This window comes from Streptomyces sp. NPDC002176, from assembly GCF_044903645.1.
Taxonomy (GTDB): Bacteria; Actinomycetota; Actinomycetes; order Streptomycetales; family Streptomycetaceae; genus Streptomyces.
Window position 1 is genome coordinate 844596 of the sequence record NZ_JBJDQW010000003.1, and the last position, 56046, is coordinate 900641.

The following is a 56046-nucleotide window of genomic DNA, read 5'->3' on the forward strand; positions in this document are numbered from 1 at the left end:
CGGCTTCCGCGAGGTCACCGGCGAGGAGCAGTCCGGTCGGGCCGCAGCCGACTACGACGACGCCGTTGGTGCCTGCCATCCGCGGCTCCTCGGGGGAACGGGGGAACAAACACGCCGGGGGCGCCGTCCGGCCTCACGCGCGTACGCGGGCGGACAGGCGCCCCCGGCCGGGGACCAGAGGTCCGTCAGCTCTTGGAGGAGGACGGCCGCGACTTGTCCAGCACCATCACCAGACCGGCGATGAGGACGAACAGGCCCAGCGGGATCAGCACGTACAGGCCGACGGTCTCCCAGGCGGAGAGACCGACACCGGGGTCGTCACCGTCGTCGCGGGTGATCGCGAGCGCGGGGGACGACATGAGCAGCATCATCAGCGTCGTGCCGGCCGCCAGGGCTCCGGCGCGCAGTGCGTTCTTCTTGTCCACGTTCCCCAAGTTAGCGAACCGCCGTACCGGCCGCGCGTCCGGGGTGCCGTACGCACGGCTGGTACGGCCCCTCATACCCCGCTGTGCCCCAGCCCCGCCTCCACCGCGGCCAGCAGCGCGCGCAGCCTCGGGGACGCCGTCAGCTCCTCCAGCGGTACCGGACGCCCCTGGGGGTCGGACACCGGCAGGCGCCAGTTGGGGTACTGGTCCCAGGTGCCGGGCACGTTCTGCGGGCGCCGGTCCCCGATGCCGTCCGGGAGCCAGACGCCGACCAGCCGGGCCGGGGTGCGCAGCAGGAACCGGTGGAAGCCCTGGATCTCGGCCTCCTCGTCGCTGCCGGGCAGCCCGGCGGCCGGGGCGTCCAGCAGCCCGAGGCTGCCCAGCAGGGCCAGCCACTCGGCGGTGTCCGCGACCGCGTCCGCCCGCTCGTCGGCGCCCGACTTGATGAGCAGGCCGAGCTTCTCGCGCAGGTCGACGTGTTCGCCGGTGAGCCGGGCCGCCGTGGGCGGCAGGTCGTGGGTGGTGGCGGTGGCCAGGCAGTCCTCGCGCCAGCCCTCGGGGGGCAGCGGGCGGCCGTCGCCGGTCCAGTCCCGCTCGAACCACAGCACGGAGGTGCCCAGCACCCCGCGCCGCTGGAGCGTCTCCCGTACGCCGGGCTCGACGGTGCCCAGGTCCTCCCCGATGACCAGCGCGCCCGCGCGGGACGCCTCCAGGGCGAGCAGGGCGAGCATCGCCTCGGCGTCGTAGCGGACGTAGGTGCCGTCGGTGGGCGGGCTGCCCTCGGGGACCCACCACAGCCGGAACAGGCCCATGACGTGGTCGATGCGCAGCGCGCCCGCGTAGCGGAACAGGGCGCGCAGCAGCTGGCGGTAGGGGGCGTGGCCGGACTCGGCGAGCCGGTCGGGGCGCCAGGGCGGCAGGCCCCAGTCCTGGCCGCGCGCGTTGAAGGCGTCGGGCGGGGCGCCGACCGACATCCCGGCGGCGAAGTGGTCCTGCTGGGACCAGGCGTCGGCGCCGACCGGATGCACGCCGACCGCGAGGTCGTGCACGATCCCGATGGGCATCCCGGCCTCCTCGGCGGCCCGCTGGGCGGCGCGCAGCTGCCCGTCGGTGAGCCAGGCGAGCCGGGTGTGGAACTCGACCCGGTCGGCGAGCCGGGCGCGGGCGCGCGCGGTGTCCGCCGAGCGGGGGTCGCGCAGCGGCTCGGGCCAGGCCCGCCAGTCGGGGCCGTGCTCCTCGGCGAGGGCGTACCAGGTGGCGTGGTCCTGGAGCGCCTGGCCCTCCTCGGCGCGGAAGGCGTCGTACGCGGCCTGCCGGCCGGGGCCGAGCGGGAGCCGTACGACCTGTTCCAGCGCCTGGCGCTTCAGCTCCCACACCGCGTCGCGGTCGATGAGGGCGCCCTTGTCGAGCACGTCGGCGCGCAGCCGCTCGGCCCGCTCGCGCAGCCCCGGGTTCAGCTCGGTGTAGGCGTACTCCGGGATGTCCTCGACGCGCAGATGCACCGGGTCGGGGAAGCGCCGGGAGGAGGGGCGGTACGGGGAGGGGTCGGTGGGGGCGCCGGGTACGGCCGCGTGCAACGGGTTGACCTGCACGAATCCGGCGCCGTGGGTGCGTCCGGCCCAGGCGGCCAGTTCGGCGAGGTCCCCGAGGTCGCCCATGCCCCAGGAGCGGTGCGAGAGCACGGAGTAGAGCTGGGCGAGCAGGCCGTAGGAGCGGCCCGTCGGGGCGGGGAGGCGCTCTGGGGCGACGATGAGGTGGGCGTGGCCGGTGCGTCCGTCGGGGGCGGTGGCGATGACGTGGTGGACGCCGGTGGGCAGGTCGTCGATGCCGGTGTGCCGCTCGCCCTGCTCGGTGTCGATCTCGAGCCGGGTGCCGGGCGGCAGGACCTCGAAGGGGTCCGGGAGGGCGGGGGTGCCGGTGCCCGCGACGGGCTGGCCGGTCCAGCGGACCACGGTGGGCGGCAGCAGCCGCTCCCGCAGTTCGCGCTCCCGCTCGACGAGCGCGGCGCGGACGGCGGCCGGGGTGCTCGCGTCGATGTCCAGGGCGGCCAGGGCGGCGGTCACGGCGGCGGCGGGCACCGCGACGACGACCTCCGGGGAGGGGCTGTACGAGGTGGCGACGCCGTGCAGCTCCGCGAGCGCGCGCAGCTCTTCGTCCTCCAGCGCCGGGGCCATCTACTCGGCCGGGCCGAAGCGGACCGGGACGGGGTCGGCGTCACCGGTGAGCGGGACGGCGTCGGCGAGCGGGGGCTCGCTGGTCAGCGGCTCGGCGCCGGGCAGCGGGGGCTCGCTGGTCAGCGGGGCCTCCACGCAGGCGCTCTCCGCGCTGAACGCGCAGTCGGCGGGCGTCTCCGCCTCGGGTTTCCACTGGGCGGGCAGGAACAGGTGAACCGCTGCGGCCACGAGAGCCTCCTTGGTCACGGGGGCGGGTGCGTTTTGCCGGATTACCCAGCCCTACCCAGAGACGCGGAGGCCACGCCCGCGCGCGGGAGTGATCCATCGCTCGGGGGCGGGGCGATAGAGGGGGTGTGAGACTGTTCCGCCCCATGGGGGGCCTCCGGGAGAAGAGCGACGGGGCGTTGCTCCGGGCCGTCGCGGCGGGTGATCAGGCGGCCCTGGCCGACCTGTACGACCGGCACGCGGGGTGGCTGCACGCCCGCCTCGCCCGGCGCTGCGCCGATCCGGAGGTGGTCCGGGAGGTGCTCCAGGACACCTTCGTGACCGTGTGGCGTTCGGCCGCCGCGCACCGGGGCGAGGAGGCGGGCGGCTGGCTGTGGACGATCGCGGCCCGGCGCCTGGTCGACGCCCACCGCGCCCAGGAGCGCACCGCGCGGACCGCGCCGGAACCGGAGGCGGCCGCCACCGCGCCGTCCGCCGAGGACCGGGTGCTGGCCGGTCTGGAGTACGGCGATGTGGGCACCGCCCTGGACCGGATCTCCCCCGAGCTGCGCGAGGTGCTGCGCGCGACGGTGGTGGACGGGCTGTCCACCCGTGAGGCGGCCCGGCTGCTCGGCATACCCGAGGGCACGGTCAAGTCCCGGGCCCGGCGCGCCCGTACCGAACTGCGGGCCGCGCTGGCCCAGTTGAACCCGTCCCCGCTGGGAGGCCCGGCATGAGCAAGCAATGGCACGTGAGCGACGCCCTGGCCGCCCGGTACGCCGACGGCTCCCTGCCGGAGCCGGACGCCTGGTCCCTGGAGAAGCACCTGGAGACGTGCACGGGGTGCGCGTCCCGTGTCTCGGGGGCGGTACGGGGGACGGTGGCGGGCCCGGTGCTCAGGGACGTACGGGCCGCGGTGCTGGCCGCCGCCGCGCGGGAGGGGGCGCCGGTCGCCGTACGGGGGTCGGGGACCGGCGCCTCCCGGTTCAGCCGGTTGCTGTGGGCGGCGGGGCCCGCCGTGCGCGGTGCCTGGTCGGCGGCCCTGCTGCTGGTGGCCGGGGCCGCGCTGCTGCTGGGCCACCTCGGCGGCGCCCCGGAGGCGCGCACCTTGCTGCTGGCCTTCGCCCCGGTGGTGCCGGTGGCCGGGGTCGCCCTGTCCTACGGTCCGCACGCCGACCCGCTGTACGAGCTGACCGCCTCCACACCGGGCGGCGGACTCCGGCTGGCCCTGACCCGGACGGCGGCCGTGCTCGGGGTGAGCCTGCCGGTGCTGACCCTCACCGGGCTGCTGCTGCCCGCCTCCGGCGTCCCGGCCGCCGCCGCGTGGCTGCTGCCGGGGCTGGCGCTGACGCTGGCCACCCTGGCGCTGGGCCCGCTCACCGGATTCCGTACGGCGTCCGCCCTGACGGCGGGCGGCTGGCTGTGCGCGGTGGTCGCGCCCGCGCCCGGGGCCCCGGCGGACCAGGTCCTCACCCGGCTCGCCGACCGGCTGGCCTGGTGCCTGGGCGACGCCTCGGCCCAGTCCGCGTGGGCGGCCGCGGTCGCCCTGGGCGCCCTGCTGCTGGCGGTCCGCCGCAGCGCGTACGACCGCGCTTGAGCCCGTACGACCGCACGTACTAGCACGTACTAGAGACCTCTGGGAGTTCCCTTGTCCATCCGCGTCACCGGCCTGCGGGTCCGGCATCGCAGAACCGTCGCCCTCGACTCCGTGGATCTGGAGCTGGGCACCGGCGTCCATGGCCTGCTCGGGCCGAACGGCGCCGGGAAGACCTCGCTGATCCGGGTGCTCGCCACCGTGGCCCGTCCGTCGGGCGGCGCCGTGGAGCTGCTCGGCCGCGACAGCGCGGACCAGCGCGAGCGCTCCGAGATCCGGCGGCGGCTCGGCTATCTGCCGCAGGAGTTCGGCTACTACCCGGCCTTCACCGTGCGGGAGTTCGTGGCGTACGTGGCGTGGCTGAAGGAGGTCCCGGCCGACCGGGTCCCGGCCGCCGTGGAGCGGGCGTTGGGGCGGGTCGGGCTCGCCGACCGTGCCGACGTCAAGATCAGGACGCTGTCCGGGGGCATGGTCCGCCGGGTCGGCATCGCCCAGGCCGTCGTCAACGACCCGAGCCTCCTGTTGCTGGACGAGCCCACCGCCGGGCTCGACCCCGAGCAGCGGGTGGAGTTCCGCGAGCTGCTGCGCGAACTCGGCGCCTCGACCACGGTGGTGGTCTCCACCCACCTGGTGGAGGACGTGGCCGCCGCCTGCACGGAGGTCACCCTCCTGGACGCGGGCCGGATCGCCTACCAGGGCACCCCCGCCTCCCTGACCCGGCTCGGCGAGACCTCCGACGGCCCCGGCGACCACCCGATCGAGCGCGGCTACACGGCGGCGCTGCGGGCCCACCGCGCGCAGGGCGCCCCGGACGCACGGGAGACGGTGTGACGACCACGACCGGCACCACCGACACCCTCACCGCTGCCACGCCGAAGGCGGCCCCGCATCCGCTGCGCGCCGAGGCCGTCCGGGGTTTCCCGCCGCTCGCCGGGGCCGCCCTCATGGTGGCGTGCGGGGCGATGATGATCGCCACCGCCCGGGAATGGCAGGGCGACTGGGCGGAGACCGCCGGGCAGCTGCACGACGGCCTGCTGATGGCCCTGCCGGTCGCCGCGGCGGCCGGCTGCTGGCACGGCGGCCGGGAGCGGCGGCGGCGCACCGAGGAGCTGTGGGGTACGGCGGTCCGCCCGCCCCTGGCCAGGCTGCTGGCCAGTGCCGTCCCGGTCGCCCTCTGGACGGCCGTCGGCTACCTGCTCGTCCTCGCCGCCGCGAATGTCGCCACCTGGCCGTACGCGCGGGGCGACCATCCGCACCTGATCCTGGTGCCGGGCGACACCGCCGCGCTGATGGCGGCGGTCCTGCTGGGGCATGTGGTGGGCCGGATCGTCCCCAGCCTGCTCGCGGCCCCGCTGCTGGGCGTGGCCGGGTTCGCGGGGCTCGCCGCCGCGGTGCCGGAGGCCGACGTCCAGCCGCTCGACCCGGCGTCGTTCACCGTGCACGGCAGCTGGCCGGTGTGGTGGCAGCCGCTCGCCATGACCGCCTGGACGCTCGGCCTGGCCCTCGCCCTCACCCTCGCCTACGCGGCCCGGCGCCGGGCGACCGCCCTGCTGCCGCTGGCCGCCGCCCTCACGGGGGCCGCGCTGCTCGTGCAGGGCGGGGACGCCACCTGGCAGCCCGACCCGTTCCTGCGCCGCCAGGTGTGCGACACGTCCACGACCCCGGCGATCTGTGTCAACGCCCGGTACGGGGGCGTGCTTCCCCAGGTCACCACCGCCCTCTCCGGGGTCACCGGCAGACTCAAGGGCGTCAAGGGGCTGCCGGTGCGCTGGGCGGACCGGGAGCACGGCCCGCGCGCCGATGAGGCGCAACTGCCGATACTGGCGCCGGTCGGCTGGTCGCTCGTCCGGGGTCGGCTGGTCGATCCGCACCAGTACGCGTACGAGGCGGCCGCCATGCTGTCGGACCGGGGCCAGTGCGAGCGCGCGTCCGAGCGGGTGACCTTCGCGGTCGACGCCGTGCAGTCGTATCTCGCGCCGAGTCCGGGCCGGGGCGCATTCGACGCCATCGAGGCCAAGGGCGACGCGGCCGCGCGCGCTCACCTCCGCGCGAGCCTGGCCGCCCGGGCGAAGCTGGCGGGCATGGACGAGGAGCGGCGCAAGGTCTGGCTGTCCGCCTACTTCGCGGCCCGCGCGACCTGCGACGACGAGGGGGTGCCGTCCCTGTGAACCCCGGCCTCCCGCTCTACGTCCGCTCCCGCTCCCTGCCCCTGACGCTGGCGGCCCTGGCCGCGACCACCGGTGCCGCCGTGTGGGCGGCCGATGCCCTGGACACCTTCCTGGACCCCGTCCGCCGGGCGCCCGTGGTCACCCTGGCCCCGCTGGCGGCCGCCGCCGTGATCGGGGCGAGCCTGCGCTCCGACTCCGACGAGCTGGACCGTACGGCCGTACGCCCCTGGTGGCCCCGGCGGTTGGCCTGGCTGGCGGCGCTGACCGCCGTGGCGGCCCTGCTGCTCCCCCTGGCGGTACTGGGCCACGCCCAGACCTTCGGGCCGCCCGCCATGATCCGCAACATCCTGGGCTGTACGGGCCTCACCGCCCTGTCGGCCGTCTTCCTGGGCGCCCGCCTGAGCTGGCTTCCCGCCTGCGCCTTCGTCTCCGCGGCCGCCCTCGTCTCCTCGGGAGCCCGGGGCCCGGCGGTCGCCCTGTGGGCGTGGCCGCTCCAGCCGGGCGCTCAGCCCGCCGCCTGGGCAGCCGCCCTGACGGTCTTCGCGGCGGGCGCGGCCCTGTACGCGGCCCACGGCGCCCGGCCGGGGAGTCCTGGCCTGCCGTAGCCGAACCGACCTGGTGGTCAGGCGGTGTCGTCGGCCACCAGGTAGCGGCCCCACACCTCGCCGCCCCGGTAGGGCCCTAGACCGTGGCTGTCGCGCTGCGGCTCGTCGAAACGCACCAGATAGACCAGCTCACCGTCGCGGCCGCGGTCGTTCCGTACCGGGAAGGGAACCTGCGTCCCGGCGATCGTGCCGTAGAACTCCACCGGGTACGGGCCGTCCCAGTCCGGAGACTTGATCACCCGCACCCGGGCGCCGGGCGGCCAGGCGTCCTTGGGCCATTCCGCCGGGACGGGCGCGCCGTGCTGCGTCATGGGTACCCGCCTCACCTGTCATCCCGCCCGGTCCGAGCGGTCCTCGTACCGGGGCGGCCCCCGCGATCACGCTGATCGTAGGCGCGCCTCGGGCCCCGCGCGGACACGCGAAGGCCCGGACCGTCAGGCGGAGATGCCGTCGATCCGGGCCAGGGCGGCGTCCGCGCCGTAGGGCTGCAGGTAGGGCAGCCAGCGCGGGTCCCTATGGCCGGTGCCGATGATGCGCCAGGCCAGGCCGGTGGGCGGGGCGGGCTGGTGGCGCAGGCGCCAGCCCAGCTCGACCAGGTGCCGGTCGGCCTTGACGTGGTTGCAGCGGCGGCAGGAGGCCACCACGTTGTCCCAGACGTGCTTGCCCCCGCGGCTGCGCGGGATGACGTGGTCGACGCTGGTCGCGATGCCGCCGCAGTACATGCACCGGCCCCCGTCCCGTGCGAACAGCGCGCGCCGGGTGAGGGGAACGGGCCCCCGATAGGGAACCCGCACGAAACGCTTGAGCCGGACCACGCTGGGTGCGGGGACTGTGACGGACGCGCTGTGCAGATAGGCGCCGGATTCCTCGAGGGAGACCGCCTTGTTCTCCAGGACGAGGACGAGCGCGCGGCGGAGCGGTACGACGCCGAGGGGCTCGTACGACGCGTTGAGGACCAGGACATGCGGCACGGGTGCCTCCTTGGGCGTCGGCGGCGCGTGGCTCGCGCCGGGACGATCTGGAGTCAGTCTCCCCTCATGCCTGGTCCGAGCGCCACCATGTGCCGGTAACGGGCTCGAAGTGTTTTCGACCACATGAGCGGCGTCCCGCGCTCGGCAGGGCCTGTTCAGGCGCGGTCGGGGCAGGCGGGCTCCGGTGAAGCGGCGAGTGGGCGCGCGATGCCCCGTTAGTGTGGTGGTTCGGTCCGTCCGGTGACCTTTCCGTGATCTTGCCCGCCCCCGCCGGAGCGGACCGCAGCACCATGGAGGTACCCGCCGTGTCCCTGCCCGTCGCCCTGCTGGCCGCCGGAGCCTCGCCGTCTCCCTCGCCATCGGGCTCGGACCCGGCGGTGCCCTCGCTCCAGGACGCCCAGCAGAACGCGGCGAACGCGGCGAGCTGGGTGGAGCAGAACTGGTCGACCTGGCTGGCGATGGGGCTGCAGATCCTGCTGATCGTGGTCATCGCCGTCGCGCTGCGCGCGGTGGTGCGCCGGGCGATCACCAAGCTGATCGAGCGGATGAACCGCACCGTGCAGGCGGTGGACCACACGGCGTTCGGCGGGCTGCTGGTCAACAACGAGCGGCGCCGTCAGCGCTCGGCCGCCATCGGCTCGGTCCTGCGCTCGGTGGCGTCCTTCACCATCCTCGGCACGGCCGCCCTCATGGTGCTCTCCACCTTCCGCATCAACCTGGCCCCGCTGCTCGCCTCCGCCGGTGTCGCCGGTGTCGCGATCGGTTTCGGCGCCCGGAACCTGGTCACCGACTTCCTGTCCGGCGTCTTCATGATCATCGAGGACCAGTACGGCGTCGGCGACACCATCGACGCCGGGGTGGCGACCGGCGAGGTCGTCGAGGTCGGCCTGCGCGTGACCAAGCTGCGCGGCGACAACGGCGAGATCTGGTACGTCCGCAACGGCGAGGTCAAGCGCATCGGCAACCTCTCCCAGGGCTGGGCCACCGCCAACGTGGACGTCACCGTCCGCGCTGACGAGGACCTGGACAAGGTCAAGTCCGTGCTGGACGAGGTCGCCGAGAAGATGGGCAAGGAGGAGCCGTGGAACGAGCTGCTCTGGAGCCCCATCGAGGTGCTGGGCCTGGACAGCGTGCTGATCGACTCCATGGTCATCCGGGTCTCCGCCAAGACCATGCCGGGCAAGTCGGTGTCGGTCGAGCGTGAGCTGCGCTGGCGGATCAAGCGGGCCTTCGACAAGGCGAGCATCCCGATCGTCGGCGGTGCCACGGCCGTGATCCCGGCGGAGGACACCCCGGACGCGTCGGCCACCGTCGCCGCGCCCTCGGCGTTCGCCAACTCCACCTCCCCGCAGTCCCTGGCGAGCAACCCGCTCACCACCCCGGTCGGCACGCAGAAGCCCCCGGCCAAGTGACGTTGACGGAGTCTCCCGCCTGCGCCTAGGTTCCTGCTGGCCGAGGAGCCCGTCGTACGCGAGGGAGAGTCGCCCGTGAGACTGACCGTGGTCGGCGGAGGTTCGACCTACACCCCGGAACTCGTCGACGGCTTCGCCCGGTTGCGGGACACGCTGCCGGTGACCGAGCTGGTGCTGGTGGACCCGGCGGCGGACCGGCTGGAGCTGGTGGGCGGTCTGGCCCGCCGCATCTTCGCCCGGCAGGGGCACGACGGCCGGGTGGTCACCACCTCCGACCTGGACGCCGGGGTGGCGGGCGCGGACGCCGTGCTGCTCCAGCTCCGGGTGGGCGGGCAGGCGGCACGCGAGCGGGACGAGACCTGGCCGCTGGAGTGCGGGTGCCTGGGCCAGGAGACGACCGGCGCGGGCGGCCTCGCCAAGGCGCTGCGCACGGTCCCGGTGGTGCTGGACATCGCGGAGCGGGTCCGGCGGGCCAACCCGGATGCGTGGATCATCGACTTCACCAACCCGGTCGGCATCGTCACCCGCGCCCTGCTCCAGGAGGGGCACCGCGCGGTCGGCCTGTGCAACGTGGCGATCGGTCTCCAGCGGAAGTTCGCCGCCCTGCTCGGCACCGAGCCGGGCGAGGTCCACCTCGACCACGTCGGCCTCAACCACCTCACCTGGGAGACCGCCGTACGCCTCGGTGGCCCCGACGGCGAGGACGTCCTCCCCCGCCTGCTGGCCGAGCACGGCGACGCCGTCGCCGCCGACCTGCGCCTGCCGCGCCCCCTGCTGGAGCGGCTGGGCGCGATCCCGTCGTACTACCTGCGTTACTACTACCTGCACGACGAGGTGGTGGGCGAGCAGCAGGTGAAGCCCTCGCGGGCGGCCGAGGTCGCGGCGCTGGAGCGGGAGCTGCTGGCGATGTACGCCGACCCGGCGCTGGACGAGAAGCCCGCGCTGCTGGCCCGGCGGGGCGGGGCCTTCTACTCGGAGGCGGCCGTGGACGTGGCGGCGGCCCTGCTGGGCGGCGGGGGCAGCCCGTACCAGGTGGTGAACACGGTCAACGGGGGCACGCTGCCGTTCCTCCCGGACGACGCGGTGATCGAGGTGCCCGCCGCGGTGGGCCCGGCCGGGGCGAAGCCGCTTCCGGTGCCGGGCGTCGACCCGCTGTTCGCGGGGCTGATGGCGAACGTGACGGCGTACGAGGAACTCGCGCTGGACGCGGCCCTGCGCGGCGGCCGGGAGCGGGTGTTCCGGGCCCTGCTGGCGCATCCCCTGGTCGGCCAGTACGCGTACGCCGAGAAGCTCACCGACCTCCTCCTCGCGCACAACCGGGAGCACCTCGCGTGGGCCTGACCGGGACCGTGCTCGCCGTCGACGCGGGCAACAGCAAGACCGACGTGGCCGTGGTGAGCGCGTCCGGCGAGGTGCTGGCGACGGCACGCGGCGGGGGCTTCCGGCCACCGGCGGTCGGCGTGGACCGGGCGATGGACGCGCTCGCCGTACCGGTGGAGCGGGCGCTCAAGGAGGCGGGGGTGGCGTCCGTCTCCCATGTCTCCGCCTGCCTGGCCAACGCCGATCTCCCGGTGGAGGAGGAGCGGTTGGCGGCGGCGGTGACCGCGCGGGCCTGGGGCGCTGCGGTGGCGGTGCGCAACGACACCTTCGCCATTCTGCGCGCGGGCGTGTCCGAGCCGCGTGGCGTGGCCGTGGTGTGCGGGGCCGGGATCAACTGCGTCGGCATGCGCCCCGACGGCCGTACGGCACGCTTCCCGGCGCTCGGCCGGCTCTCCGGGGACTGGGGCGGCGGCTGGGGTCTGGCCGAGGACGCCCTCTGGCACGCGGCCCGCGCGGAGGACGGCCGGGGCGGGCCGACCGAGCTGGCCCGTACGCTCCCGGCCCACTTCGGGCTGCCCACCATGGGCGCCCTCATCGAGTCCCTCCACCTCGGAGGGCTGGCCCCCGCCCGTCGCCATGAGTTGACCCCGGTCCTCTTCGCCACGGCGGCCGACGGCGACCCCGTGGCCCGCTCCCTGGTCGACCGCCTGGCGGAGGAGGTGACCCTGATGGCCACGGTCGCCCTGACCCGCCTGGACCTCCTCACCGAGCCGACCCCGGTCCTGCTCGGCGGCAGCGTCCTGGCAGCGGGCCACCCCCAGCTCGACCAGGGCATCCGCACCCGCCTCACCGCCCAAGCCCCGCTGGCGGAGCCCCAGTTGATCACCACTCCCCCGGTCCTGGGCGCGGCCCTGCTGGGCCTGGACCACCTCGGCTCCCCGCCCGGAGCCCAGGCGCGGACCCGCGCGCACTGGGAGGCGGCTACAGGCCGAACGCCCCGCTGACCGACCGCTCCAGGTGGTCGGCGAGCGCCGCCCCGGAGGCGGGTGGCGCGGTGTCGGGCAGGTCGCGATCAGTTCGGGCCACATGGCGTGTTTCGTTCTCCACGTCATGACCGGTGGGGAACCGTCGGGAATGGTACGGCGTGTTTCTGGACAGAGGGGGTAGAGCCCGCTTCGCGCCCCGATCCGATCAAGTTGCGGTGAAGGCTGGTGCGAAGGGGGGCGGGTGCGGCGATACTGGCGGCCAACGGATGACCATGGGGGAGGTCAGGTGACACAACCGCCGCAGAGCAGTACCGCGTTCGCACCACCGGTCACCTCGGCCACTCCGGCCGTTCCCGCCCAGCGCGGCCCGTCCGGCCCGCCTCCCGTGCGGCGCACCGCGTTCGTCGAGGGGGCCGAGCGGCTGCGGGACGCCGCGACCACCGAGCCGGGGCGGCTGCGGGTCATCGGGGCCGTACTCGCCCTGCTGGTCGTCGCGTTCGGCGCCGTCACCGCCTGGCAGAGCGGCGAGCGGGCCGGTGCCGCCGACGACGTGCTGACCCGGAGCCAGCCGCTCAGCTCGGGCGCGGCCGCCATCTACCGTTCGCTGGCCGACGCCAACACCGCCGCGTCCACCGGCTTCCTGGCGGGCCCGCGGGAGACCACCGCGAACCGGGAGCGGTACGAGGACGACATCCGTACCGCCGCCTCCGGCCTGATCCGGGCCGCCGCCGACACCGAGCCGGGCTCCCCCTCCGAGGCCACCGTCCGCAAGCTGAACCGGCTGCTGCCCGAGTACAAGGGTCTGGTCGAGCGGGCCCGCGTCTACAACCGCCAGGGCTACCCGGTGGGCGGCGCCTATCTGCGGTACGCCAACGAGAAGATGCAGACGGAGATGCTCCCGGCCGCCCAGGACCTGTACACCAAGGAGAACCAGCGGCTGGACGCCGACTACGCGGACGCCACCCCGTACCCCTGGGCGGCGATCGCGCTCGGCCTGCTGGCGCTGGCCGCTCTGGGCCTGGCCCAGTACCGGGACTACCGCCGGACCAACCGCGTCCTGAACCACGGTCTGGTCGCCGCGTCGGCCGCGACCGTCGTGGTGCTGCTGTGGCTGGTCGTCGGCCACACCGTGGCCCGCTCCGGCCTGTTCGGCTCCTACGACCACGGAATCCGCTCGCTGAACGTGCTGCACAACGCCCAGATCGCCGCCCTGAAGGCGCGCGGCAACGAGAACCTGAGCCTGGTGGCGCGCGGGGCGGAGACCGTGGAGGTGGACGGCGTCAAGCAGGACGCGTACTACTACGCCTTCGACCGCGACCTCGGCACGCTGAAGGCCCGGCTCACCGAGGCCCGGCGGTACGCCGACGACGAGCGGGGCGGCGCACCGGTCGACTCGGCCCTCGGTGACACCGCCGAGTGGGAGGACCGGCACGGCACCGCCCGGGACGAGGACGAGAAGGGCAACTACCAGGTGGCGCTGGACCAGGTGATCGGCGCCCACGACACGACCGGCGCGTCCTTCGACGGCGTCGACCGCAGCCTGACCCGCGCCCTCGGCCATGAGCAGACGGAGTTCGACCGGGCCGCGGCCGACGGCCGGGACGCCATGACCGGGCTGCCTGAGGGCGCCGCCGTACTCGGTGTACTGGGCGCGGCGGGCGCGGTGTTCGGCATCGGGCGCAGGCTTTCGGAGTACCGGTGACAGGGGGCCAGGCGATGGACGCGGCGCGGAGGCACACCCGGCTGCGCGGCTGGGGCGGGGTCGGCGCGATGGCCGTGCTGTGCGCGCTGGCACTGGCGTTCGTGCTGCTGCTCCCCCGTACCCAGGCGCACCCGGCGACCGGTGCGGGACCGGCGGGCCGGAACCTGGTCACGGGCAGCCCGGCCCGTGCGGACGACTGCGTGGAGAGCGCGGCGCAGGACCGTACGCCGTCCCCGTCCGGCGCGGACGGCCCGACCATCGATGCCATCAAGGCCCGCGAGGGCGACAAGCGCAAGCTGATCGTCGGCGTCGACCAGAACAGCTACCGCTGGGGCTACCGCAACCCGGGCACCGAGGGCGCGGAGCTGGAGGGCTTCGACATCGATCTCGTCCGCCGCATCGCGGAGGACATCCTCGGCAGCCCGGACGACGTGCAATTCAAGGCGATCCCGACCAGCCAGCGCATCCCCGCGATCCAGGAGGGCCGGGTCGACATGGTGGTCCGCACGATGACCATCACCTGTGACCGGCTGCGCGACGTGGCGTTCTCCGCGCCCTACTTCAAGACCGGCCAGCAACTGCTGGTGCCCGACGCCTCCGGCATCAGCGGCTACGACGAGACGCTGGCCGGCAAACGGGTCTGCACGGCGGCCGGTTCGACCGCCTACGGCAAGCTGAAGGCGGACCGGGAGCGCAAGACGCTGCCCGCCACCACCGACTTCTCCGCCACCGTCCCCAACCAGCTGGACTGCCTGGTGCGGCTCCAACTGGGCGAGGCGGACGCGGTGGTCACCGACGGCGCGCTGGCCGCCAGCCAGGCCGCGCAGGACCCCACGGTGAAGGTGCTGGGCAAGCCCTTCACCACCGAGTACTACGGGGTGGCGATGAAGAAGGACGCCACCGACCTGGTGCGCCGCGTCAACCGCGTCCTGGTGGGCTACCGGGCCGACGGCTGGCAGGCGTCGTACGACAAGTGGCTGTCGGCCACACTGGGCAAGGACGCGCGCTCCTCCAGACCGCCCGCCCCGAAGTACCTGCGCGAGAGCTAGCGCGAAACACGCACGGGCCATACCGACCACACAGCAGCGAGAGGTGATCGATGGGCGTCACGGACCCCGCCGGGCCGGTGATGGACCGGGACGAGGTGGACCGTGCGCTGGCGCGGCTCGGCCAGGAGCACGAGGCCATCGAGACCTCGCTGTTCGCGCTCCAGGACCACGCCGGGCGCCGCCTCCTCGAGGGCGCCGAGCTGACCGGTGTCACCAAGGAGCGGTGGGCCGCCACGGAGGCGTCGATCACCCTGCTCTGGACCTGCTTCGACGCGTACACGGACGCCGTGCGCGAGGCCCGTGAGATCCGCTCCCGGCGCCGCTGGTCCAGCCGAGAGGACCTGGTGGAGCTGACCGGGCTGCTGCGCGGGGAGTCGGTCACGGTGGCGGGCGGCGCCTCGGGCTCGGCTGTGCTCAGCGAGCGCTTCACGCTGGCCGCCCTGGTGGACCGGATGAACGAGCTGTACGCGTCCTCGCTGGACATGGTGGTGGCCGCCGACGCCGTGTGGTCGGCGCTGCCCGCCCGGATCGACCTGCTGGCCGCCGAACTCCAGCGCACCCGCAGACTGGCGCACTCCGTCGGCGTCCGCCCCGGCGAACACCCCTCCGGGGACGACCTGGAGGGCATCACCGCCACCCTGACCGCGCTGCGCGAGGAGGTCGTCCGCGATCCGCTCGCCCACTGGGTACCGGCCGGGGGCAGCTCCGCGCCCGGCGGCGGCCGCCCGGACACCACGGTGTACGACCGCGAGGCGCGGGCCCTGGAGGACGTGCGCCGGGAGATCGAGGCGGTGCTCACCGTCCGGCAGGACGCCGAGGAGCGGCTGATCCGGCTGCGGGACGTGCTCTCCCGCGCCGACCGCACCCTGGCCGAGGCCCGTACCGCGCGCGGCGAGGTGCTGGCGAAGATCGCCGCGACCGAGGTGCCGGTGGTGAGCGGCCCGCCGACCGTGCTCCAGGAACAGCTGGCGGCGGCCGCCGAGTACCGCCGCCAGGCCCGCTGGCACCGCCTCTCCCCGCTGCTGGAGTCCCTGGAGCAGCGGGCGGAGGACGAACTGCTGCGCGCCCGCGAGTCGTTGACGGCCGTCACCGCGCCGCTCGCGGTCCGCGCCGAGCTGCGCGGCCGCCTGGACGCCTACCGGGCGAAGGTCACCCGGCACGGCCTGGCCGAGGACCGGCTGCTGATCGAGCGGTACGACGCGGCCCGCCGGATGCTGTGGAGCGCGCCCTGCGATCTGCGCGTGGCCGAGCAGGCGGTGCTGCGCTATCAGCAGGCGGCGGCCGAACTGCTGGCCCCGCCGAGGGTCCCGGAGCAGTACGCGCCCGAGGACGGCAAGGGAGACCAGGAGTGAGCGAGGAACGGCGCACCTGCCAGCGGCCGGACTGCGCGGGCGCCTACGAGGACATGGGCGGCGGCGAGCTGTACTGCGACACCTGCGGCCTGGCCCCGGTGGTCTCCCCGAAGGCCGCCCCGGAGCCGGTGGGTTCGGTCGGCTCGGCGCCGACCGGGATCAACGGCGGTGTCACCCGCAGCTCCTCGCAGTCCGCCCGCTCCCGGCGCTCGGTGTCGGGGCGGCTCTCCCGCTCGGTGTCGGGGAAGTCGGGCGGCCGTTCGGTGTCGGTGCGCGGCTCGGGCTCGGCGTCCGGACCCTCGGGGCGCGGGCGGCTGGGCGCCGGTCTGGTCGTGGTGCCGCAGGTGCCGAGGCCCGACCCGCGCGCGATGGTGCTGGACGACCCGCAGGTGCCCGAGCGCAAGCGGTACTGCTCCCGCTCGGACTGCGGGGCGCCGGTCGGCCGGGCGCGCGGCGAACGGCCGGGGCGTACCGAGGGGTTCTGCACCAAGTGCGGGCACCCGTACTCCTTCGTGCCCAAGCTGCGCGCCGGGGACATCGTGCACGGGCAGTACGAGGTGGCGGGCTGTCTCGCGCACGGCGGGCTCGGCTGGATCTACCTCGCGGTGGACCGGGCGGTGTCCGACCGCTGGGTGGTGCTCAAGGGGCTGCTGGACACCGGTGACCAGGACGCGATGGCGGCGGCGATCTCGGAGCGCCGGTTCCTCGCGGAGATCGAGCACGCGGGCATCGTCCGGATCTACAACTTCGTCGAGCACCTCGACCAGCGCACCGGCTCGCTCGACGGCTACATCGTCATGGAGTACGTCGGCGGCAAGTCGCTGAAGGAGATCGCCAACGCCCGCCGCACCCCGGACGGCAGGCGGGACCCGCTGCCGGTGGAGCAGGCGTGCGCGTACGGCATCGAGGCGCTGGAGGCGCTCGGCCATCTGCACAGCCGCAACCTGCTGTACTGCGACTTCAAGGTCGACAACGCCATCCAGAGCGAGGACCAGCTCAAGCTGATCGACATGGGCGCCGTGCGCCGCGTGGACGACGAGGAGTCCGCGATCTACGGCACGGTCGGCTACCAGGCCCCCGAGGTCGCCGACGTCGGCCCCTCGGCCGCCAGCGACCTGTACACGGTGGGCCGCACCCTGGCCGTCCTCACCTTCGACTTCCAGGGCTACACCACCGTCCACTCCGACTCGCTGCCCGACCCGGACACCATCGAGGTCTTCCAGCGCTACGAGTCCTTCTACCGCTTCCTGGTCCGCGCCACCGACCCCGACCCGGCCCGCCGGTTCGCCTCCGCGCAGGAGATGGCCGACCAGCTGACCGGCGTGCTGCGCGAGGTCGTCTCGCTGAGCACCGGGCAGGCGCGGCCCGCGCTGTCGACCCTGTTCGGGCCCGAAGTGCGGGTCACGGACACCGAGTTGTTCCCGGCGCTGGACGGCGAGGTGTCCCGGCTCGGCGCCCGCGCGCTGCCCGGGCCGGGGCGTCCGCCCGGTCTGCCGCCCGCGCTGGTCAGGCCGGTCGATACCCCGGCCGCCGCGCTGGCGCTGCCGGTGCCGCTGGTCGACCCGAACGACCCGGACGCCGGTTTCCTCGCGGGCCTCGTCGCCTCCGCGCCGGGCGAGCTGCTCAGCGCCCTGGACGCGGCGCCCGGCCAGAGCGTGGAGACCCGGCTGCGGCGGGTGCGCGCCCGGCTGGAGCACGGCGACCGGGAGGCCGCGCAGGCGACGCTGGCCCGGCTGGACGAGGAACGGCCCGACGACTGGCGGGTGGTCTGGTACCGGGGCGTGGCCGCCCTGGTCACCGGCGACTTCGAGAGCGCCGCGCTCGCCTTCGACGCGATCTACGACGCCTTTCCCGGCGAGGCCGCGCCCAAGCTGGCGCTCGGCCTGTGCGCGGAGGTGCTGGGCCAGCTGGACAACGCCGCCGAGTACTACCGGCTGGTGTGGGCGACCGACCCGAGCTTCGTCAGCGCCGCGTTCGGCCTGGCGCGGGTGCGGCTGGCGAGCGGGGACCGGGCGGGCGCCGTACGCACGCTGGAGTCGGTGCCGGAGTCGTCCATCCACTACACGGCCGCGCGGGTCGCGGCGGTGCGGGCACGGCTGCGGCAACGCACGGCGGCCGCCGGTGACGTACCGTTCCTGGACGACCTGACCGCCGCGGCGGGCCAGGTCGAGGCGCTGGACGCGTACGGGCTCGACCCGGCGCGACGCGAGCGGTTGTCGGCCGAAGTCCTCGGCTGCGCCCTGGACTGGATACTCTCCAGGGGTCAGGACACCGCTCGGCCGGTCACCGGCGGGCGGGTGCTGCTCGGCAGCGGTCTGGACGAGCGGGGCCTCCGCTTCGGACTGGAGCGCGCCTACCGCACGCTGGCCCGGCTGGCGCCCGGCGGCGAGGAGAGGATCAACCTGGTGGAACGGGCCAACCGTTACCGCCCCCGGACGTGGGTGTAGTCATGTCACAGATGCCCCAGCAGGCCGCACTGCCCAAGTGCCCGAGCTGCGCGGAGCCGCTCGAGGCGGGCGATCTCTTCTGCGGCGCGTGCGGATACGACCTGTCCGCCGTGCCCGCGCCGCCCGCGGACCAGCCGACGCTGGCCATGACCGGCGCGCCGGACGGGGACGTCGACTGGCCCGAGCCGGAGCCGGTCACCACCGGCAGCACCGAGCCGCGCGCCCACCGGGCCGCGGACGTGCCCGGCACCGACTCCGGCGGCTCCCCGCTGCACGCGCCCGAACCGGCCGCGTCCGGGGTGCGCTTCGACCGGCGTGCCGACCTGGGCGAGCCGACCGAGCCGACCGAGCCGACGGAACCCACCGAGCCCGACGAGTACCCGCTCCAGGCCCCCGATCCGCGTGCCGAGGCCCCCGCTCAGGTGTGCGTGGCCTGCCGCGCGGGCCGGGTGGACGGCGACGGCTACTGCGAGAACTGCGGGCACGCCCAGCCCCGCGAACGCGACCACATGGAGCGGGAGTCGGGCCCGGTGGCCGCGATCAGCGACCGGGGCCTGCGCCACCACCGCAACGAGGACGACTTCGCCGTGGCGCACACCGCGCTGCCCGACGGCTCCCCCGCCACGCTCGCCGTGGTCTGCGACGGCGTGTCCTCCGCGACCCGCCCCGACGAGGCGTCCACCGCCGCCTCCCGTACCGCCGGTGACGTGCTGCTGGCCGCCCTGCCGCGCGGCACGCATCCGCAGGCGGCGATGCACGAGGCGATCGTGGCGGCCGCGCAGGCCGTGGACGCGCTCGCCGAGCCGCCCGACGGCGCCCGCGAGCACGCCCCGCACCAGAACGCCCCGGCCTGCACGATCGTCGCCTCGGTGGTCGCCTCCGGCCTGCTGGTGGTCGGCTGGGTCGGCGACAGCCGCGCCTACTGGGTGCCGGACGACCGCTCCGCGCCCCCGGCCCGGCTGACCGAGGACGACTCCTGGGCGGCCCAGATGGTGGCGGCCGGCCTGATGAACGAGGCGGAGGCGTACGCCGATGAGCGGGCCCACGCCATCACCGGCTGGCTCGGCGCCGACGCCTATGAACTGGAGCCGCACACCGCGTCGTTCAAGCCGGACCGGTCCGGCGTGGTGCTGGTGTGCACCGACGGGCTGTGGAACTACGCCGAGACGCCCGAGGAGATGGCCGAGGTGCTGCCCCCGGACGCGGCCGCCCGCCCGCTGCACGCCGCGCGGGTACTGGTGGGGCACGCGCTGGACGCCGGGGGCCACGACAACGTAACAGTGGCCGTCGTGCCGTTCCCCGCGCCGCCGCAGGGGGCAGGATCGGCCTGAGGCCGTCGCGCGCCGCGGGGGTCTCGCGCACGGGGAAGCACACGGGCGGACGCGGAGGGGACCGGTCCGCCCGAACGCACCGCCTCGCCGGGAAGCGGGGCGGGTCCGAGGGGGATGTGAACCAGCATGGCCAATTTCGCCAGACCGGGCGGTCCGCGGTTCTCGGTGGACGTCTACCAGAACGAATACCTGCCGGAGGGCGGCCGCGAGGTCAACGCCATCGTGACCGTGACCGCCAAAGGCGGCCGAGCACCGGCCGGACCGGCCGCGTCGGCCGCCGTGGTGCTGATGGTGGACTGCTCGGGCTCGATGGACTACCCGCCGACCAAGATGCGCAACGCCCGTGACGCCACCGCCGCCGCCATCGACACCCTGCGCGACGGGACGCACTTCGGGATCGTCGACGGCACCCATGTCGCCCGCGAGGTCTACCCGGGCGGCGGGCGGCTCGCGGTGGCCGACCCGACCACCCGCGCCCAGGCCAAGCAGGCGCTGCGCAGGCTGAGCGCGGGCGGCGGCACCGCGATCGGCACCTGGCTGCGGCTGGCGGACCGGCTGCTGGCCGGGGCGGACGTGTCGATCCGGCACGGCATCCTGCTGACCGACGGGCGCAACGAGCACGAGTCGGCGGCGGAGCTGAAGGACACCCTCGACGCGTGTGCCGGACGCTTCACCTGTGACGCGCGGGGCGTGGGCACCGACTGGGAAGTGAAAGAAGTCACAGGCATCGCCTCGGCGTTGCTCGGCACCGCCGACATCGTCGCCGATCCGGCCCGGCTCACCGAGGACTTCACCCGGATCATGGAGTCGACGATGGGCAAGGAGGTCGCCGACGTCGCCCTGCGGGTGTGGACGCCGGTCGGCGCGCACCTCAAGTTCGTCAAGCAAGTGGCGCCCACGGTCGAGGAGTTGACCGAGCGGCGCACCGAGGCGGGTCCGCGTGCCGGGGACTACCCCACCGGTTCCTGGGGCGACGAGTCCCGCGACTACCACCTCTGCGTGGAGGTCCCGGCGGCCGGACTGGGCCAGGAGATGCTGGCCGCGCGCGTCTCCTTGGTGGCGGCCCAACCGGACAGAGAGGTACAGAACCTCGGCGCTCAGGGTCTCGTACGGGCCGTGTGGACCGACGACATGGCGGCCTCGACCTCGCTCAACTCCCAAGTCGCCCACTACACCGGCCAGGCCGAACTGGCACAGGCCATCCAGGAAGGTCTCGACCTTCGCAAAGCGGGTGATATGGACGGAGCAACGGCCAAACTGGGACGTGCCGTTCAGCTCGCGGGGGTGTCGGGGAACGCCGATACTGCGAAACTGCTTGCGAAGGTGGTGGACGTGGTCGACGCCCCGACCGGTACTGTGCGGTTGAAGGCGAAGGTCGCGGAGGCCGACGAGATGACTCTCGAGACCCGGTCCACGAAGACTGTTCGCGTCAAGAAGTGAAGTGACCCTGGCGACAGGGACTCCGTAGACACCGATGCCTCAGCAGAAGGGGTACCACCGACATGCCGACCTGCCCGAACGGACACCAGTCGGGTTCCGACGACTGGTGCGAGGTCTGTGGTCACCGCATGGCCGGTGCCGTGCCTCCGCCCCCGCCCTCGTCCGGCGGCGGCTACGGGTTCCCGCCGCCCCGCGCCGAGGGACGCCCCGGCGCCGAGGCCGAGCTGTGCCCGCAGTGCCGTACGCCCCGCGAGGGCGGCGCGCCCTTCTGCGAGGAGTGCCGGTGGAACTTCCTGACCAACACCGCCACCTCGTACACCCCGGCGGCCCCGCCCCGGCAGCAGCAGCCTCGCTACCAGCCGCCGAGCCAGCCGTACGGCGGCGGCGGTGACGGGTTCGACTACCAGGGCTCGCGGCCCTCGCAGGTGAACCGGCCCGCCGAGCCGATACCCCCGTTCGACAACGAGCCCTCGGGCCCCACGCCGTTCGGCGCCGAGCGCCGTCCGGCCTCCCCGCCGCCCACCACGGGCGGCCCCTCCCCCTTCGGCAACCGCCGCCAGGGGCCTCCGCCCGGGTTCGACGAGGGTCCGGGGCAGCGGCCCGCGGGGCCCGGCGCCGGTCCTTCGGGTCCGGGGTCCGGTCCTGGTCAGCAGGGGGGTCCGGGTCAGCCTGGCCGTCCCGGCGGGCCGGGTGGGCCGGGCTATGGCGGTCCCGGCGGTCCCGGTGGTCCCGGTGGCCAGGGCGGTCCGGGTGGCTTCGGCGGCCAGCGGGGTCCGGGCGGTCCGGGCGGCCAGGGCGGTCCCGACAGCTTTGGTGGTCAGCAGGGCCCCGGCGGCCAGGGCGCTCCCAGCGGCCCGGGCGGCTTCGGCGGCCAGCGGGGTCCCGGCGGTCCGGGCGGCCAGGGTGGTCCCGGCGGCCCGGGTGCTCCCAACGGCCCCGGCGGCCCGTCCGGTCCCCCGCCCTTCGGGCGTGAGCCCTCCGCCTTCGGCTCCGCTCCCTCCCGGCAGGCTCCGCCGCCGTCGGGCCCGTCCGCGCCGACCGGCTTCCCGCCGGAGAGCGGCCGTACCCCGGCCGGAGGCCCGTCCTTCGCCGACGACGACTGGGTGATCCCCCCGCCGCCGTCGAACAACGGCCCCTCCGGCGCCCCTGGTGGCGGTTACGGCTACCCGCAGCAGCCCGGCACCGGCCAGTCGCAGGGCTACCCGCAGGCTCCGCAGCCCCCGCAGGGACCGGCGACCTGGACCGCGACCATCGGCCCGGACCGCGACTACTTCATGGCGATGATGCAGCGCTCCGGCCCCGAGGCCGCGGGCCTGAACCTGCCCGCGTACTCCCCCGAGCAGCAGCGCACGCTCACCGGCAACCAGATGACCATCGGCCGTCGCAGGCACTCCACCGGCGACACCCCCGACGTCGACCTGTCGGTGCCGCCGGAGGACCCCGGCGTCTCCCACCAGCACGCGGTGCTGGTGCAGCAGCCGGACGGCGGCTGGGCGGTCGTCGACCAGAATTCGACGAACGGCACCACGGTCAACGGCTCCGACGAGCCGATCCAGCCGTTCGTGCCGGTACCGCTCCAGGACGGCGACCGGGTGCACGTGGGCGCCTGGACGACGATCACCGTCCGCCGAGGCTGACCAGGGCGTTCACGGCAGCGGCCAGGCGTGGCGGCCCTTCGGGTCGTCCAGCCAGGCCCAGGCGCGGGGGCCGCTGACCGTGACGCCGTACCGTTCGCGGCCCGGCATGCCCGCGCTCTCCCACAGCGCGTACGCCGCCGAGGGCTCCAGCGCGCCCCGGACGAGCCCCAGCAGGAAGCGGAACGACTCCTGGTCCCGCGCCCGCCCCGGAAGTCCCCGCGTGGACACCGGCTCGGCGGGCGCGCGGCTCTCCCCGCGCAGCGGCACGAAGTAGGCGCCGGTGCGCAGGAAGCGGCCCTCGGCGCGGCCGGAGTCGTCGACGGTGAGGTCGAGCAGCCCGTTGTTCAGCGGGGCGATGATCCGGGCGCCGGGCGCGCACTGGGCGATCCAGGGGCGCGGCACCGTGGGCAGCATGCAGGTGGCCATGATCCGGTCGTAGGGGGCGTGCGCGGGCACCCCGTACGCCCCGTCGCCGGTGACCACCAAGGGGTGGTATCCGGCCCTGGTGAGGTTGCGTGCGGCGGGACCGGTGATCTCCTGCTCCATGTCGACCGTGGTGACCAGGGAGTCGTCGCCGAGGCGGTGGGCGATCAGGGCCGCGTTGTAGCCGGTGCCGGTGCCGACCTCCAGCACCCGGTCGCAGTCCCGGACCCCCAGCGCGACCAGCATCCGCGCCATCAGCGAGGGCTGGCTGCTGGAGGAGACCAGCTCGCCGTCGTGCAGCCGGGTGGCCAGCGGGGCGTCCGCGTAGGCGCCGCGCGCCCAGCGTTCCCGCCCGGCCGGATCGGGGTCGTCGGCCGCGTGCCGCTCGTAGCCGCCGAGGACGCCGACGTAGTAGTACGGCACGAACAGATGCCGGGGCACCGCGGCGAACGCCTCCCGCCAGACGGGGTCCGTCCGCCAGGCGCCGTCGCGGTCGATCAGCCGGATCAGCGCGGCCCGCGCCTCGGCGGCCACGGCGGTCAGCTCGGAGTCGTAGGCGCCCATATGTCCACAGTAGGGGCGATTCGCGGGCACGGCGGCGGGCGGTGGCCTGGTCCTACGCCTTGAGTCCTGGGCCCTGTGGTCTGAGACCATGGACGGGTGAACGAGATCCGACGTGGCACGCTTCAGGAGCAGACCTTCTACGAGCAGGTCGGCGGGGAGGAGACCTTCCGCCGGCTCGTCCACCGTTTCTACGAGGGCGTCGCCGAGGACCCGCTGCTGAAGCCCATGTACCCGGAGGAGGACCTCGGCCCGGCCGAGGAGCGGCTCACCCTGTTCCTGATCCAGTACTGGGGCGGCCCCACCACCTACAGCCAGGAGCGCGGCCACCCCCGGCTGCGGATGCGGCACGCCCCGTTCGCCGTGGACCGGGCCGCGCACGACGCCTGGCTCAAGCACATGCGGGACGCGGTGGACGAGCTGGAGCTGTCCGAGGAGCACGAGCGGACGCTGTGGAACTACCTGACGTACGCGGCCGCTTCGATGGTGAACACGGCGGAGTGAGGCTGTTCGTACGGGGGTTCAGCGCACGCTGACGCCCAGCGCGCCCAGCCCGGCCCGTCGTACGGCGATGGACCCGTAGGGGGTGCGCAGCCGGAGCCACGCGCCGGAGGCGAACAGGCCGGTCTCCTCGGCGCTGTCGGGGTCGGGGGGCCGCAGGAAGCCCAGCGAGTGCGCCGCGTGCACGGCCCGCACGGGCAGCCGGGTCGGGGCGACCTCGCGGGACCAGATCTCCCGCCCGATCCGGTCCAGCTCGGCACGGGTGCGCTGCTCGGGCGCCAACTCCTCGGTGCGGGAACGGAATTCGGCGACCGACTGGGCCACGGTCCGATGCAGCGCGGCCGGTCCGGGCAGCCCCGGCTCGGCCCGCCAGCCGCCGCGCGGCGGCAGCACCCCGGCCCATGGGGGCCCGGTGACGGCGGCGGGAACGGCGGCGGTGGCCGCCCGCTCGTCCACCGACTCCAGCAGCTCACCGGCGGAGACGGTCACGTCGAGGGTGGCGTCCAGCCCGTCCTCGTACGGCTTGGCGAGGCGCACCGCGCGGACGGCCAGCACCTCGAAGGAGGGCGGCCGTCCGAACACGGCGAGCGCGGTCCCGGCCGCCTGGAGGCGTACCGCGGCGGCGCGGTCGTAGCGGAGCAGCCGGGTGAGGAAGGCGGCGAGGTCGGCCGCCTCCGTCTCGTCGGCGAGATGGAGCACCGTCATGCGGCGACGGCCTCCTCCTCGGCGGCCTCGTCCTGGTACTCCCGGAGGAACTCCCGCTCCGCCTTGGTGATCCGGCGCGGCCGCTGGGCCTCGAAGTCGAAGGGGACGACGACGGTGGAGGCCGTCACGTACACGGCGTCCGCGTCCTTCACCTCGTAGGTGATGGTGAAGCACGCGGCCCGGATCTCGGTGATCCACAGCTCGATGTCCACCGGGTGGTGCCGGTGGACGAGCTGCCGTTTGTAGTCGATCTCGTGGCGCGCCACGACCGACCCCTGCTGGAAGTCCTTGTCCGGGCGGAACAGGAAGTCGATACGGGCTTCCTCCAGATAGCGGAGGAACACCACGTTGTTGACGTGGCCGTACGCGTCCATGTCCGCCCAGCGCAGGGGGCAGCGGTAGATGTGGCGCAAGGTGCGATCAGCCCCGAGTCAGCTTCTTGTAGGTGGCGCGGTGCGGACGCGCGGCGTCGGCGCCGAGCCGCTCGATCTTGTTCTTCTCGTACGACTCGAAGTTGCCCTCGAACCAGAACCACTTCGACTCACCCTCGTAGGCGAGGATGTGCGTGGCGACTCGGTCCAGGAACCAGCGGTCGTGGGAGACGACCACGGCGCAGCCGGGGAACTCCAGCAGCGCGTTCTCCAGGCTGGAGAGCGTCTCGACGTCGAGGTCGTTGGTGGGCTCGTCGAGGAGCAGCAGGTTGCCGCCCTGCTTGAGGGTGAGCGCCAGGTTGAGGCGGTTGCGCTCACCGCCGGACAGCACGCCCGCGGGCTTCTGCTGGTCCGGACCCTTGAAGCCGAAGGCCGACACGTACGCGCGGCTCGGCATCTCGACCTGGCCGACGTTGATGTAGTCGAGGCCGTCGGACACGACCTCCCACAGCGTCTTCTTGGGGTCGATGTTCTCGCGGCTCTGGTCGACGTACGAGATCTTGACCGTGTCGCCGACCTTGATGCCGCCGGAGTCCGGGGTCTCGAGGCCCTGGATCATCTTGAACAGCGTGGTCTTGCCCGCGCCGTTCGGGCCGATGATGCCGACGATGCCGTTGCGCGGCAGCGTGAAGCTCAGGTCGTCGACGAGGATCTTCTCGCCGAACGCCTTGTTGAGGTCGTTGACCTCGACGACGATGCTGCCCAGACGCGGGCCCGGCGGGATCTGGATCTCCTCGAAGTCCAGCTTCCGCATCTTGTCGGCCTCGGCCGCCATCTCCTCGTAACGGGCGAGGCGCGCCTTGGACTTGGCCTGACGCCCCTTGGCGTTGGACCGCACCCAGTCCAGCTCTTCCTTGAGCCGCTTGGCGCGCTTGGCGTCCTTCTGGCCCTCGACCTTCAGACGGGTCTGCTTGGTCTCCAGGTAGGTGGAGTAGTTGCCCTCGTACGGGTACGCGCGGCCGCGGTCCAGCTCGAGGATCCACTCGGCCACGTTGTCCAGGAAGTACCGGTCGTGGGTGATGGCCACGACGGTGCCCGGGTACTTGGCGAGGTGCTGCTCCAGCCAGTTCACCGACTCGGCGTCGAGGTGGTTGGTGGGCTCGTCGAGGAGCAGCAGGTCGGGCTGCTCCAGGAGCAGCTTGCAGAGCGCGACGCGGCGCTTCTCGCCACCGGAGAGGGTGGTGACGGGCCAGTCGCCGGGCGGGCAGCCCAGGGCGTCCATGGCCTGCTCGAGCTGGGCGTCGAGGTCCCACGCGTTGGCGTGGTCCAGCTCCTCCTGGAGCTTGCCCATCTCGTCGAGCAGCGCGTCGGAGTAGTCGGTCGCCATCAGCTCGGCGATCTCGTTGAACCGGTCGAGCTTGCCCTTGATCTCGGCGACGCCCTCCTGGACGTTCTCCAGGACCGTCTTCTCGTCGTTCAGCGGGGGCTCCTGCAGCAGGATGCCGACGCTGTAGCCCGGGGAGATGAAGGCGTCACCGTTGGACGGCTGCTGCAGCCCGGCCATGATCTGCAGCACGGTCGACTTACCGGCACCGTTCGGACCGACGACGCCGATCTTCGCCCCCGGCAGGAAGTTCAGGGTGACGTCGTCGAGGATCACCTTGTCGCCGTGCGCTTTGCGCGCCTTGCGCATGGTGTAAATGAACTCAGCCAAGAGAAACCGTCCGGCAGCTTGAAATCTGGCAGTGGGCAGATACACCCCATCTTGCCGTACGGCCAGGGGTAGGTGGTAACCCGTTCCGGCGGGGGGCTGTGAGCTGGCCCTTCTGTGGCGGGTGCGGCTCGGCCCTTACTGTCGGTCACCCCTTGATCAGCCCACTGCAACGCCGCCCACCCTCAACAGTCACCGACTGGGCGACAACGCGGGACAGGCAACGGCAGGTGATCTGCGCGACGCGCGTACGAACGGAACAACGCGACTTGCACCGCCAACCCCTGGCATCCGGTGGAACACGAACGCCGGAGACCGTTGCCGCCATGCCGCATACCGCCCCTCACACCTGGGGACGTCTAGTCGGGTACTTGCTCCTCCTTCAAGCCAGGAGAGCTGAGACCAGCAGGCGCCTTACGGAACAGGCATTTATCGCAGGGGGAATAATGGAGTGGGGAACGATCATCACCGTCCTCATCGGTGGACTTATTGGATTGAGCGGCGACACCATTGGCAGAATAGGGGCTCACCGTCAGGCACAGAGGGCTCGACGAGAGGGCTTGGAGGATGCCGAGACAGCACGAAGGAAAGCCATTGAGGACAACGAAAGGAAAGGGAGGGAGGACAGGGAGAGGCTCGCAGTGGAGAACATCCTTAAGGCTTACCTTGGAAATCCCATCATGCTCCTCAATCAACCGACAGAAGAGGCATCCCTGAGCGTCGCCAACATATGCATCACCTTGGGGTTCGAGCAGTCTTTTCTCCTCGATAGGGAGTTGCGTCACCGCATCGCTGAAATCGGTTACTTTCTGGACCTCGCGGCAGCGGACGGGGTCGTCGAATACTCGCTTCCGGAGGTGGGCTTCCTCTCGCGGAGCGAGACTCGAATGCTGATGGGAGCATGGTCCAGGGGGGAGGACCTGCCAGACTCCATCGGAGGGTGGAAGGAGATCCGCGACAGCCGTCCACAGGTTGAGGCGCGATGGCAGGAGAAGTTGCGCAGCGCGGGATCACGCGTGGTCATACCCCCGCTTTCCACGTATTAAGAATGAGGCCCTTGGCCGCACATCCGATCCGTACGCCACCGCGACACAATCGAAAGAGTTACCACATCACCTTACTCTTATACTCCACAACGGAACGGCGTACCGTTCAGGCCGGCTAGTGATGAGCAGTCGACGCAAGGCATCGCACTGCTTGCCGTTGAGATTCAAAGCTTCCGCAAGGTGGCGGAACGTCGTATGGCTTACTCCGCTATCACGCTCTTCCGCTTCAAACTTGTCGAGGCGGGACAGCACTGCTTCGCTAACGCGCCTTCGTAGCGGCCCCTCCGCCAAGCGAACTGCCTTGGTCCGCTCGTAGTCGATCTCTGAGAAGCCACACACTCGTCGGCTGTGCGCATCGGCCGCGTGGAGCGTTCGTGTTCCGGTGATGGCGCGGGCCAGGGTGTTGCGAATCATCGCCTCGCCAAGATCGACCTCGTGCACTCTCGGACCATCATCTGTCAGAGGCACAGGCAGGCTGGCATCCCGGATCTTGCAGGTGCCTCGGATTCCCCTGGCCGTCGCGGTGAGCATCGCGGTGGCTTCTGACGGATGCCATTCGAGCACTGGGGTGATCGGTTCTGTATCGCTCACCGTGAGGGCGTGGACTACGGGGCCCAGCACCGGACAGAGCTCGTCGGCAGAAAGCTCGCCATCCAGGCCCGGGCCAGCTACCAGAAGCCGGATCGTTGCGCTCACTTGGGACGCAGCGGCCAGCGTCAGCGCGTCTGCGAGTGGGCTGCGGAGGGTCGGTTCGTCGCCTCGCGCCAGGATGTCGCCGCCTACGTCCAGGAGGTCGATCGACTCGGGGTGCAGGTGGTCGATCAGCTCTTGGAGTTGGCGGGTGATGCCCACCGCACCCTTGTACGGGTCCAGCAGGGCGAAGGTGTGTGGGAGTTCCGCTGCCAGGCGCGGGAGGGTGGAGCCCGCTGGAGGGATCGGCTTGGTCTCAGCCGTTACCGCCCAGACCGAGGGGGTCAGGCGGGACAGGCCCGTGAAGTCGCCGGCTCCGCGTGGGCCTGGGAGGGGGTCGATCAGTAGACGGTCCCACGCGTACGTGAAGATGACCGCGGGGTCCTCGTCGCCATACAGAGCACTGCTCAGCATCGCGGCAGCGATCGCGTCGCCTCCTCCGCCTGCTGCGACGATCAGTCTCGTCATACAAACCAGCGTACGAGTTTGGGCGTTGGTCGGTCACCCTATAGTGGCCAAAGGCCATAGCCACTTGGACGATGAGGGAGGGGAGCATGCCTCAGATCGAGGAGGCTCAGCCGAAATATCTCCAGATCGCGCACTTCATCCGAGACCAGATCCTCCGGGGTGACCTGCGGCCAGGAGACGAGGTGCCCTCGGAGCGGCAGCTCGCCACCGACTGGAAGGTGTCCCGGCCGACCGCCGCACGCTCCCTGGAAGCGCTCAGCCACCAGGGCCTGGTTGAGAAGCGGCAGGGGTCGGGAACGTACGTCCGGAGTCTCGAAGTCAACCGACGTGCACGCGAGTTGTACGGGCGGGCTCGGCAGACCGGGAAGATCTATAGCCCCGGCGAGTACGCGGTCATCACTTCGGCTGGCTGGAGCGAGGCCCCCGAGCATGTCGTGGAGGCGCTCGGGCTGGGCAAGGACCGGCAAGTCGTGCACCGGCGCCGTGTCACCAACGATCAGGACGGGCCCATCATCTGTCCACGTCGTGGTTCACGCCGGACGTCGGCCACAAGGCGCCGAAGCTGACCGACCCCGAGCGGATTCAGCAGGGCACTCTCCTGTACATCGAGAAGATGACCGGGCGGCAGGGCAGTTACGCCGAGGACCGGATGTCTGCGCGCTCCGCCACGGAGGAAGAAGCGGCCGACCTACGACTCGAACAAGGTTCAGCCGTACTGGTCGTTCACCATGTCGTCTTCGACCTCCAGGACCGGCCACTGGAGTTCGCCGAGGCAACCTACCCGCCCCACCGCTGGGCGTTCGAACAGGGTTATCCACTCATCTGACCTCCCCTCGGGTTATGCCGAACCGCTTGCACGCTAGAAGTGGCCAATGCCACTATCCACTAAGTGGCTAAGGCCACTTGGCTGGACAGGCCAAGGCGACGACGAGGAGTGCACGCATGGCTTACGTACTCGACCGCGATCCGTGCCCGGAGTCGCCCCGCATGGGGGCGATGACCTTAGAGCCGGTCCCCGAGTCTGTGGCCCGTGCCCGGCGCTGGTTCCGGAGGTTCATCACCCCGTACGAGCCGATCTGTTCGGTCTACGACTGCGTGCTGCTGATCTCCGAGCTGGTCACCAACGCCATCCTGTACGGGCGCTCGGAGGACCCGTGGACCGTTCGCGTCGAGTGGTACCGCGAGGGGAACTCGCTCCGGGTCGAGGTCCACAACCCGGGCTTCCCGGCCAACGTCCATCTGCGCAAACCCGATGCCAGCGACGCCCACGGGCGCGGGCTGCTGCTGGTCGACTCCATCGCAGACTCGTGGCACGCGGGGCCGAGTTACCTCGGCGGGACGGTCGTCTCCTTCGTCATCGCCGGTGCCTGGACCGACCTCGGTGAGCAGGATGCGGCGGGGGTAACGCCTACTCCCCCGCCCGGTTCTCCCGCCCCCGAAGAATCACCAGCACAGCCCCACCGATGACAACCAGCCCGATCGCCGCCCCCGTGATCACCGGTGTCAGCGCGGACCCGCCCGTCGCCGCCAGGTCCGTGCCCGTGGGGGCCTCGCCAGGGAGGGTGATCGGGGTCGGCTCGCTCAGGGTCTGGGCCGAGGCGGCCGTGGCAGGGCCCTGGGTGGCGCAGTCGAGGACGCCGGTGAAGCGTTGGGTGAAGCCGTTCGGGCCGGTGACGGTGAAGTCGTAGGACTGGTCCTCCTTCAAGGGGACCGTGATCGTGTCGGCCTTGCCGGGGGCGACCGTGTGGGAGGTGCCCATGAGGTCGAAGGTGAAGGGCGCGTCGCCCTTGTCGGCGACCGTGACGTCCACGCCGCCCTTGGCGCAGTTCTTGCGGGCCGACACCGCCGGTACGGCACCCTCGGCGGCCCAGGAGGCGTCGACGGTCGCGGAGACCGTGGACTCGCTGGACCCGGCCAGGATCTGCGTCTGGCTGCGCGACTCGGAGGCGAAGGCGCGGCCCACCGGGACGGTGGTGGACGCCAGCACGGCGACCTGGACCGAGGCGTCCGGCGCGCCCTCGGGTATGTCGAAGAACAGCTGGGTGCCGTCCTGCGCCGAGGTGATCACCTTGCCGGTGCGGTCGATGATCCGTACGCCCTGGGCCGCGGCGTCCGCCGGGGGCGAGACGATCACGCCCGCGGCGTCGGTGTGCACGGTCACCGGGCCCAGCAGGTCACCGGGGCGGCCGGAGACCGCGGGCGGGTCCAGGGTGAGCGAGGCGCGGGGCTCGGCAGCGGGGCGGGCGCTCTTCTCCAGGTAGTCGGCGAGCTTCTCGGCCTGCGGGTCGGCCGCGTCGACCTTGGCCGCGTCCGAGTAGCGCCAGATGGCCACCTGGGTCCCGGCCGCAGCGTCCTGCTCGGTGAGCCCGGTCGCACCGGCCTTGCGGGCGAGTGCGGCGAGGTCGTTCACCTGCGGGTAGGAGTGCTGGAGTATCCAGCGGACGCGCCCGGCGTTCTGGTTGGTGCCCAGCGAGGTGCCGCTCCAGGGGGTCTCCTGGTACTTGGCGTCGCGCTGGGTGGGGTTGTGCAGGTCGACGCAGTACGTCTGGAGGGTGCCGCCGCCGTCCACGGACATGTCGAACAGGCCGGCCGGCACCCGCAGGTCGGTGCCGCCGTCCTCGTGGATCACGGCCTCGCCGTACGTCTTGAGGCCGTTGATCGTGGCCGTCGCACCGTTCTGCGTCTGTGGTCTCTCGTCGGCCAGGGCCGTACCGGCACCGGACAGCACACCGGCCGCCGCCAGCCCACAGGCCAGCGTCATGGCACCGGCGGTCCGGACAGGCACGGTGGACCGGGTGAACCCAGAGAACGCAGAAAGCACAGAATTCCCCTTCGAGCAGGACCCGTTGGACTTGGGGGGCGGTCCCACCAGCAGAAATCACCAACCCCTAGGGGGTGTTCGCCTGGGCATCCTATGGATCAACGAAGCCCATACCCGGCGGTCGGATGGTCGTACGACTGATCCGAGCTGTAATCGTTATCGCGAAGGCGTGTCACGAGCTGGGCTTATCGACAAATCCACCGTTTTAGATGGGGTGTTCTCGGCGCATTCGCCGATAAGCCACGTCTCGGTCAGGCCAGGGATGACGTCATGTCACCAACACTGCCTCTGACTCCTGTTGGGCCTCAGGTTCGGAAGGCGGCGGTGTCTCCCACTGCGGCTCCGGACGCGTCTCCACCCGAGTGGGTGTCTCCGGTTTCGCCGAGCGCCGGAACGCGGCCGTCCCCCGCGTCAGATCGTGGCCGATCGTCACCGCGTCGATGTCGGCCGACGCCCACGCCTGCTGCTGCCCCTCGCGCATCTCGGTCCGCACCTTCAACCGCCCCTGCACCACGAGCGGCTGCCCCACCTCCACCGAGGCGGCCACGTTGACCGCGAGCTGCCGGTTGGCCCACACCGTGAAGAAGTTGGTGTGCCCGTCGGTCCAGAGATTCTTCTCCCGGTCCCAGTACCGCGCGGTCACCGCGAGCCGGAACCGGGCCGACGGGCCGTTCGGCAGCTCCCGGTACACCGGCCGCGTCGCCACATTGCCCACCACGCACAGCACGGTCTCGTTCATCGTGATCCCCTCCCTCGCCCGGCGCTCACCGCCGGACAGCCGGTGCCGCGACGGGCCTGTCCCGTACGGCTTCCTGTGCCGTGCGGCGCGCACCGGTCTCACTCGTGGCGCGCCGCACGACCGCCGACCGCGAAGCCCGCCCGTCCCCACCTGATGTGCCGGGCAGGCGGTGCGATCGCCGTGGCACCAGACTGCCCCCACCCCCGCCGACCCCGCCCGGCGCTGTGGACAGCCCCCCGCTTGTGGACAACTCCGTCACCCGATGAGGTGGCCGCCCTGTCCACAGCCCGCCCCGCAGACCCCCTACCGACCGGCCCCCACCCCCGCGATCCGCCCGTACTGCTCCCGCACCTCCCGGTACCGCAACAACTCCGCCGCCACCGGGTCCAGCACCCGCGCCCGTCCACAGCTCGCCGCCGCCTCCCGCAGCCGACGCTCCGCCTCCTGCCCATACCGCCGAGCAGGTCCCCGTGCCGCCATCCGGCACCCCCACTCCACCAGCGGCCCGCCGACGATCCCGCACAGCATCAGCAGCACCGGCACGCCCAGATTCGGCGAGAGCACCCCCGCGATCTGCCCCACCAGCCACACCCCGCCCACGATCTGGAGCAGCGTCATCGCGGCCTGCGCCAGCACCGCCACCGGCCACCAGCCCGGCCGGGGCGGGCGTCCCGGCGGCAGACCGGACTGGTCCGCCAGCTCGTCCAGCGACTCCGACAGCCCCTGCGACCCGCGTACGGCCGCCTCGCGCACCGCCTGCGCCCAGGGGGTGGGCAGCTCGGCGGCGGCCTGGTCGGACACCGTACGGACCGCATGTTCCACCCGTTGGCGCGCGGTGGCCTCGGCGTCGTTCTGCCTGCGCACCGGGAGGCTCCCGGTCTGCGGGCCGCCGCGGTCCTGGTACCAGCGCCACAGCCGCAGCCAGGGCGTACCGCAGGCGCGGTTGGCGCTGCGCAGCCAGGCGCGTTCGGCGGCCTCCCCGGCGGCGGTGGCGCCGACCGCGTCCGCGAGCCGCCCGGAGAACTCCTCGCGCGCCTCCTCGCTGAGCCCGACGCCCTGCCCGGCGGCGTACACGGGGCGCAGGTCGGCGGCGGCCGCGTCCACGTCGGCCGAGACCCGGCGAGCGGCCGCGCCCCGCTCGGCGACGAACGTGCCGAGCGCCTCGCGCAGGTCGCCGACGCCGTCGCCGGTGAGCGCGGACAGGGCGAGCACGGTGGCGCCGGGTTCGTCGTACTCGCCGAGCGCGATGCCGTCCTCGTCCAGCAGGCGGCGCAGGTCGTCGAGGATCTGGTCGGTGGCCTCGGCGGGCAGCCGGTCGGTCTGGTTGAGGACGACGAACATCACCTCGGCGTGGCCCGCCATCGGCCGCAGATAGCGCTCGTGCAGCGCGGCGTCGGCGTACTTCTCCGGGTCGACCACCCAGATGACCGCGTCGACCAGCTTGAGGACCCGGTCGACATGCTCGCGGTGCTGTACGGCGGCGGAGTCGTGGTCGGGCAGGTCGATCAGGACCAGCCCGCGCAGCTGCGCCTCGGCCTCGGCGCTCTGCAACGGGCGGCGGCGCAGTCGGCCGGGGATGCCGAGGCGGTCGATGAGGGTGGCGGCGCCGTCGCTCCAGCTGCACGCGATGGGCGCGGCGGTCGTCGGACGGCGCACCCCGGTCTCGGAGATGGGCACCCCGGCGAGCGTGTTGAACAGCTGGGACTTTCCGCTGCCGGTCGCGCCCGCGATGGCGACGACGGTGTGCTGCCCGGACAGCTTGCGCCGCGCGGTGGCCTCGTCCAGGACGCGCGCGGCCTCGGCGAGGGTCTGGTTGTCGAGGCGGGCGCGGGACAGCCCGACGAGTTCGCGCAACGCGTCGAGACGGGAGCGCAGGGGGCCGTCGTAGGCCAGTGGCGCCGGGGGGCCGCTCGTCGCCCCGCGCGCGGGGGGCTCCTGGGGTGCGCCGTCCTCGGTGGCGCGGCGGGCGATGAGGCCGTCGTCCCAGGCACCGCCGTCGGCGGAGACCTCGTCATCGGGACGCTGATCGCCCTCCACGCGCGCGTGCGGCTCGTCGTCGGCGGAGGCCGTGGCGTCGACGTGATCCATCTGGTCCTTCTGGGCGGCGGCGGTCACCGGTCACCTCTCCTTCTGCAGTACGGACAGCGCGGCGATCAGCTCGGCCTGCGACTCGGCGTGGACGTCCAGGGCGTCGATCGGGGCGAGACGGCGCTCGCGTTCGCCGTGCAGGACCCGGTCGACGTGCTCGGTGAGCAGGCGCCCGGCGCGGTCGCGCAGCCGCAGCGCGCCGTGCGCCCCGATCCGCTCGGCCAGCCCCTCGCCCGCCGTACGCGCCCGGCGTCCGCCCAGGACGACGGCTGCGGCGAGCGCGGCGACCGTCTCGGCGTCGGGTGCGTTGCCGCGTTCCAGCTCGCGCACCTCGTCCTCGGCGTACTCCTCCAGCTCGCGCCGCCAGCGCCGTACGGCGAGGCCGATGCGGTGCTCGGCGCTCTCCGGGGAGGGGTCGCGGTCGGCGAGTTCCGGGGCGGCCGCGGCGGGTTCGCGGCGCCATGCCTCGGCCACGCGCTCATCGGCGGCGGTGACGGCACACAGCAGCAGCGCGCCGAGGCTCTCCGTGAGGGCGTCGAGGAGTTCGGCGGCGGTGCAGTCCAGCGGGTAGGCGCGCCAGCGTTTGAGGGCGTCCCCGGCGAGGACGGTGCCGGACTGGAGCCTGCCGCGTACGCGCGCGTGCTCGCTGTCGTAGGCACCGTCCACGGCGGAGGTGAGGCGGAGGGCGGCCGCGTACTGCGCGGCGGCGGCGCTCGCCAGCTCCGGCATACGGGCGGCAAGCGAGTCGAGCAGGCCGTACGCCGTACGGGTGAGGGCGCTGCGGCGGGCGCCGGGGTCCTGGGTGTGGTGGTGCAGCCAGGTGCGCAGCGAGGCGACGGCGGAGGCGGGCAGCAGTCCGCCGCCCCAGGCCGACTCGGGCAGCTCGGGCACGGTGAACCGGGGCACCTCGCCGAGCCCGGCCTTGGTGAGCAGGGCGCCGTACTGGCGGGAGACCTCGGCGACGACCTGGTGCGGGACGCGGTCCAGGACGGTGATCAGGGTGGCGCGGTACTCCTTGGCGGTGCGCAGCAGATGCCAGGGGACGGCGTCGGCGTACCGGGCGGCCGTCGTGACCATGATCCAGATGTCGGCGGCGCAGATCAGCTGGGCGGCGAGTACGCGGTTGTCGGCGACCAGCGAGTCGACGTCCGGCGCGTCGAGCAGGGCGAGCCCGCGCGGGAGGGTTTCGGCGGTCTCGACGCGGAGCACGCGCGCGTGGTCGTCGACGGGCGTGTCGCTGTCCTTGGCGGGTTTTTCCTGGTGGGGCACCCAGCGGCGGGTGAGGTCGGGCAGTACGCGCATGCCGCTGAACCAGTGCTGGTCCTCCGGATGGCAGACGAGTACGGGGGTACGGGTGGTCGGCCGGAGCACGCCCGCCTCCGTCACCCGCCGCCCCACCAGGGAGTTCACCAGGGTCGACTTCCCGGTCCCGGTCGATCCGCCGACGACGGCCAGCAGGGGCGCTTCGGGCGAGCGCAGTCGGGGTACGAGATAGTCGTCCAGTTGGGCGAGCAGTTCGTCCCGGTTGGCGCGCACGCGCGGGGCTCCCGCCAGGGGGAGCGGGAAGCGTGCGGCGGCGACACGGTCGCGCAGAGCAGCGAGTGCGTCGAGTAGCTGAGGGCGTACGTCCAAGGTCACCACATGCGAAGAATGCCCAATTTTAGGGGAATTCTGAAGCATATGGACATGCCTGCGCGCCGAAGGGACAGACCGGACGGAAGGGATGACTGGGACGCGGGCCCCCTCCCGGCATAACGAGTGCACAACACCCGGCGCGTCAGGGCGCAAAAGCGATGCATGATTCGTACCCGCCTGCGATTATCTTGACCGCTTCACCGAACCTCCACATCGAGCCACGGAGGCGCGGCGACGGGGTCAAGGAACGGGGAGCTTTATCCTTGACCCGCACCAGGCCCCCGTAGCTCAGTGGATAGAGCAGGCGCCTTCTAAGCGCTTGGCCGCAGGTTCGAGTCCTGCCGGGGGCGCCAGCCGTCGCCAGCAAAAACGCCCCAGAGGGCATCTCCCCTCCAGGGCGTTTCGTGTCTCTGACGGCAACGCTGACGGCAACGGGCCCGTCTCTCACTCGCTCGCGAGCAGGCTCCCTAGCTGATCAAGAGCGGTCCGCTTCTCGGTCGTGTCGACGTGTGCGTAGATGTTCATAGGCACGTCCAGGGCGCCGTGCCCGACGATGTCGCGGGCGATGTGCGGTGGGACATCGAGGCCGAGAAGCAGCGTCACGCAGGTGAGCCGCACACCGTGAGGATCAGCTCGCGGAGGTTCGTATCAGGTCGACGTACAGGATGATGTTGTCCGGACGGTGGCCCGCACGCAGGTCGCCGCCGCAGGTGATGACGCGCAGTTCGGGGCGGGGGGTGTCGCCGTACACCCGCTGGGTGGGGAAGTTTTTCTTGTCCACCTGCTGCAGGGTGCGTACGGCGAAGACCGCGGTGGTGCCGTCGGCGCGGTCGACGGTGATGGTGTCGCCCGGACGCACGCGTGCCACGTTCCGCAGGACGGCGGGCCCGTTGACGGTGTCGAAGTGGCCGATGAGTACGGACGGGCCCGTCTGGCCGGGGGTGACGCCCTCCCGGTACCAGCCGATGCGGTCGGCCTGGGCGACGGAGGGCACCTGGACGGTTCCGTCGGCTGCCAGGCCGAGTTGGAGGACGGGGGAGGTGTCGACGCCGGCGGCAGGGATGCGGACCCGCACGGGCGCGGACGCTGGCAGCGGAGCCGGTGGGGACGCGGGCGAGGACGTGGACGCGGGCGACGGCGGTGGGGCGGAAGCGGTGATGTTCGCTGCCGGGCCGTGTGCGGCGGATGCCGGGGTGTCGGCGTGTAGGGCGATGACCGTCATCCAGCCGCCGACGGCCAGTGCTGCCGCCGCCGCAGCCGCGATCCAGCGCGGGCGGCTGTGGGAGGACGGGGAGGGGGGCGGGGTGTCCTGGGCTGGGGGCGCCTTCATTTGGGGTTCCTCGGGGCTTCCTGGGCTGCGCTGCGGGAGGCGCGGAAGGCGGGCCGCCGGTGACGACCGGTGGCCCGCCAGGTGCGGTGGTGTCGGGGGGTCAGAGGCCCGCGCGGCGGCGGCGCACCACGTAAGCGAGGCCGATCGCACCGCCCGCGGCCAGGGCCGCGCCGCCCGCCAGGAGAGCGGTGTTCTGCGAGCTGCCGATGCCTTCGGCGCCCGCGGCGACAGCGCCGGTGGGAACGACCTTGGTCTGCGTGGCCGTGATGGTCTGGGCGGTGGCGGTGCCGGTGTGCTTCGAGGTGCCCGTGGTGGTGTGGGTGGTGGCGGTTCCGGTGTGCTTCGAGGTACCCGTGCCGGTGCCCGTGTTCAGGCAGCCCTTGGGAAGCTTCGGGAAAGGCGTCGTACGCCACGACTGCGGGGCGCCCTGGTTGTTGTCGAGGAAGAGCGGGGCGGTGCTGTACGCCTTCTCGATCTTCAGACCGTTGGCGGTGTCCTCCAGGTGGCTGCGGTCCACGGTGGACACCGCGTTGCCCTTGCCGTCCCTCAGCACGGCCTTCGGGCCCTTACGGAGACTGTTGGTCAGGTCGACCGTCCAGCCACCGAAGCGGGAGGGGATGGTCTGGAGCACGGTGCACTCGCCGGTGACGGTGACGGAACCGGTGCCAGCGCCGGTACCCGTGCCAGTACCGGTGCCGGTGCCGGTACCAGTGCCAGCACCGGTGCCAGTGCCGGTACCAGTGCCGGACCCCGTACCCGTACCGGAACCGCCGCCCGTACCCGTGTTCAGGCAGTCCTTCGGCAGAGCCGGGAAAGGCGTCGTGCGCCACGGCTGCGGGTCGCCCTGGGAACGGTCGAGGAAGAGCGGGGAGGTGGTGTCCGCGTTCTTGATCTTGAGGCCGCTGGAGAGGTCCTCGGGGTGGGCGCGGTCCACGGTGGACACCGTCGTGCCCTTGTCGTCCTTCAGCACGGCCTTGGGGCCGGCCGAGAGGTCATTGGTCAGGTCGACCGTCCAGCCGCCGAAGGAGGCGGGGATGGTCTGCGTAGCGGTGCAGTGCGCGTCGGTGCCGGACGGGCCGTCAGCGGCAAAGGCGACGGCAGGCGTGAGCAGGGCGCCGGCGAGGGCGGCGGTGGCGACGGCGGCGCGGAGGGTGAGGCGGTGGCGCGCGAGGACGGCAGACATGGTGATCCCCCCAGGGATGACAAGAGTGGTGTAGCAAGAAGATCGCGCCACGCGGTTTTCCGTCCGGCCCCCCGGCTTCGGCTCTCGCGGTGTGCGATGCGCTCAGTGTGGCTGAGCACATGATCATGATCGATCCGGGAACCGTCACCGCCGTGTAACAGCGCGACGGCTCACCTCTCCGGCCGCCAGGCCGACAGGCCGCCCCACCGTTCTCCGGCAGCCTGGCAGGCACCTTGACCAGTGGCGCAAGCTCTCTCGCGCCTTCGGTCATGCAGGTGCAACACACAGCAGGGCACCCCGGACACGGGCTGCCCTGCTGCGGCTTGGATGCGCTGAGCTTGGCTCAGTCGCCGTCGTCCTCCTTGCGGCGCTTGCGGTCGCGCTCGTACTTCTTGATTTCCTCAGGCGCGCCCTCCACGGGCCAGGGCTTCCAGGCGCGCAGTTCATACGTCACCGCGGTGATGCCGTTCTCCTTGGTCCGGTGGGAGACGATGTCCCAGCCGAGGACGAACCGCAGTTCGCGAAGCCGCTTCTTGGGGTCGCCCTTGTGCGTGTCCCGTGCCACGATCTGGATCAGCTCGGCAGGAGTGAACTCCCCCTTGTCGGCGAACGCCTTGAGCAGTTCGCCGATCCGCTCCCAGGGGTTCGGGCGGTGTATCGCCTGAGCGAGGGCATCGCCGTAGGGGTTCAGGCTCTGGAAGAACGCCTTCTTGCCGTTGTTGTGCGCCTGGCAGAGCGGTTCCAGGTTGTCCAGCTCTGTCTTACCTCCCCAGGACCGCGGGACGATGTGGTCGATCTGGAGCCTGGCGTCCTTGGGGCCCGCTCCGCACATCGCGCAGAAGCGCCCCTTGACGGTGAAGACCTCCGCCTGGAGCTTCGGGGAGATCTTCACGTTGTCACCGGCGGGCGTCTCGCTCCAACCCACAAGCCGGTAGACCCACTTACCGTCACCCTCGCGGCGGTAGGAGTCGACCTTGAAGTGGTCACGCACTTCCCGGAGCCGACGCTGGGTGTGCACGTTGCCCTTCCCGAAGATCTCCCGGGACCGCTGGATCCACTCGTCCATGGTCGGCGGGTCCGCACGCCGCTCCAGCAGGAAATCTGCGGCCGCCGCCGTCTCCCGACTCGTGAACAGGGCCTTGACCTCAGCACTGCCAGGCGCTGGCAGCGGTCGCTCGGTCATCTCGTTCGTGTCCGTCATCGCGGAACCCCCTCCTGATCGCCAACCCCTCGGCCGACGATCAAGAACCTATAGGGCGGCATGGCGGATCGGCAAGCTACATCCACATGCCACCCAAGCATCCTGGAGTCAGAAAATAGCCTCTGAGCTGGCACTTTATGAGAATCTCGCCGCCGGAGAATTCTCCCCAGCTACAGGTTTCCGGCGGCGAGAAAGGAAGTCAGAGCACTCCCCCGGAACCGGACGGAGCCAACTGCGCCAAGGGCATGTCACACATCGCCGCCTCAGTCACGTCTTCCTCCCGGAGGGAACGTCGACCGGTAGGGAAGTGGGACACATGGACCTCGCTCTGTGGATCAGCGCATGGGCGCTGGCCGTGGTGGCTTTCGTCGGTGGTGTCAGCAAGACCTTCGTGTCGAAGGAGAAGCTGGCCGCCGTGCACGGGGGAGGGTGGACCGAGGGGGTCGGTGCCCGGAGCGTCAAGGCGCTGGGGGTGCTCGAACTGCTTGCCGCCGTCGGGCTCGTGCTGCCCGCCCTCCTTGACCGCGTGCCCGTCCTCGTCCCGGTGACCGCCGCCTGCTGGGTGCTGTTGATGATCGGCGCGATGGCCACCCACGGCCGGCGCCGTGAGTTCGGGTTCGTGGCGCTGAACCTGGTCTACCTCGCGCTCGCCGCCTTCATCGCCTGGGGGTGGTTCGGCCCGGAGTCCTTCCCCGGCTGATCGGCGGCCCGTCTCACCTGCGACAATCCCTCAACGAGCGGGGAGCGAGGGGGAATTGTGGTGCGGACGGTCAGCGTGAGACATCTGGCTCGGGCCGAGGATCTCGCCGCCGGTGCCGCGCTGTCGCCGCGGGTCCGGCGATCCCGGGACCGGGCCGCGCGGAAGGCCGTGGTGGGGGCCGCGGTGACGGTGGGGCTCGTGGTGCTCCAGGGGCGGTACGACGATCCCACGCATCTCGTCTACCTCGCCGCCTGCATCTCCGGCGCACTGACGGGACGCTCCTTGCGCACCGTCCTCCTCTCCACCCCCTGGGGCCGCCGCTGGTCGGTGAGGCGTGCGGTGGACGCGCGCCCCGACCCGGAGGTGACCGTCGGCGACGACGGCATCGTGCTCGTCGCCGACGGGCGCTCCCACCTCGAGCCCTGGGACACGTTCACCGGACACATCGAGACCGAGCGGCAGTTCATCCTCCTCAGGGCCTCGGGGGAACCCGCCGTCAGGCTGCCCAAGCGCACCTTCCCGGACGCGGCCCTCGTCGCGGAGTGCCGACGCCTGCTCGCGGAGCGACTGCCCGCGCGACACGAGGAGAAGTGACATGCGGCTTCGCTGTGCCGTACTCGACGACTACCAGGGAGTGGCCACCGAGGTGGCCGACTGGGCCCCGCTCGACGGGCGCGTGGACGTCGTCGCCTTCCGGGAGCATCTCGGCGGCGAGGACGCCCTCGCCGCCGCGCTCGCCGACTTCGACATCGTCGTCACCCTGCGCGAACGCGTCCCGTTCCCCGCCGCGCTGATAGCCCGTCTCCCCCGGCTGAAGCTGCTCATCGCCTCCGGGATGCGCAACAGCGTCATCGACTACGCGGCCGCCCGGGCGCACGGCGTCACGGTGTGCGGTACGGCGAGTTCGTCGGCGCCTCCGGTCGAGCTGACCTGGGCGCTGCTGCTCGGGCTCGCGCGGGGGATCGTCGAGGAGAGCGGCGCGCTCCGGTCCGGTGGGCCCTGGCAGAGCACCCTCGGCGCCGATCTGCACGGGCGGCGGCTCGGGCTGCTCGGGCTCGGGAAGATCGGGAGCCGGGTCGCGGCCGTGGGGCTCGCCTTCGGGATGCGGGTGAGCGCCTGGAGCCCGCACCTCACCGCCGAGCGCGCCGACGAGGTCGGCGTGGACCTCGCCGCGAGCAAGGAGGAGCTGCTCGCCGAAAGCGACTTCGTCTCCGTGCACCTCGCTCTGGGCGACCGGTCCCGCAAACTCCTGGGCGCCCCTGAACTCGCCCTGATGAAACCGACCGCCTACCTCGTCAACACCTCCCGCGCCGCGATCGTCGACCAGGACGCCCTGCTGGACGCGCTCCGCACGGGCCGCATCGCGGGCGCCGCCGTCGACGTGTACGACACCGAGCCCCTCCCCGCCGACCACCCCCTGCGCACCGCCCCGAACCTGCTCGCCACGCCCCACCTCGGCTATGTCTCGCGGGCCAACTACCGGACGTACTACGGCCAGGCGGTGGAGAACATCGAGGCATACCTCAAGGGCGCACCCCTACGGCGTCTCCCCTAAGTACGCCCAGGAGACACGTCCAGGACATATCGCCGCGAATCACCCGCCCCAAGATTCACCCCCCGTAAAAGGGTGATCCCCCACCTTTCCCCCGTGACCCCCTCCCCCGCGCGCCGTTGTACGGGAAGTGCGGCGGCGATCTCTGCCGCCTCCCTCCCCCGAGCGACATGAAGCGACATAAGGAGAACGTGATGTCTCGCATTGCGAAGGCAGCCGTCGTGGCCCTCGGCACCGGTGCCGTGATGGTCGGTGGCGCCGGTCTGGCGCTGGCCGACGCGACCGCCGGGGGTGCGGCCGTCGGCTCGCCCGGCGTGGGCTCCGGCAACGTGGTCCAGGTCCCGGTCCACATCCCGGTCAACCTCTGCGGCAACACCATCAACGTGGTCGGCCTGCTGAACCCGGCCTTCGGCAACACCTGCGCCAACGTCAGCACGCCGGCGCCGGTGCAGGAAGTCCACGAGGGCGGCTACGGCTACGGCAACTGAGCCCCACCCCCCGCGAAGAGCCCCGGCACCCTGAGCGCCGGGGCTCTTCGCATGCCCGGAGGACATGCTCGGAGGACATGACCGAGGGGCATGTCCCCACAAGACATGCCCTCACGCGTACCTATAGATCCCGCTCACATCCTCCAGCGAGTCCGGCGTGACATTCCACGGCGGCATCTTGTCGAGCCGCGCGACGACACGGCCTCGCTGCTTGTCACCGGGGCCCGGCTGGGTCGCGGGCAGATAGCGGTGGGTCTTGTGCGCCCGCTGCCAGCGGTACCACTGGTAGTCGATGAAGGCGTGGTGCAGCCAGAACACCGGGTCGTTGACCGACGCGCCGCCGAGCATCGCGCCGCCGACCCAGCGGTGCACCCGGTTGTGGTTGTGCCAGGAGGCGCTGCCGCCGCCGGTCCCCCACCCCTCCAGCTTGTTGCGGAAGCCGCGCGTGACGGTCGAGTCCCACGGGGAGACGTCGTACGCCGGGTCGTCCAGGGCCCACTGCAGCTCGCTCCTGGTGGGGAGTTGGAGCGGGGAGGCGGCGCGGCCGAGGTCGCGGGTGAGGTACTTGCCGTCGGTGATGCCCTCCTTGATGGTCCAGTGCCCGGCCGCGTAGGCGAACGGCCCGGTGGTCACCTGCCGGTCGCTCTTGCGGCCGTTGCCGCCGAGGAGGTCCTTCGTCCAGGGCACGGACGTCGTGGCGCGGTCGCGGGTCCAGTCCCAGTACGGCACGGTCACCGAGGAGTCCACCCGGCGCAGCGCCCGCTCCAGTTCCAGCAGGAAGCGCCGGTGCCAGGGCAGGAAGGAGGGGGCCATGTGGGCGGCGCGCAAGCCCTTCTCGCCGTCCGCCGTGTAGTAGTCGATGTGCAGACGGACGAATTCGTCGTACTCGCCGCGCCGTTTCACCTCCAGCAGGGCGTCGACGAAGCGCCGCCGCTCGCTCGCGGTGAGGGCGGCGGCGTTCTTACGCACGTACGCCATGCATGCCCCCCATCCCGTGGCCCGCGTGCTCGCCGCCGACCGGACCGGGGGCCATCTCGCGCAGCCGCTGGCCGGGACCGATCTCGTCCACGGCGGCACGGGCCGCCTCCAGCGGGGTGGCGTACGAGGTGTAGTGGTCGACCATGCTCATCCAGGTGCCGTCGGCGCGGCGCATCAGGTGCAGCGGGCGTCCGTCGACGGTGATCTGCCAGTCGCCCTCGCCCGCCCCGCGCGCGACGGCCGGGACCAGGAAGCCCTGGATGCGGTGGCCGCGGTAGGTCTCGTCGAAGGTGTTGCCGCCCCGCTCCCCGGCCGGGGGGAGGGGGCGGGAGGCGGCGACCACCGGGGCCAGCGCCAGGGCGGCCACCGAGGCCAGCAGGCCGCGGGTCACCTCCCGCCGTGAACGTGTGCCCGTACCCTCTCTGACCTGCCGTTCCGTCCCTACGGCCACACCACCGGCACCGACGACCATCGCTCACTCCCTCGTCCGCAGTTGGGCTTGTCCACAGCGGTAACCGCGCGAGGGCGCTCGGGGTCACCGCCCGGCGGCCATCCGGGTAGGGGGGTCAGCGCAGACTGCGCGCGGGCAGCATGACGTGGGCGGCGGTCATCAGGGTCTCGTCGGCACCGGCGAAGGCGGCCAGCGCGGCCGGGTCGACGTACACACCGGGGCGGCCCTCGGGCCAGGCGCGGGTGGTGAAGACGAGGTAGGCGTGGCCGCGCCGGGCGACGGCGTCCAGCCACTCCGGCGGGGCGTCGGCCTGGGCGACGAGCTGGGGCAGCCGGACGACGGCCTGGCCGGCCTCGACGAGCAGGGAGACGGGGAGGCTGGGCCGGGTGGCGCCGTCGATGACGGTGCCGATGGTCAGGCCGTTCATCTCCAGCAACTGGGTGACGGCGGCCGAGGTGGCGCGCGGTCCGCCCTCGGCGTCCCCGAGGGAGTACGCCAGCAGGTAGGGCATGTCCATGCCGTCGGGGGCCTCGCCGCTCCAGGCCAGGACGACGAGGGTGCCGAGGTCGGCGGCGCGGAAGGCTTCGCTTGTGGTTGAGGTCACCGCGCGACCCTATCCACGGGCCGGGGTCCGACCGGGGGGCCGCTCACTCGTCCGGGGGACTGCCGGGAGGTGCTCCACACGATCGGGGGAAGCGGCCTCGAACACGGCGGGAGGGCCGGTCCGCGCGGTCGCGGCCCGGCCCTCCTCCACGCTGGCTCAGCTCTGCAGCGGCAGGCCGCCGAGCAGCGGGTTGTGCGTGTTCAGCGCGGTGGTCGCGCCCTTGACGGTGCTGAGGACGGAGTCCTTGTTCTCGGTGTTCAGCGCGTCCGACTGGTGCTGGAGCGGCATCACGTCACGCACCGTCAGACCACCCTTGGCGACCTGGTCGACGGCGCCGTTCAGGCTGCTCGGCGTCAGGTCGCCGGAGTAGGCGAACGCGGGCGCGGCGACGCCGGTGAGGGCGACGGAACCGGCCAGGACGGCGGCGGCCTTCAGGGACTTCATCATGTTCCTCTCCTCGGCAACTCGCGTCGCCCCAGGGATCTCCGACGCCGTGCCTAACGAGGCGCGGCCGGGCCGGAAACCGTGTGCACACAAGACATATGAAATTCCCCTGGTACGGGGGTTGGTCACATACGCCAGCGGTCACCTACACGAGCGGCCACATACGCCAGCGGCCCGGCCGTCCGCACACGCGGTGTGCGTGTACGGACGGCCGGGCCGAGAGCTGCGTGCGCGACCTCAGTCGTTGACGCAGGTGTTGCCGAAGGCCGGGTTCAGCAGGCCGATGACGTCGATGGTGTTGCCGCAGACGTTGATCGGCACGTGCACCGGGATCTGGACGACGTTGCCCGAGAGGACGCCCGGCGAGTTCGCGGCGACGGCCTGCGCGCCGGAGTCGGCGGAGGCGATACCGGCACCGCCGGCGACGGCCGCCACGGCGGCGGAGGTCAGGACCAGACCCTTCGCGATACGCGACATGGAGAGGTGCTCCTTGAAAATCGAGACGAACGTCCGGGCGAGCTGCCCGACGCTGTGTCAACGCGTGCCGGGCCGAGGGGTTGTGCCGCCAAAGGGGTGATCTCCGCGAGAACCGCGGGGTCCCGCGCCGCGCGTTCGCGTCGTTGCGGCACCCCGGCGCCCGCGCTCACTAGAGTCGCGGCCCTCTCCTCCGTACCAGGTCCGGACGCCGCGCGGGGCGGGCACCGGCTCACGATTCCGGGAGGCACCGTGCCGCGCCGTCGTACGCCGGGCGCACGGAAGTGGCCGGGCGCGGGTCCACCGGACGACGTACCGGAGCGCACGACCGGCGCGGTGGGGCGCGTACGGGTCTGGCGCCAGGGCGGCTACGTCATCCCGTCCGGCCGCGCGCCCGAGGGTGGCCGATCTCGGCCGCGCCACGCGTCCGCGGCGGTGACCCGCCGGGCCACCTGCTCGTTCCTCACCGGGACGCGGCGAGGGCCGGTGTGCTCTGCACCGCGGAGGACGCCCGGCAGCGAGGCGCGGTCCCGACCAGACCAGATCGCCCCTGTGAGCGAGGTACCCCGCCCATGCACCAGCCAGTTTCCGACGCCCGAGAACGGGTCCTGCATGTCGCGCAGCCCGTCGACGGCGGTGTCGCGCGGGTCGTGCTCGACCTGGCGCGGGCCCAGCTCGCCGCGGGCGTGCGCGTCGTGATCGCCTGCCCAGGCGGCCGACTGGCCACGGAGGCACAGGAGATAGGCGCCGAGGTGCGGCTCTGGCGGGCCACCCGGTCACCGGGTCCCGCGCTGCCCGGCGAGGTACGGCGGCTCGCCCGCCTCGCCGGGGAGGTACGGCCCGCACTGGTGCACGCGCACAGCGCCAAGGCCGGGCTGGCCGCCCGGCTCGCCCTGCGCGGCCGGGTCCCCACCGTCTTCCAGCCGCACGCCTGGTCCTTCGAGGCCGTCGGCGGGGCCACCGCCGCGCTCGCCCTGCGCTGGGAGCGGTTCGGCACGCGCTGGGCCGAACGGGTGGTGTGCGTGAGCGAGGCGGAGCGTACGACCGGCGTGCGCGCCGGGGTGCGCGCCTCGTACGCGGTGGTGCCCAACGGCATCGACCCCGAGCGGTTCTCCCCCGCGCCCGCTGCGGCGGCCCGCGCGGAGCTGCCGGGGCTCGGGGCCGGACCGCTGGTGGTGTGTGTGGGACGGCTGTGCCCGCAGAAAGGCCAGGACGTGCTGCTGGCCGCGTGGGAGAGGGTGCTGACCGTGCTGCCGGAGGCCCGGCTGGTGCTGGTCGGCGACGGACCCGACCGGGAGAAGCTGAGCCAGTTGGCGGGCCCCCGGGTGCGGTTCGCGGGTGATGTCGCCGATGTCCTGCCCTGGTACCGGGCCGCCGACCTGGTGGTGCAGCCCTCGCGCTGGGAGGGCATGGCGCTGGCCCCGCTGGAGGCGCTGGCCTGCGCCCGGCCGGTGGTGCTCAGCGAGGTGGACGGGGCCCGCGAGAGCCTGCCGCCCGCGCTCGCCGGACGCTGCCTGGTGCCGCCGGAGGACCCCGACGCGCTGGCCGCCGCCGTGACCGGGCTGCTGTCCGACGCGCCGCTGCGCGCGGACCTCGGCGCCCAGGGTCGTCGGCACGTCCTGACCACGCACGACGTACGGCTGACCGCCGAGCGGATCGCGGACCTCTACCGCGACCTCCTCGGCACCCTGCCGTCCGTGTCCATCGAGCGCAGGGAGTCGACCCACCCGTGACCGCGGAAAGCATCGTCCCCTCCCCCAGCGCCTCCGGCATGGACTCCGGATACGCTGTACGGGCCGCGCAGGGCTTCCGGTTCCCGGCCCGGCGCCCGCACTCCCCGACCGTCTCGCCGCTGCCCCTGCTCACCGCCGACCTCGCCGCCGCCGCGGCGGGCGCGGTCGTGCTGGACGCGGCCGTGCGCGGGCCGCTCGTCGTGGCCTCGCTGGTCGGCGCCGCCCTGCTGCTGCGGCCGCGCCCGGCCCGCGCGGTGACCGGCGTGCTCGACGAACTCCCCTCCGTCTGCGGCCGGATCGCGGTGCTCTGGCTGGCGCTCGGCGCGCTGACCGCCGCCCTGGAACCCGGCCACCCCCTGTCGCTGTCCGCGCTGGCCGTCGGCTGGTCCGCGCACGCGGCGGTGGCCTGCGTGGGCCGGACCATCGTGCACCGGCGGCGCCGGGCGGTGCGGCTGCGGCAGCCGAGCACCGCGCTGGTGATCGGCCCGGCCGCGACCGCCCAGCGGGTCGCGGCGGCGCTGCTGCGGCAGCCGGACTGCGGGGTACGCCCCGTCGGCGTGGTCACCGACCACCCGGACGGCAGCACCGGGCTCCCCGTACTGACCTCGGGCGAGCAGGTGGAGCGGGCGCTCATCCAGAACGGCGTCGGCGCCGTGCTCACCGTCGACCCCGCCGTGCGCACCGAGAAGGGCCCGCTGCTGCGGGCGCTCGCCGAGTCGGGATGCGCGGTATGGGAGGTGGACGCGGACTGCCCGGCGTACGAGATGCGCGAGCAGCTCGCCGGGTTCTCCGTACGGCGGCTCGACCTCGGCGCCCGGCGGCGCGGCCGTGTCGGCAAGCGGCTGCTGGACCTCGGGGTGTCGGGTGCCCTGCTGGTGCTGGCCGCGCCGCTGCTGCTGTGCTGCGCGCTGGTGCTGCGGCTCAGCCAGGGTCCGGGCGTGGTGTTCCGGCAGGAGCGCGTCGGCCAGGACGGGCGCCCCTTCACCCTGCTGAAGTTCCGCACCTACCGCCCGGTGGACGAGCGGGAGTCGGCGACCCGGTGGAGCGTGGCGGACGAGCGGCGGATGAACCCGTTCTGCCGTTTCATGCGCCGGACCTCGATGGACGAGCTGCTCCAGCTGTGGAACGTCTTCCGGGGCGACATGAGCCTGGTCGGCCCGCGCCCCGAACGCCCGTACTTCGTCACGCAGTTCAGCCAGTGCTACCCCGGTTACGCGGCCCGGCACCGGATGCGTACCGGCATCACCGGTCTGGCGCAGGTCAGCGGATTGCGCGGGGACACCTCGATCGAGGACCGGGCCCGCTACGACAACGCCTACATCGACAACTGGTCGCTGTGGCAGGACATCTGCATCCTGCTGCGCACCGCGGCCGCCGTCGTCCGGTCCACCGGGAGCTGACGGATGAGCCTCGCGCTGCCGCTCGGCCGCCCCCGGCACTGGTCCCCGGTGCTGCCGGTGCTCGCCGTGCTCGTCCTGCTCGCGCTGCCCCTCTCCTCCAGCGAGGGGGGCGGCGCGGGCCCGGCCGACGCGGCGTCCGCGCTGGTCGTCGGCGCCTGTCTGGTGCGGCTGCTGCGGGAGCGGGCCCGCCCGCTGTCCGCCAGGTCCGCGCTGGTGCTGGGGCTGCCGGTGGCCGGGGCGGCGCTCGCCGCGATGGGCGCCGCCTCACCGGGCGCAGGTCTCGCCGGACTCGGCCGCTACCTCCAGGTCTTCGTCCTGGTCCCGGCCGCCGTGCTCCTCCTGATCCGCGACCGCCGCGACTTCCGGCTGCTGGCCTGGGCGCTGGTGGGGCTCGCGCTCTGGCAGGGCGCGGTCGGCGTCAAGCAGTACGCCACCGGCACCGGTGCCTCGTACCAGGGCCGGATGATCCGCGCGGTTGGCACCTTCGGGCCGTACGACGTGATGGGCATGGCCACCGTGGTGGCGTTCGGGCTGCTGTGCGCGGTGGGGCTGGCGCTGGGCCGGGCCCCGCGGCGCGAGCGGGTGGTCGCGGCCGGGTGCGCGCTGGCGCTGCTCGTGCCGCTGGCGCTCTCCTTCAGCCGGGGCGCGTGGATCGCCACCGCCGTCACCCTCACCGCGCAACTGCTGCTGGCCGGGGTGCGCCGGGCGCTGAAGGTGGGCGCGGTGGTGGTCGCGGCCGGGGTGGTGCTGGTCGGCGGTCTCGGGGTGGGCACGGCGATGCTCCAGGAGCGGATCGACAGCATCACCAAGGTCGCCGACGCCCCCGACCAGTCGGTCACCGACCGGTACACCATGTGGGCGGCGGCCACCGGCATGTGGCGCGAACACCCGCTGACCGGGGTCGGGTTGAAGGGTTTCCCGGAGTACCGGGACGGCCACGCCTCGCTCGCGCTGTCCTCGGGCAGCGACACCGAGGGCGCGGGCGTCGGCTTCCGCAGGCAGCCGCTGCTCTCCCCGCACAACATGTACCTGCTGGTCCTCGCCGAACAGGGCCTGGTCGGGCTGTTGTGCCTGGCGGGCGGCTGGCTGGCGATGCTGGTGCTCGGGCTGCGCGGCCTGCGGGCCGCCCACCGTACGGGCCGGGGCCTGGACTGCGCGCTGATCGGCTGCGGCCTGCTGCTGTGGCAGCTCGTGGACTTCGTGTACGCCGACATCGGTGGCCCCTCCACCGTGCTGACGGCGGTGTGCCTGGGGCTGGTGGCGTGGTGGGCGCTGGTGGGCGCGAGCCAGGAGGGTGCGCGATGACGCTGACGCCCGCGCCGGGACCGGGGACGACGACCCGGCAGCCTCCGCCGCCCGAGCCCGAACACGCCCCGGTGACCCGGCGGTTCCTCGCCCGCGCCGCCCTGCTCACCGCCTCCCTGTCCGCCGCGGGCGCCCTGCTCGGGCTGGTCCGGGACCAGTCGCTGGCCCGGCTGTTCGGGGCCGGGCGGGACACGGACGCGTTCCTGGTGGCCTGGACGGTGCCCGAGTTCGCGGCCACCCTGCTGATCGAGGACGGGCTGGCGTTCGCGCTGATCCCGGCGTTCAGCATGGCGCTGGCCCGCCGCGCCCAGGGCGCTCCGGGAGATCCCGTACGAGCCCTGGTCAAGGGGACGCTGCCCCGGCTGACGCTGGCCTTCACCGTGGTCGGGGCGGTGCTCGCGCTCGGGGCGCCCCAGCTGGTCCAGGTCCTCGCGCCCGGCCTGCCCGACCCGGCGCTGGCCGTGGACTGCACCCGGCTCACCGCGACCTGTGTGCTCACCTTCGGGCTCGCCGGGTACTTCAGCGCGGCCCTGCGCGCCCACCGGCGCTTCCTGGCCCCGGCCGCGATCTATGTCGCGTACAACACGGGCATCGTCGCGGCGATGTTCACGCTCGGCGGGGTCTGGGGGGTGCGGTCGGCGGCGTTCGGGGTCGCGGTGGGCGGAGTGCTGATGGTCCTCACCCAACTGCCCTTCCTGGTAGGCAGGTTACGCAGCCGCAAGAGCGCGGAGCCGACACCGGAACTCCCCTCCGCCAAGCCGCCCTCGGTGAACCTGCCGCTGATGGCGACCGTGCTGCTGTTCGCGCTGTGCCGACAGTCGCAGGTGCTGATCGAGCGGTTCCTCGCCTCCAGCCTGCCGTCCGGGTCCATCTCGCACCTGAACTACGCCCAGAAGATCGCGCAGATCCCCATGACCATGTCGATGATGCTCTGCACGATCACCTTCCCGGTGGTCGCGCGGGCGCTCGCCGAGGGCGACACCGAGCGGGCCCGGGTCCGGGTGGAGCGGGACCTCGCGGTCGCCTCCGGCCTGGTGCTGCTGGGCACGGCGGCGGTCGTGGCCTGCGCCCCGCAGATCGTGCAACTCCTGTTCCAGCGCGGGGCGTTCACCGCCGAGGACACGGCGGCCACGGCGGGCGTGATGCGCGTGTACGCCGTCGGCCTGCTCGGCCAGACGCTCACCGGTGTCCTGGTCCGCTCCTACTTCTCGGCGGGCCGCCCCACCTGGTACCCGCTCGGCGCCATGGCCACCGGCGTGCTCGCCACCTGCGCCATCGGCGCGGCCACCGTCGGCACCTGGGGCGTGACCGGGATCGCCGCCGCCAACGCCACCGGCATCACCCTCACCGCCGCCCTGCTGCTGTCCGGGATGCGCGGTCCCCGGCACGGCAGGCGGCGCGGGGTCCCCATCCGCACCCGGCACGTGCTGCGCGAGCTGAGCCGCCCGGCGGGCGCGGCGCTCGGGGCCGCCCTGGCCGGGGTGTGGGCGGCGAGCCTGCCCGCGGGGGCGCTCGCGGGGCTCGCCGCCGGTGGTCTGACCGTCGTCACCGTCTTCGTCCTGCTCGGCTGGGCCCTGGGCGCCCAGGGCTTCGCACCCGCCCTCCGTTCCGTACGCACCCACACCCGAAGGCTCGCCCATGCCGTCTTCCGTTGAGTCCGTATCCGTCCTCCGCGCCGGTCCCTCGGGGCCGGGTGGAGGGGGCCCCGTCCCGTGGATCGCCATGTACCACTCGGTCGGCGACTGCTCCGACGACCCGTACCGCGTCACCGTCACCCCGGCCCGGCTGGAGCGCCAGCTGCGCTGGCTGCGCGGGCGGGGGCTGCGGGGCGTGTCGGTCGGTGAGCTGCTGGCCGCCCGCGCGCGGGGCGCCGGACGCGGGCTGGTCGGCCTCACCTTCGACGACGGGTACGCCGACTTCGTCACCGATGCCCTCGCGCTGCTGGCCCGCTGGGAGTGCACGGCCACCCTGTTCGCGCTGCCCGGCAGGCTCGGCGGGGAGAACACCTGGGACCCGCTCGGCCCGCGCAAACCCCTGCTGACCGCCGACGCCGTCCGCGAGGCCCACCGGGCCGGGATGGAGATCGGCTCCCACGGTCTGACCCACGTCGACCTCACCCACGCCGACGACTCCACCCTGCACGCCGAGATCACCGAGAGCCGCGCCCGGCTGACCGAGCTGACCGGCGCCCCGGTCGAGGGCTTCTGCTACCCGTACGGCACGGTCGACCGGCGTGTCGTCGACGCCGTACGGGACGCCGGTTACCGCTACGGCTGCGCCATCGACCCCGGCGAGCTGAGCGGCCCGCACGCGCTGCCCCGCTTGCACATCGGGCAGAACGACAACGCCCTGCGGCTGTTCCTGAAGTACCGGCTGCACCGGCTGCGCCGACGTCCCGTGGCGGGGCTGTGATGCGGGCGCTGCACATCATCACCGGCCTCGGGGTCGGGGGCGCCGAGCAACAACTCCGCCTGATGCTGCAGCACTTGCCCGTCGAGTGCGACGTGGTGACACTGACCAACCCCGGCCCGGTGGCCGCCGGGCTGCGAGCCGACGGGGTGCGGGTGGCCGACCTCGCCATGGGCGGCAACCGCGACCTCGCCGCACTGCCCCGGCTGGCCCGGCTGATCCGGCGCGGCCGCTACGACCTGGTCCACACGCACCTCTACCGGGCCTGTCTGTACGGCCGGTTGGCGGCCAGGCTCGCCGGAGTACGCGCGGTCGTCGCCACCGAACACTCCCTGGGCGACTCCCAGATGGAGGGCCGCCCCCTCAACTCCGGTGTGCGCGCGCTGTATCTGGCCGGGGAGCGCCTGGGCCGCTCGACCGTCGCCGTCTCCCCCACGGTCGCCGCCCGCCTGACCCGCTGGGGCGTGCCGGAGCCGCGTATCGCCGTCGTCCCGAACGGCATCGACCTGGAACCCTTCCGCTTCGACCCGGAGCGACGGGCGCGCGTCCGCGCCCAACTGGGCATCCCGGAGGACGCGTTCGTGATCGGCGGCATCGGACGACTCGCCCCCGGCAAGCGCTTCGACATCTTGATCGACGCTCTCGCCCAACTACCCTCCGACTACCGCCTGTTGCTGGTCGGAGGCGGCCCCGAAGAAGGCGCTCTGCGCCGCGCCGCCGCCGGGCTCGCCGACCGGGTGGTGTTCACCGGCGAGGTCCCCGGCCTCCCCGACGGCTCCCTGGGTCCCGACCTGCCCGCGCTGACTTCCGCGATGGACGTGCTCGCCGCTCCCTCCCCGGAGGAGGCGTTCGGACTGGCCGTCGTCGAGGCGCTCGCGGCCGGGCTCCCGGTGCGGTACGCGTCCTGCCCGGCCGTGGAGGACCTCCCGCCCGAGGCCGCCCCCGACGCCGTGCGGGTACGCGGGGGCGCCGACGCGTACGCCGCCGCGCTCGCCGGGGTCCGTGCCGCCGGGCCCGGCCCGCGCACCGTCCCAGAAGCGGCCCGCCACTACTGCATCACCCGCAGCGCCGCCCGGCTGATGGACGTCTACGCGGCGGCACTCACCCGTACGGTCCCCTCGCCCCGACACCCTCACGGAGGCAGCCCCTCATGACCGAGAATCCCACCCGGCGCCGCCGCACCGGCCGTCTGCCGGGCTCCCGTTCCCTGCCGCCCTGGTCGCTGGTGGCCGCCGGGGTCGTCGCGGGCGGGCTGATCGGCGGCGGCTACGGCCTGCTGAAGCCGCCCGCGTACACCGCGACCAGCTATGTCATCGCCGTACCCGCCGAACGCTCCGACACCTCCACCGCGCTCGGCTTCGCCCAGGCGTACGGCCGGGTCGCCACCCAGCCCGCGGTGCTCACCGAGGCGCAGCAGCGGGCCGGGGTGCCGGTGAGCACCCTGGAGAAGAGCGTGCGCACGGCCACCTCGCCGGACGCCCCGATGGTCGCCGTCTCCGCCACCTCCGAACAGCCCGCGCGGGCCGCCGCCATGGCCAACGCGGTCGCCGCCGCGCTCACCAAGCAGGCCGACGCGAGCAAGAAGGCCACCCACGTCGAGCTGCTCCAGTTCTCCCGCGCGGTCCGGCCCGCCGAACCGTCCTCGGCGTCGGCCGGGGTGACCACGCTGGTCGGCGCGGGCGCGGGCGGGCTGCTCGGCGGGCTCGCGCTGCTGGTCCGGCCGGGGCGCCGGGAGGAACCGGAGACCGCGCTCCCGGCCCCGCTGCCCGGCCCGGCCTTCGCCGCCGACGTCCACAGCCGGCTGTGACGGCGACGTACGCGGCGCGCCCCGCCTCCTTCGCGCGTCCCCCGCTCACCACCCAACTCCTCACCGACGAGCTGGCGTTCGCCGCGCTCGCGCCCGCCTGGGGCCGCCTGCACCGGCGCTGCGCCACCGCGACCCCGTTCCAGAGCCACGCCTGGCTGCACTCCTGGTGGCTGTCGTACGGCAGGCCCGGCAAGCTCCGCGTCCTGCTGGTCCGCTCGGGCCGCGACCTGCTCGCCGCCGCCCCCCTGACCCTCACCCGGCACCCGCTGCCCGCCCTGGTCCCGCTGGGCGGCACGGTCTCCGACTACGGCGACGTCCTGCTCGACGACGCCGACGACGGCCGCGCCCTCACCGCCCTCACCGACGCCCTGTGGACGGCCGCCCGCACCGCCCTGATCGACCTGCGCGAGGTACGCCACGGTGGCGTGGCGGAGCGGGTCTACGACCGCTGGCCCGGCCCGCGCCGACGGCTGCCGGACTCCCTGTGCCTGGAGCTGCCCCCGGTACCGATGGACGAGCTGCTCACCCGGCTGCCGTCCGGCAAGGCCCAGCGGGTGCGGGCCAAGCTGCGCAAGCTGACCGCGCTCGGGGTGGCCCGGCGCACCGCCGGTCCCGGTGAGGCGGAGGCCGCGGTGGCCCGGCTGCTGGAGCTGCACCGGCTCCAGTGGCAGGGCCGGAAGGTGACGCCCGAGCATCTGCGGCCCCGCTTCCAGGAGCATCTGGTGCGCGCGGTGGAGCCGATGGTGCGCGCCGGGGACGCGGTCGTCACCGAGTTCCGCATCGGCGAGGAGGTCGTCGCCGTCGACCTCACCCTGCTCTCCCCGAGCCTCGCGGGCGGCTACCTCTACGGCGCCCATCCCTCGCTGCGCGAACGCAAGGCCGACGTCGCCGTCATACTGCTGGACGCCTGCGCCGCCCACACCGCGGCGGGCTCCCACGGCACGCTCAGCCTGATGCGCGGCGACGAACCGTACAAGCACCACTGGCGCCCCGACCCGGCCCCCAGCGCCCGGCTGCTGCTGGCCCGGCGCCGCACCGCCCCGCTGCTGTCGGCGGCCCTGTCCGACGCGGCGGCCCGACGGCACGGCAAGGCGGCACTGACCCGCCTCGGCGAGCGGCGGCCCGGCTAGCGGGCACCCGGCAGCCGGTCGAAGCGGAGGCAGACCCGGCCCCCGAGCCAGAACTCCACCCAGTTCCCCATCGTCATCTCCGAGCAGTCGATGGGGGTCTTCGTCCCGGACGACGGGGTGGGGGTGGGAGTGGGGGTGGGCTCGGGGGTCGGCGTAGGGGTGGGTGTCGGGGTGGGGGTGCCCGTAGGGGTCGGCGCAGGTGTCGTCAGCCCCGTGCGCCCGTACAGCGTCGTCCGGTACACCTTCGCCGCCCTCGGGTTCACCGGGCACTGCCACACGCC

Annotated in this window: 54 protein-coding genes, 1 tRNA gene and 2 pseudogenes (2 of these 57 running past the window's edge); 32 read left to right on the plus strand and 25 right to left on the minus strand. The window is 73.2% G+C overall.

Going from position 1 to position 56046, the window contains the following annotated elements; translation table 11 throughout:
* From ACI2LY_RS17680 to ACI2LY_RS17695, 4 genes are all read right to left on the minus strand, one after another.
* Positions 1-79, minus strand: the beginning of a protein-coding gene (locus tag ACI2LY_RS17680) for an FAD-dependent monooxygenase (RefSeq protein ID WP_404707921.1). The gene continues 1349 nt to the left of window position 1, outside the view; only the first 79 of its 1428 coding nucleotides appear in the window; the start codon lies at positions 77-79; its stop codon lies beyond the left edge, outside the window.
* 106 nt (positions 80-185) lie between these two features.
* Positions 186-425 carry a hypothetical protein gene (locus ACI2LY_RS17685; RefSeq protein WP_401632879.1) on the minus strand — a complete coding sequence of 80 codons (240 nt, stop codon included), beginning with the start codon at positions 423-425 and terminating at the stop codon, positions 186-188.
* A 71-nt stretch (positions 426-496) separates the two neighbouring features.
* Positions 497-2599, minus strand: a complete 2103-nt coding sequence (gene malQ, locus ACI2LY_RS17690) for a 4-alpha-glucanotransferase (protein ID WP_404707922.1) — start codon at positions 2597-2599, stop codon at positions 497-499.
* Positions 2600-2827 (minus strand): hypothetical protein, encoded by a 228-nt coding sequence (locus ACI2LY_RS17695; protein WP_404707923.1) that lies wholly within the window; start codon positions 2825-2827, stop codon positions 2600-2602.
* Between the two features lie 143 nt (positions 2828-2970).
* Here ACI2LY_RS17695 and ACI2LY_RS17700 point away from each other — a divergent pair, with 143 nt between their 5' ends.
* From ACI2LY_RS17700 to ACI2LY_RS17720, 5 genes are read left to right on the plus strand one after another with little or no spacing between them, the layout of a single operon-like run.
* On the plus strand, positions 2971-3540 hold the full coding sequence (locus ACI2LY_RS17700) for an RNA polymerase sigma factor (protein WP_404707924.1): 570 nt from the start codon (positions 2971-2973) through the stop codon (positions 3538-3540).
* Positions 3537-4400 (plus strand): zf-HC2 domain-containing protein, encoded by an 864-nt coding sequence (locus ACI2LY_RS17705; RefSeq protein WP_404707925.1) that lies wholly within the window; start codon positions 3537-3539, stop codon positions 4398-4400. Before ACI2LY_RS17700 ends, ACI2LY_RS17705 begins: the two co-directional genes overlap by 4 nt.
* Before the next feature lie 51 nt (positions 4401-4451).
* Positions 4452-5228, plus strand: a complete 777-nt coding sequence (locus ACI2LY_RS17710; RefSeq protein ID WP_404707926.1) for an ABC transporter ATP-binding protein — start codon at positions 4452-4454, stop codon at positions 5226-5228.
* Positions 5225-6565: a hypothetical protein gene (locus ACI2LY_RS17715; RefSeq protein WP_404707927.1), complete on the plus strand. Its 1341-nt coding sequence runs from the start codon at positions 5225-5227 to the stop codon at positions 6563-6565. The genes ACI2LY_RS17710 and ACI2LY_RS17715 overlap by 4 nt, the downstream gene beginning before the upstream one ends.
* Positions 6562-7170, plus strand: a complete 609-nt coding sequence (locus tag ACI2LY_RS17720; protein ID WP_404707928.1) for a hypothetical protein — start codon at positions 6562-6564, stop codon at positions 7168-7170. Before ACI2LY_RS17715 ends, ACI2LY_RS17720 begins: the two co-directional genes overlap by 4 nt.
* A gap of 17 nt (positions 7171-7187) precedes the next feature.
* On the opposite strand, the gene ACI2LY_RS17725 is transcribed toward ACI2LY_RS17720, so the two are convergent.
* A complete protein-coding gene (locus ACI2LY_RS17725; RefSeq protein WP_404707929.1) occupies positions 7188-7481 on the minus strand; it encodes a ferrous iron transport protein A in 294 nt (97 codons plus the stop codon).
* A 123-nt stretch (positions 7482-7604) separates the two neighbouring features.
* Complete coding sequence (locus ACI2LY_RS17730) at positions 7605-8141, minus strand: HNH endonuclease (protein WP_388993734.1); 537 nt, start codon at positions 8139-8141, stop codon at positions 7605-7607.
* Between the two features lie 290 nt (positions 8142-8431).
* On the opposite strand from ACI2LY_RS17730, the gene ACI2LY_RS17735 reads away from it, so the two are divergent.
* The 10 genes from ACI2LY_RS17735 (at position 8432) to ACI2LY_RS17780 (ending at position 22817) form a co-directional block, all read left to right on the plus strand.
* Positions 8432-9553 carry a mechanosensitive ion channel family protein gene (locus ACI2LY_RS17735; protein WP_404707930.1) on the plus strand — a complete coding sequence of 374 codons (1122 nt, stop codon included), beginning with the start codon at positions 8432-8434 and terminating at the stop codon, positions 9551-9553.
* Between the two features lie 75 nt (positions 9554-9628).
* Positions 9629-10894, plus strand: coding sequence for a 6-phospho-beta-glucosidase (locus ACI2LY_RS17740; RefSeq protein WP_404707931.1), 1266 nt, complete (start codon positions 9629-9631; stop codon positions 10892-10894).
* Positions 10885-11877, plus strand: coding sequence for an N-acetylglucosamine kinase (locus ACI2LY_RS17745; protein ID WP_404707932.1), 993 nt, complete (start codon positions 10885-10887; stop codon positions 11875-11877). Before ACI2LY_RS17740 ends, ACI2LY_RS17745 begins: the two co-directional genes overlap by 10 nt.
* 268 nt (positions 11878-12145) lie before the next feature.
* Positions 12146-13561, plus strand: a complete 1416-nt coding sequence (locus ACI2LY_RS17750) for a hypothetical protein (protein WP_404707933.1) — start codon at positions 12146-12148, stop codon at positions 13559-13561.
* 14 nt (positions 13562-13575) lie between these two features.
* On the plus strand, positions 13576-14610 hold the full coding sequence (locus ACI2LY_RS17755; protein WP_404708168.1) for a glutamate ABC transporter substrate-binding protein: 1035 nt from the start codon (positions 13576-13578) through the stop codon (positions 14608-14610).
* Between the two features lie 50 nt (positions 14611-14660).
* Entirely contained in the window at positions 14661-15962 is a 1302-nt protein-coding gene (locus ACI2LY_RS17760) for a hypothetical protein (RefSeq protein WP_404707934.1), read from the plus strand.
* A 53-nt stretch (positions 15963-16015) separates the two neighbouring features.
* Complete coding sequence (locus ACI2LY_RS17765) at positions 16016-18409, plus strand: tetratricopeptide repeat protein (protein WP_404708169.1); 2394 nt, start codon at positions 16016-16018, stop codon at positions 18407-18409.
* A gap of 2 nt (positions 18410-18411) precedes the next feature.
* Positions 18412-19740, plus strand: coding sequence for a PP2C family serine/threonine-protein phosphatase (locus tag ACI2LY_RS17770; protein ID WP_404707935.1), 1329 nt, complete (start codon positions 18412-18414; stop codon positions 19738-19740).
* Between the two features lie 126 nt (positions 19741-19866).
* Positions 19867-21180 carry a VWA domain-containing protein gene (locus ACI2LY_RS17775; protein ID WP_404707936.1) on the plus strand — a complete coding sequence of 438 codons (1314 nt, stop codon included), beginning with the start codon at positions 19867-19869 and terminating at the stop codon, positions 21178-21180.
* Between the two features lie 62 nt (positions 21181-21242).
* Positions 21243-22817: an FHA domain-containing protein gene (locus tag ACI2LY_RS17780; RefSeq protein ID WP_404707937.1), complete on the plus strand. Its 1575-nt coding sequence runs from the start codon at positions 21243-21245 to the stop codon at positions 22815-22817.
* Between the two features lie 9 nt (positions 22818-22826).
* Here the strand turns inward: ACI2LY_RS17780 and ACI2LY_RS17785 are convergent, their stop codons facing one another.
* The gene (locus ACI2LY_RS17785; protein ID WP_404707938.1) at positions 22827-23804 is read right to left on the minus strand and encodes a methyltransferase domain-containing protein; all 978 of its coding nucleotides are present in this window, start codon (positions 23802-23804) and stop codon (positions 22827-22829) included.
* 96 nt (positions 23805-23900) lie between these two features.
* On the opposite strand from ACI2LY_RS17785, the gene ACI2LY_RS17790 reads away from it, so the two are divergent.
* Positions 23901-24305, plus strand: coding sequence for a globin (locus tag ACI2LY_RS17790; protein WP_130333475.1), 405 nt, complete (start codon positions 23901-23903; stop codon positions 24303-24305).
* 18 nt (positions 24306-24323) lie between these two features.
* Here ACI2LY_RS17790 and ACI2LY_RS17795 read toward each other — a convergent pair whose 3' ends face one another.
* The 3 genes from ACI2LY_RS17795 to ettA are packed head-to-tail and all read right to left on the minus strand — an operon-like array spanning position 24324 to position 27092.
* A complete protein-coding gene (locus ACI2LY_RS17795; protein WP_404707939.1) occupies positions 24324-25007 on the minus strand; it encodes a hypothetical protein in 684 nt (227 codons plus the stop codon).
* Positions 25004-25420, minus strand: a complete 417-nt coding sequence (locus ACI2LY_RS17800; protein ID WP_404707940.1) for an acyl-CoA thioesterase — start codon at positions 25418-25420, stop codon at positions 25004-25006. The genes ACI2LY_RS17795 and ACI2LY_RS17800 overlap by 4 nt, the downstream gene beginning before the upstream one ends.
* Before the next feature lie 7 nt (positions 25421-25427).
* Complete coding sequence (ettA, locus tag ACI2LY_RS17805) at positions 25428-27092, minus strand: energy-dependent translational throttle protein EttA (RefSeq protein ID WP_404707941.1); 1665 nt, start codon at positions 27090-27092, stop codon at positions 25428-25430.
* A gap of 443 nt (positions 27093-27535) precedes the next feature.
* Here ettA and ACI2LY_RS17810 point away from each other — a divergent pair, with 443 nt between their 5' ends.
* Positions 27536-28135, plus strand: coding sequence for a hypothetical protein (locus tag ACI2LY_RS17810; protein ID WP_404707942.1), 600 nt, complete (start codon positions 27536-27538; stop codon positions 28133-28135).
* Between the two features lie 66 nt (positions 28136-28201).
* Here the strand turns inward: ACI2LY_RS17810 and ACI2LY_RS17815 are convergent, their stop codons facing one another.
* Positions 28202-29293: a DUF1152 domain-containing protein gene (locus ACI2LY_RS17815; RefSeq protein ID WP_404707943.1), complete on the minus strand. Its 1092-nt coding sequence runs from the start codon at positions 29291-29293 to the stop codon at positions 28202-28204.
* Between the two features lie 86 nt (positions 29294-29379).
* On the opposite strand from ACI2LY_RS17815, the pseudogene ACI2LY_RS17820 reads away from it, so the two are divergent.
* Both ACI2LY_RS17820 and ACI2LY_RS17825 read left to right on the plus strand, forming a co-directional pair.
* A pseudogene (locus tag ACI2LY_RS17820) lies at positions 29380-30119 on the plus strand (GntR family transcriptional regulator).
* Between the two features lie 116 nt (positions 30120-30235).
* Positions 30236-30664, plus strand: a pseudogene (locus ACI2LY_RS17825) (ATP-binding protein); the annotation flags it as partial.
* 37 nt (positions 30665-30701) lie between these two features.
* Here the strand turns inward: ACI2LY_RS17825 and ACI2LY_RS17830 are convergent.
* From ACI2LY_RS17830 to ACI2LY_RS17845, 4 genes are all read right to left on the minus strand, one after another.
* On the minus strand, positions 30702-32054 hold the full coding sequence (locus ACI2LY_RS17830) for a Cys-Gln thioester bond-forming surface protein (RefSeq protein ID WP_404708170.1): 1353 nt from the start codon (positions 32052-32054) through the stop codon (positions 30702-30704).
* A gap of 328 nt (positions 32055-32382) precedes the next feature.
* Positions 32383-32853, minus strand: coding sequence for a single-stranded DNA-binding protein (locus ACI2LY_RS17835; RefSeq protein ID WP_404707944.1), 471 nt, complete (start codon positions 32851-32853; stop codon positions 32383-32385).
* 303 nt (positions 32854-33156) lie between these two features.
* On the minus strand, positions 33157-34941 hold the full coding sequence (locus ACI2LY_RS17840; protein WP_404708171.1) for a GTPase: 1785 nt from the start codon (positions 34939-34941) through the stop codon (positions 33157-33159).
* 30 nt (positions 34942-34971) lie between these two features.
* Entirely contained in the window at positions 34972-36582 is a 1611-nt protein-coding gene (locus tag ACI2LY_RS17845; RefSeq protein ID WP_404707945.1) for a dynamin family protein, read from the minus strand.
* 271 nt (positions 36583-36853) lie between these two features.
* Here ACI2LY_RS17845 and ACI2LY_RS17850 point away from each other — a divergent pair.
* Positions 36854-36929, plus strand: a tRNA-Arg gene (locus ACI2LY_RS17850).
* A gap of 91 nt (positions 36930-37020) precedes the next feature.
* Here ACI2LY_RS17850 and ACI2LY_RS17855 read toward each other — a convergent pair.
* The 4 genes from ACI2LY_RS17855 to ACI2LY_RS17870 all read right to left on the minus strand — a co-directional run bounded on the left by ACI2LY_RS17855 (position 37021) and on the right by ACI2LY_RS17870 (position 40290).
* Entirely contained in the window at positions 37021-37194 is a 174-nt protein-coding gene (locus tag ACI2LY_RS17855; RefSeq protein WP_404707946.1) for a hypothetical protein, read from the minus strand.
* A gap of 10 nt (positions 37195-37204) precedes the next feature.
* Positions 37205-37906, minus strand: a complete 702-nt coding sequence (locus tag ACI2LY_RS17860) for a class F sortase (protein ID WP_404707947.1) — start codon at positions 37904-37906, stop codon at positions 37205-37207.
* A gap of 100 nt (positions 37907-38006) precedes the next feature.
* The gene (locus ACI2LY_RS17865; protein WP_404707948.1) at positions 38007-39089 is read right to left on the minus strand and encodes a hypothetical protein; all 1083 of its coding nucleotides are present in this window, start codon (positions 39087-39089) and stop codon (positions 38007-38009) included.
* A gap of 343 nt (positions 39090-39432) precedes the next feature.
* Entirely contained in the window at positions 39433-40290 is an 858-nt protein-coding gene (locus ACI2LY_RS17870) for an HNH endonuclease (protein ID WP_404707949.1), read from the minus strand.
* Between the two features lie 316 nt (positions 40291-40606).
* Between ACI2LY_RS17870 and ACI2LY_RS17875 the strand changes: the two genes are divergently transcribed.
* The 4 genes from ACI2LY_RS17875 to ACI2LY_RS17890 all read left to right on the plus strand — a co-directional run bounded on the left by ACI2LY_RS17875 (position 40607) and on the right by ACI2LY_RS17890 (position 43030).
* Positions 40607-40990, plus strand: coding sequence for a DoxX family protein (locus ACI2LY_RS17875; protein WP_404707950.1), 384 nt, complete (start codon positions 40607-40609; stop codon positions 40988-40990).
* Positions 40991-41065: 75 nt separating this feature from the next.
* Positions 41066-41584, plus strand: coding sequence for a hypothetical protein (locus ACI2LY_RS17880; protein ID WP_404707951.1), 519 nt, complete (start codon positions 41066-41068; stop codon positions 41582-41584).
* A 1-nt stretch (position 41585) separates the two neighbouring features.
* Positions 41586-42545 (plus strand): D-2-hydroxyacid dehydrogenase family protein, encoded by a 960-nt coding sequence (locus ACI2LY_RS17885; RefSeq protein ID WP_404707952.1) that lies wholly within the window; start codon positions 41586-41588, stop codon positions 42543-42545.
* Between the two features lie 191 nt (positions 42546-42736).
* Positions 42737-43030 carry a chaplin gene (locus ACI2LY_RS17890; RefSeq protein WP_404707953.1) on the plus strand — a complete coding sequence of 98 codons (294 nt, stop codon included), beginning with the start codon at positions 42737-42739 and terminating at the stop codon, positions 43028-43030.
* 111 nt (positions 43031-43141) lie between these two features.
* On the opposite strand, the gene ACI2LY_RS17895 is transcribed toward ACI2LY_RS17890, so the two are convergent.
* The 5 genes from ACI2LY_RS17895 to ACI2LY_RS17915 form a co-directional block, all read right to left on the minus strand.
* A complete protein-coding gene (locus tag ACI2LY_RS17895) occupies positions 43142-44008 on the minus strand; it encodes a tyrosinase family protein (RefSeq protein ID WP_404707954.1) in 867 nt (288 codons plus the stop codon).
* Entirely contained in the window at positions 43992-44480 is a 489-nt protein-coding gene (locus ACI2LY_RS17900; RefSeq protein WP_404707955.1) for a tyrosinase family oxidase copper chaperone, read from the minus strand. The genes ACI2LY_RS17895 and ACI2LY_RS17900 overlap by 17 nt, the downstream gene beginning before the upstream one ends.
* Before the next feature lie 94 nt (positions 44481-44574).
* Positions 44575-45063, minus strand: coding sequence for a DUF5949 family protein (locus tag ACI2LY_RS17905; RefSeq protein WP_388993802.1), 489 nt, complete (start codon positions 45061-45063; stop codon positions 44575-44577).
* Positions 45064-45219: 156 nt separating this feature from the next.
* A complete protein-coding gene (locus ACI2LY_RS17910) occupies positions 45220-45507 on the minus strand; it encodes a hypothetical protein (protein ID WP_388994491.1) in 288 nt (95 codons plus the stop codon).
* A gap of 237 nt (positions 45508-45744) precedes the next feature.
* Positions 45745-45984 carry a chaplin gene (locus ACI2LY_RS17915; protein WP_404707956.1) on the minus strand — a complete coding sequence of 80 codons (240 nt, stop codon included), beginning with the start codon at positions 45982-45984 and terminating at the stop codon, positions 45745-45747.
* Between the two features lie 569 nt (positions 45985-46553).
* Between ACI2LY_RS17915 and ACI2LY_RS17920 the strand changes: the two genes are divergently transcribed.
* The 8 genes from ACI2LY_RS17920 to ACI2LY_RS17955 all read left to right on the plus strand — a co-directional run bounded on the left by ACI2LY_RS17920 (position 46554) and on the right by ACI2LY_RS17955 (position 55765).
* Positions 46554-47714 (plus strand): glycosyltransferase family 4 protein, encoded by a 1161-nt coding sequence (locus tag ACI2LY_RS17920; RefSeq protein WP_404707957.1) that lies wholly within the window; start codon positions 46554-46556, stop codon positions 47712-47714.
* Positions 47711-49114 carry an exopolysaccharide biosynthesis polyprenyl glycosylphosphotransferase gene (locus ACI2LY_RS17925; protein ID WP_404707958.1) on the plus strand — a complete coding sequence of 468 codons (1404 nt, stop codon included), beginning with the start codon at positions 47711-47713 and terminating at the stop codon, positions 49112-49114. The genes ACI2LY_RS17920 and ACI2LY_RS17925 overlap by 4 nt, the downstream gene beginning before the upstream one ends.
* A gap of 3 nt (positions 49115-49117) precedes the next feature.
* Positions 49118-50419, plus strand: coding sequence for an O-antigen ligase family protein (locus tag ACI2LY_RS17930; protein ID WP_404707959.1), 1302 nt, complete (start codon positions 49118-49120; stop codon positions 50417-50419).
* A complete protein-coding gene (locus tag ACI2LY_RS17935; protein WP_404707960.1) occupies positions 50416-52074 on the plus strand; it encodes a lipid II flippase MurJ in 1659 nt (552 codons plus the stop codon). The genes ACI2LY_RS17930 and ACI2LY_RS17935 overlap by 4 nt, the downstream gene beginning before the upstream one ends.
* Positions 52075-52141: 67 nt before the next feature.
* Positions 52142-52831 (plus strand): polysaccharide deacetylase family protein, encoded by a 690-nt coding sequence (locus ACI2LY_RS17940; protein WP_404707961.1) that lies wholly within the window; start codon positions 52142-52144, stop codon positions 52829-52831.
* Positions 52831-53982 (plus strand): glycosyltransferase, encoded by a 1152-nt coding sequence (locus ACI2LY_RS17945; RefSeq protein WP_404707962.1) that lies wholly within the window; start codon positions 52831-52833, stop codon positions 53980-53982. The genes ACI2LY_RS17940 and ACI2LY_RS17945 overlap by 1 nt, the downstream gene beginning before the upstream one ends.
* Entirely contained in the window at positions 53979-54635 is a 657-nt protein-coding gene (locus ACI2LY_RS17950) for a lipopolysaccharide biosynthesis protein (RefSeq protein ID WP_404707963.1), read from the plus strand. Before ACI2LY_RS17945 ends, ACI2LY_RS17950 begins: the two co-directional genes overlap by 4 nt.
* Entirely contained in the window at positions 54632-55765 is a 1134-nt protein-coding gene (locus ACI2LY_RS17955) for a GNAT family N-acetyltransferase (protein WP_404707964.1), read from the plus strand. The genes ACI2LY_RS17950 and ACI2LY_RS17955 overlap by 4 nt, the downstream gene beginning before the upstream one ends.
* On the opposite strand, the gene ACI2LY_RS17960 is transcribed toward ACI2LY_RS17955, so the two are convergent.
* Positions 55762-56046: the 3' end of a glycoside hydrolase family 26 protein gene (locus ACI2LY_RS17960; protein ID WP_404707965.1), read on the minus strand. 966 nt of this gene lie beyond the right edge of the window; the window shows 285 of its 1251 coding nt (coding positions 967-1251); its start codon lies off the right edge, out of view; it ends in the stop codon at positions 55762-55764. The two genes, ACI2LY_RS17955 and ACI2LY_RS17960, sit on opposite strands and share 4 nt — an antisense overlap.

Excerpts from the sequence above, each read along its gene's own strand:
- malQ (WP_404707922.1), bottom strand. The coding sequence starts at position 2,599 with ATGGCCCCGGCGCTGGAGGACGAAGAGCTGCGCGCGCTCGCGGAGCTG.
- ACI2LY_RS17700 (WP_404707924.1), top strand. The coding sequence starts at position 2,971 with ATGGGGGGCCTCCGGGAGAAGAGCGACGGGGCGTTGCTCCGGGCCGTC.
- ACI2LY_RS17705 (WP_404707925.1), top strand. The coding sequence starts at position 3,537 with ATGAGCAAGCAATGGCACGTGAGCGACGCCCTGGCCGCCCGGTACGCC.
- ACI2LY_RS17725 (WP_404707929.1), bottom strand. The coding sequence starts at position 7,481 with ATGACGCAGCACGGCGCGCCCGTCCCGGCGGAATGGCCCAAGGACGCC.
- ACI2LY_RS17735 (WP_404707930.1), top strand. The coding sequence starts at position 8,432 with ATGGAGGTACCCGCCGTGTCCCTGCCCGTCGCCCTGCTGGCCGCCGGA.
- ACI2LY_RS17755 (WP_404708168.1), top strand. The coding sequence starts at position 13,576 with ATGGACGCGGCGCGGAGGCACACCCGGCTGCGCGGCTGGGGCGGGGTC.
- ACI2LY_RS17760 (WP_404707934.1), top strand. The coding sequence starts at position 14,661 with ATGGGCGTCACGGACCCCGCCGGGCCGGTGATGGACCGGGACGAGGTG.
- ACI2LY_RS17765 (WP_404708169.1), top strand. The coding sequence starts at position 16,016 with ATGGGCGGCGGCGAGCTGTACTGCGACACCTGCGGCCTGGCCCCGGTG.
- ACI2LY_RS17770 (WP_404707935.1), top strand. The coding sequence starts at position 18,412 with ATGTCACAGATGCCCCAGCAGGCCGCACTGCCCAAGTGCCCGAGCTGC.
- ACI2LY_RS17775 (WP_404707936.1), top strand. The coding sequence starts at position 19,867 with ATGGCCAATTTCGCCAGACCGGGCGGTCCGCGGTTCTCGGTGGACGTC.
- ACI2LY_RS17780 (WP_404707937.1), top strand. The coding sequence starts at position 21,243 with ATGCCGACCTGCCCGAACGGACACCAGTCGGGTTCCGACGACTGGTGC.
- ACI2LY_RS17785 (WP_404707938.1), bottom strand. The coding sequence starts at position 23,804 with ATGGGCGCCTACGACTCCGAGCTGACCGCCGTGGCCGCCGAGGCGCGG.
- ACI2LY_RS17795 (WP_404707939.1), bottom strand. The coding sequence starts at position 25,007 with ATGACGGTGCTCCATCTCGCCGACGAGACGGAGGCGGCCGACCTCGCC.
- ACI2LY_RS17810 (WP_404707942.1), top strand. The coding sequence starts at position 27,536 with ATGGAGTGGGGAACGATCATCACCGTCCTCATCGGTGGACTTATTGGA.
- ACI2LY_RS17815 (WP_404707943.1), bottom strand. The coding sequence starts at position 29,293 with ATGACGAGACTGATCGTCGCAGCAGGCGGAGGAGGCGACGCGATCGCT.
- ACI2LY_RS17830 (WP_404708170.1), bottom strand. The coding sequence starts at position 32,054 with ATGACGCTGGCCTGTGGGCTGGCGGCGGCCGGTGTGCTGTCCGGTGCC.
- ACI2LY_RS17835 (WP_404707944.1), bottom strand. The coding sequence starts at position 32,853 with ATGAACGAGACCGTGCTGTGCGTGGTGGGCAATGTGGCGACGCGGCCG.
- ACI2LY_RS17840 (WP_404708171.1), bottom strand. The coding sequence starts at position 34,941 with ATGGATCACGTCGACGCCACGGCCTCCGCCGACGACGAGCCGCACGCG.
- ACI2LY_RS17860 (WP_404707947.1), bottom strand. The coding sequence starts at position 37,906 with ATGAAGGCGCCCCCAGCCCAGGACACCCCGCCCCCCTCCCCGTCCTCC.
- ACI2LY_RS17865 (WP_404707948.1), bottom strand. The coding sequence starts at position 39,089 with ATGTCTGCCGTCCTCGCGCGCCACCGCCTCACCCTCCGCGCCGCCGTC.
- ACI2LY_RS17870 (WP_404707949.1), bottom strand. The coding sequence starts at position 40,290 with ATGACGGACACGAACGAGATGACCGAGCGACCGCTGCCAGCGCCTGGC.
- ACI2LY_RS17875 (WP_404707950.1), top strand. The coding sequence starts at position 40,607 with ATGGACCTCGCTCTGTGGATCAGCGCATGGGCGCTGGCCGTGGTGGCT.
- ACI2LY_RS17885 (WP_404707952.1), top strand. The coding sequence starts at position 41,586 with ATGCGGCTTCGCTGTGCCGTACTCGACGACTACCAGGGAGTGGCCACC.
- ACI2LY_RS17890 (WP_404707953.1), top strand. The coding sequence starts at position 42,737 with ATGTCTCGCATTGCGAAGGCAGCCGTCGTGGCCCTCGGCACCGGTGCC.
- ACI2LY_RS17895 (WP_404707954.1), bottom strand. The coding sequence starts at position 44,008 with ATGGCGTACGTGCGTAAGAACGCCGCCGCCCTCACCGCGAGCGAGCGG.
- ACI2LY_RS17900 (WP_404707955.1), bottom strand. The coding sequence starts at position 44,480 with ATGGTCGTCGGTGCCGGTGGTGTGGCCGTAGGGACGGAACGGCAGGTC.
- ACI2LY_RS17910 (WP_388994491.1), bottom strand. The coding sequence starts at position 45,507 with ATGAAGTCCCTGAAGGCCGCCGCCGTCCTGGCCGGTTCCGTCGCCCTC.
- ACI2LY_RS17915 (WP_404707956.1), bottom strand. The coding sequence starts at position 45,984 with ATGTCGCGTATCGCGAAGGGTCTGGTCCTGACCTCCGCCGCCGTGGCG.
- ACI2LY_RS17920 (WP_404707957.1), top strand. The coding sequence starts at position 46,554 with ATGCACCAGCCAGTTTCCGACGCCCGAGAACGGGTCCTGCATGTCGCG.
- ACI2LY_RS17930 (WP_404707959.1), top strand. The coding sequence starts at position 49,118 with ATGAGCCTCGCGCTGCCGCTCGGCCGCCCCCGGCACTGGTCCCCGGTG.
- ACI2LY_RS17935 (WP_404707960.1), top strand. The coding sequence starts at position 50,416 with ATGACGCTGACGCCCGCGCCGGGACCGGGGACGACGACCCGGCAGCCT.
- ACI2LY_RS17940 (WP_404707961.1), top strand. The coding sequence starts at position 52,142 with ATGTACCACTCGGTCGGCGACTGCTCCGACGACCCGTACCGCGTCACC.
- ACI2LY_RS17945 (WP_404707962.1), top strand. The coding sequence starts at position 52,831 with ATGCGGGCGCTGCACATCATCACCGGCCTCGGGGTCGGGGGCGCCGAG.
- ACI2LY_RS17950 (WP_404707963.1), top strand. The coding sequence starts at position 53,979 with ATGACCGAGAATCCCACCCGGCGCCGCCGCACCGGCCGTCTGCCGGGC.